This window comes from Streptomyces sp. NPDC059787, from assembly GCF_042732315.1.
In the GTDB taxonomy this organism is placed as follows: Bacteria; Actinomycetota; Actinomycetes; order Streptomycetales; family Streptomycetaceae; genus Streptomyces; species Streptomyces atrovirens.
The window spans coordinates 24,173-75,815 of sequence record NZ_JBHWHX010000039.1; the positions used below are offsets into that span (position 1 = coordinate 24,173).

Here is a 51,643-nt window from a genome sequence, read left to right on the forward strand (position 1 = left end):
GCCGTCACGACAGCAGGGCCGAGCCCCACCGCCCGCCCACCACGGGCCGTCACGACAGCAGGGCCGAGCCCCACCGCCCGCCCACCACGGGCCGTCACGACAGCAGGGCCGAGCCCCACCGCCCGCCCACCACGGGCCGTCGTGCCGCTGGGGCGGCACGGGTGGGTGCGACGGCGCCCCGCAAGCACCGGGCCGCGCGACCTGCCCCCGCCCAGCACCCACGCCGGTGGGCCCCGCACGGCCTGCCACGGCTGCCCGCGGAGAGCGGGGGACGGTCGCGCCCACCCTCCCCCGCTCCCACTCTCGGCTTCGCTCGAGCGGGGGACTCCCATCACCCTGGGAGTACCTCCCAGGCCCTTGAGGCACCGGCTGCCCGCGGGAACGGGAACGCGAAGGGGCGACCACCGTGCGGTGGTCGCCCCTTCGGCAAGTTTTCAGTTGGCTAGCGGCCGCCCTGTTCGTCGCGGCGGCGCTGCCAGCGTTCCTCGATGCGGTCCATCACCGAGCGGCGCTGTCTGGCCTGGCGGCCCGCCTGTGGCGTGCCCGTCGCGCCGGCGGCCTGCTCTCCCGGCTTGGGTGCCTTGCGCCAGCCGGTCACCGCGAGAACCGCGCAGCCCAGCATGACGAGGAATCCCACCACACTGAGCCAGACCTGCTGGGCGACCATACCGGCCATGAGGAGCGCAATACCCACGAGGAAGCCCGCGACCGCCTGGTAGACCCGTCGCCGGGTGTACGTACGCAGCCCGCTTCCCTCGAGCGCCGTCGCGAACTTGGGATCTTCGGCGTACAGCGCTCGCTCCATTTGCTCGAGCATGCGCTGCTCGTGCTCCGAGAGCGGCACGGAGTCCTCCTCATCGTGCAGTCGCCGGGGCGACCCGGGGGGTCCCTTCAGGATAGGCAGGGAATCGCCCCCGTGAAACCCGCCCCTCTGCGCCAATTGGCCAACCGGTACCAGCCATCACGTCCCGGCCCGCTGAGGCTTCTCATTCCCCGGCGGCCGACCCGTCATGCCCGGCGGTCTCCCTCGATCATACGGCGCCAAGCCGCCATTCGGGGGGCCTGTGGCGCACTCCATGCGCGGCGGGGCCACCGGACGCGCCGCTGATCAGCGGCGCGTCCCGGCAGCCGCTCAGGCCTCCGGGGTCCCCCGCGTCTCACCGAGCACATGAAGTTGCGTGGCCACGGAGTGGAAGGCGGCGAGCTCGGCCGCCACCGCCTCCAGCTTCAGCAGCGCGTCCAGGGCTCCGGGCTCGGTGTCGACGAGCACGCCGGGGACGAGGTCGGCGAAGACCCGCACGCCGTGCACGGCGCCGACCGTCAGGCCCGCGCCCTCCACGAGCGCGGTGAGCCGGTCGGCGGTGAAGCGGCGCGGCACGGGGTCGCCGGTGCCCCATCGGCCGTCCGGGTCGTCGAGTGCCTGCTTGGCCTCCGTGAAGTGACCGGCGAGGGCACGGGCGAGCACGGCGCCCCCGAGGCCCGCGGCGAGCAGGCTGAGGACGCCGTCGGGGCGCAGGGCCGCCACCGCGTTGCGGACACCTTCGGCGGGGTCGTCGACGTACTCCAGGACGCCGTGGCACAGCACGATGTCGTAGCCGCCGCGCTCGGCCACGTCGAAGAGGCCCCGGGCGTCGCCCTGGACGCCCCGCACCCGGTCGGCGACGCCGGCCTCGGCGGCGCGGCGCTCCAGGGCGAACAGCGCGTTGGGGCTGGGGTCGACGACGGTCACCTGGTGGCCGAGCCGGGCGAGGGGCACCGCGAAGTTGCCGCTGCCGCCGCCGGTGTCGAGGACGTCCAGCGCCTGCCGTCCGGTCGCCTTGACCCGGCGTTCCAGGGCGTTCTGGAGGACCTCCCAGACCACGGCGGTACGGAGGGCGGCGCGGGGCCGCATCGGGTCCGACACGGTAGTTGACTCCTCGGAGGGCGATCGGGCTTCAGGCGGTGTCCACCCTATGGCCTGCGCCGTGGTTTCCGGCCACCTGGCTGGAGGGCTAGGGGGCGGCGCGCGGTGTTTCGCCCCCTCCGCCCCTTCCCTTCCCGTCCCCGGGGACTTCGCCTCCGGACCCCCTTCGCGCGGTTCCCCGCGCCCCTGGGAGGGGCAGGACCGGTTGGAGGACCAGCATCTGTTCGACCAGGCGGAGGAACATCGCGACGTCGCGTATCAGGTCGTCGGCGTCGCGGACGGTGGCCGCGCCCTGGATGCCGGCCTCGGCGCGGGCGCGGCGCCGGGCCCCGGAGGCGAACAGCGCGCTCCACTCGGTGAGCTCGGGCGCGATCTCGGGGAGCACTTCCCAGGCGCTCCGTATCCGGGCCCGGGCCCGGGGCGAGGTCTCGGGCCGGCCGCGGGCGGCGAGCACGGCGGCGGCGGTGCGCAGGGCGGCGAGGTGGGCCGTCGCATAGCGCTCGTTGGGTGTCTCGAGGACGGCGGCCTCGTCGAGTCCGGCACGGGCCTGGGCGAGCAGGTCGAGGGCGGCGGGCGGGGCCGTGGCGCGGCGCAGCACGGGGTGGATGTCGCTCGCCGGGCCGTTCAGTGAGGGGGCAGGGCCGGTTGCGCGGCGCCGACGGGCGGCGGCTGCGGACGGGTTGGCCATGACGAACCTCCTGTCGTCTATGTGACGGCTCCCCTACTAAGAGGTGCCGTATGTACACATCGTGAGGTATGCCACTGACAATCCGTTCTGACCTGGGCTTTTGCTTCGATCGACTGTTCGCGTTAGTTTTTGCACTGACCAGTCAGTTCAAAAACAGGGGGACTTGGTGGACGGTCCGTCCGGACTCGCCGTCACGGCCCGCGGCCTCGGCCTGAAGGGGCCCCGGGGATGGGCGTTCCGCGGGGTCTCGGCCGACGCGGAGCCCGGCTCGCTGATCGCGGTGGAGGGGCCGTCCGGGTCGGGCCGCACCTGCCTGCTGCTCGCCCTCACCGGCCGGATGCGGCCCACGGAGGGCCTGGCCTCCGTGGGCGGGCTGGAACTGCCCAGGCGCATGTCCGCCGTACGCCGCCGCAGCGCCCTCGCGCACGTCGCCGGGGTCACCGACCTCGACCCGGCCCTCACCGTCGGCGAGCACCTGCGGGAACAGGTCCTGCTGCGGCGCCGTTTCGGCGGCCCTCGACCGCGCCCCCGCGTCGACGACGCGCTCACCAGCGCCGGCCTGGACCTCACCTCCCTCCCCAAGGCCGCGCGGACCGCCGTACGGGATCTGGAGCGGGTGGAGGCGCTGCGGCTGTCGCTCGCGCTGGCGCTGCTGGGGCGCCCCGGGCTGCTCGGTGTGGACGACACCGACCTGAAGCTCTCGTCCGCCGAACGGGACGCGGTCTGGGCCCTGCTGCGGTCCGTCGCCGGCGCCGGCACCACCGTGCTGGCCGTGTGCGGCGAGGCACCACCTGACGTGACGCCCGTCCGCACGGGAACCGAACGGCACGACGACGGGAAGGAGGCCGCCGATGCGATCGCCGCGACTGGCCGCTCTTGAGCTCCGGCGCTTCGGCCGGGGCAGGCTGCCGCGCGCGGCCCTGGTCGCCCTGCTGGTGCTGCCGCTGCTGTACGGCGCCCTGTACCTGTGGTCGTTCTGGGACCCGTACGGCCGTCTGGACCGGATCCCGGTGGCGCTGGTGAACGACGACAAGGGGGCCGGTGCCGACGGGAAGCGGCTCACCGCGGGCGACGACATCGCCGAGGGGCTGCGCGACAGCGGCACCTTCGACTGGCGGGAGGTGAGTGCGGAGGAGGCCCGGCGGGGCGTCGAGGACGGCACGTACTACCTGTCGCTGACCATGCCCGCCGACTTCAGCCGCCGTATCGCCTCCAGCTCGGGCGACTCCCCCGAGACGGGCGCCCTCCAGGTGCGGACGAACGACGCCAACAACTACATCGTCGGGCAGATCTCCCGGACGGTCTTCGGCGAGGTGCGCCGAGCCGCGTCCACGAAGACCTCGCGCTCCTTCCTGGACCGGATCTTCGTCTCGTTCTCGGACATCCACGGCGAGACCGTGAAGGCGGCCGAGGGGGCCGACAAGCTGAGCGGCGGCATCGGGAAGGCGGAGAAGGGCTCCGAGGACCTCGCCGACGGCCTGACGGACGCCCGCAAGGGCAGCGGCAAGCTCTCCAAGGGCCTGAAGGCCCTCCACAAGGGCGCCGGAGACCTGGAGGACGGCTCGAAGAAGGTCGCGGACGGCACGCGGAGACTCGCCGACAAGGTGAACGCGGTCGACACCGAGGTGGGCCCGTTCCTGGAGGACAACGAGAAGACCATCGGCGACACCGCGCGGTTCGTCGCCGACTCGGCCGGAAAGCTCCGCGCGGACCTCGACACCCTGGAGGAGGAGGCGCCGGCCGCCGCGAAGGACGCCCGCGCGGCGTCCGACACCATGGACGAGATCCACGAGGCGCGCTGCGCGGACCCCGTCCTGCCCGACCCCGCCTGCCCGGACCTGAAGAAGGCCCGGGACGCGGTGGCCACGGCGGCGGACGTCGCCGGCGACGTCGGTTCCCTGGTCACCGAGCACCGCGACGACCTGAAAAAGCTCGACACCCACCTCGCCGCCCTGGAGAAGCAGGCCCGGACGCTCGCCGACCGCGCCCCGCACCTCTCCGAGGACCTCGACGACGCCGTCACCAGGATCAACAGGCTCGACGCCGGGGCCGGCAAGGTCGCCGCCGGCGCGAAGAAGCTGAACAAGGGACTCGGCACCGCCGAGACCGGCGCCGCGGACCTGGACAAGGGCGTCGGCGAGCTGAAGACCGGCGCGGACGACCTGAAGGGCGGCCTCTACAAGCTCGTCGACGGCTCCGGCGAACTCGCCGGCGGTCTGCACGACGGTGCCGGGAAGATCCCCGACTACGACGAGCGGGACCGCGACCGGCGCACCGAGGTGATGGCCGACCCGGTCCGGCTCGTCTCCCGCGACCTGCACAAGGCGCCCGACTACGGCACCGGCTTCGCCCCGTACTTCATCCCGCTGTCGCTGTGGGTGGGCGCGATGGTGGCGTACATGCTGATCGCGCCGATGAACCGGCGCGCGCTCGCGGCGGGCGCCTCCGCCTGGCGGATCGCGCTGGCGGGCTGGCTGCCGGTGGTGGCGATCGGGGTGCTGCAGACGCTGGCGCTGATGTCGGTGCTGCACTGGGCGCTCGGGCTGCAGATGGCGCGGGCGGCCGGGACGGTGGGCTTCCTGTTCCTGGTGACGGCGTGCTTCGCGGCGATCGTGCAGTGGCTGAACGCGCGCTTCGGCGCGGCCGGCCGGATCCTCGTCCTCGCGCTGCTGATGCTCCAGCTGACCTCGGCGGGCGGCACGTACCCCGTGCAGACCAGCCCCGGCTTCTTCAACGCGCTGCACCCGTTCCTGCCGATGAGCCATGTCGTCGGGGCGCTGCGGCGGCTCATCACGGGCGGTGGCCTCGGACCGGTGTGGCAGGCGTGCGCCGTGCTCGCGGCCTTCACCGCGGGCGCCCTCGCGCTCACCGCGCTGTCGGCCCGCCGCCGCCAGGTGTGGACGATGGACCGGCTGCACCCGGAGCTGACCTTGTGAACGGACGGACCGGCGTTCCTGTGACAATCAGGGCCATGGAACGCAGCAGCACCACGCCGGGCGGCAGTGCCCGCCGCGAGGCCACCCGGCAGAAGCTCTACGAGGCGGCCGTCACCCTCATCGCCGAACAAGGTTTCTCCGCCACCACCGTGGACGAGATCGCCGAGCGGGCGGGGGTCGCGAAGGGCACGGTCTACTACAACTTCGCGAGCAAGTCGGTCCTCTTCGAGGAGCTGCTGCGGCACGGGGTCGGTCTGCTGACCGCCTCCCTGCGGGAGGCGGCCGAGCGGACGGCCGCGGAGGGCGGCGGCAAGGTCGACGCCCTGGACGCGATGATCCGCGCGGGGCTCGTCTTCATCGACCGTTACCCGGCCTTCACCCAGCTGTACGTGGCCGAGCTGTGGCGCACCAACCGGGCCTGGCAGTCCACGCTGATGGTGGTGCGGCAGCAGGCCGTGGCGGTGGTCGAGGGCGTGCTGCGCGAGGGGGTGGCGAACGGCGAGTTCAGCGACGAGATCGACGTCCCGCTGACGGCGGCGGCACTGGTCGGCATGGTGCTGGTGGCCGCGCTGGACTGGAAGTCCTTCCAGCCGGAGCGCTCCCTGGACGACGTGCACTCCGCCCTGTCCCGGCTGTTGCAGGGACGGGTCAGCGGCCGCCGCTGAACCTGGACGGACGAAGGCGCCGGCCCGACGGTGGCCGCGTCCCCCGCGGGCCACCGGCGGACCGGCACCTTCCTCGCTCCCCCGTGCGTTCCCCCAGAACCCCGTCGTGGTCGTCCCCCGGGTTCCCCCGTGCCTCGCTCCCACTGACGGTGCCGGCGGAAGGAGCGGATCGTGGGCCCGTACCGTTCCGGCGCCCCGTGTCGCCGGTTCCGGGGCCGGGCCCCTCTCCGTGGCCTCCACTCTCCCGTTCCCGGGGGCCGGCCCCCATCCGCGCGCGTACTCAACTCGGCGGCTAGGTACGGGTACTCAGGGCTGCGCACGCGCGCCCACGGCCCGGTGCCGCCGCCTGGAGCCCGGGGCGGGGGCGCGGGTACTCGGGGACGGGCTGTCGGTGGCGGCGGATAAAGTCCCTGGCATGGCACGGATTGCGGTGATCGGCGCCGGGATGGGCGCGATGGCGGCCGCCGCCCGGCTGGCCGTCGCGGGCCACCGGGTGACGGTGTACGAGCGGACGGAGACGTACGGCGGCGCGCTGCGCCGTCTGGAGCGGGACGGGTTCGCCTTCGACACCGGGCCAGGACTGCTCCCGCTGCCGGCGGTCTACCGGGACCTGTTCGTGAAGACCGGCAGGGAGCCGCTGGAGGCGTGCGTCGAGCTGGTCCAGGTCGACCCGTCGTCGCACCACGTGTTCGCGGACGGTACGCGCGTGTCGCTGCCGAACGCCTCCCGCGCGGGCGTCGTCTCCGCGCTGGAGGAGAGCCTCGGGGCGGACGCGGCCCGGCGCTGGGGGGACTTCCTGGTGCGGGCCCGGGAGACCTGGGACCGGTCGCGCAGGCCGCTGCTGGAGGAGCCGCTGTGGCCCAACTGGCGGGTGCTGGCCGAGCGTGAGCCGTATCCGGCGGTCCCGCACAGGAAGCTCCTGCGCACGCGTACGGCGGGCACGCTCGCGGAGGCCGGTGCGTGGGAGCTGCGCGATCCCCGGCTGATCGCGCTGCTGGAGAGCCACGCGCTGGCGTACGGCCTCGACCCCCGGGAGACCCCGGCGAGCGCGGCGGTACTGCCGTACATGGAGCACGCCTTCGGCATGTGGTACGTGCGCGGCGGCATGCGGGAGCTGGCGCGGGCGGTGTACGAGCGGTGTCTGGCCCGCCGGGTCGAGTTCCGCTTCGGCGCGGAGGTCGCCGGATTGACGGAGAAGGACGGCCGGGCGGCGGGGCTGGAGCTCGCCGACGGCACCGTCGCGGAGGCGGACCTCGTGGTCGCCGGGGTGGCTCCCGGGGTGCTGGACCGGCTGAGCCGGGGGACGCGGGTGCGTGCCGCCGGCGAGGTCCCGGCCCAGCGGGGGACGGCGAGCAGGGTGACGGTGGCGCTGGCACTGCGGGGCGGGCGCCCGGAGGGGACCCCGCACCGTACGGTCGTGCACACGGACGACCGGGAGGCCGAACTGGATTCACTGTCCGGTGCGCCCGTGGGCCTCCCCCCGCGGCCCACGGTCACGGTGCTGCGGCCGGACGACCCGGCACTGGTCCCCGACGCCGGCCACGAGGCGGTCACGGTGACGTCGGTGGTGCCCGCCGGGACCGAGGAGTCCTGGGACGCGTACGCCGAGCGTCTGATCGCCGTCGCCGAGCGTGCGGTGCCCGGTCTGCGCGACCGGCTGCTGTGGCACGAGACGCGCACCCCGGCCGACATCGCCGGGGAGACCGGCGCGGAGGGCGGCGCGGTGCCGGTACCGGCGCTGGCCGCGGCGGGCGGGCGGCTGCTGCACCCGGCCAACAGCACCGGGATGGCGGGGCTGTTCACGGCCGGCGGCTGGTCCCACCCCGGCGGCGGGCTCCCGCACGCCGGGATGTCGGGGGCACTGGTCGCCGGGCTGGTCGTGGAGGGGCCGGAGTTCCGCGGGTCGCAGTGAGCGCGCTCAGTAGCGGTACTGCTCGTCGTACCCGGTGCCGTTGCCGTGCGTCTGTCCGTCGCCCTGGTACGGGTACTGCTGCTCGGGCGGGAGTTCACCGCCGTACGGATCGTCGGCGCTGCGCTGCTGCGGGACCCACAGGCCGCCGGCCGGGGTCTCGCCGCCGTAGCCCTGCTGGGCGTACGGGTCCTGCCCGTAGCCCTGCTGGGAGTACTGCTGCGGGTCGGCGTAGCCGGTGTCGTACGAGGTGTCCCCGTAGGCCGAGTTGCCGATGTACGGGTCGGAGTAGGCCGCGTACTGCTGCTGGCCGGTGGTGTCGTAGCCCTGCTGCTGGCCGTAACCGGAGTAGTCGTAGGCGTAGTTGGGGTCGGCCCCCTGGGCCGCCGCCGCGTACTGGTCCTGGGCCGGGGCCGCGTACCCGGTGTCGCCGCCGTAGACGCCGTAGGAGCCGGTGTCGTCGGGCATGGGCTGCGGCTCGTAGACGGCGGTCGTCTCAGCGGCCGCCGGCTGGTCGGGGCGGGCGGCGGGGGTGAACACGTCGTCGCGGTCGTAGTCGTCGTCCGCCTGGTGGCCGGCCCGGTCGCGGGGGGCGTCGCTCTCGTCGCCGTGGCCGGCGCCGGACGCCTCCAGGCCGGAGACCTCCAGGGTCGGCTCCTGGCGCCCGCGGCCGCCGCGGCGGCCCTTGGCGGCGGCCAGCACCGGCGCGTTGACCGCCCAGCCGGCCGCGAAGCCGCGGCGGAACGACAGGGTCACATAGGTCTGGCCGACCGCGAAGGCCGCGGCGCCCAGCCCGATGACGACCACGGACGGGATCAGCACGCCGAGCACGACGCCGAGGAAGCCGGCGAAGGCGAGCAGCCGCCAGCGCAGGCGTGCCTTGTACTGCAGCAGCACCTCACCGAGCAACCACAGCGCGACGATGCCGAACGCGATGTAGAGGACCGCCCAGCCCATGTACGCCCCTCTCCCAGTGGTCGCTACTCAGTGTGTCGTATATGAGTGCGACCGGTCTAGGCCCGCGGTGGGTGGTGCAGGCCCAGGTTCTCGTAGATTTCCAGGGTCGCCGTGGAGTTGTTGAGCGTGATGAAGTGCAGTCCGGGCACTCCCTCGGCCAGCAGCCGGGCGCAGAACTCCGTGGCGAACTCGATACCGATCGAGCGTACCGCCGCCGGATCGTCCTTCGCTGCGAGGATCCGCTCTTCGAGGGCCTCCGGGAACACGGCGTTACTGAGCTTTGGCAACCTCTCCAGCATCTTCACGCTGGTCACCGGCATGACCTCGGGAATCACCGGGGTCTCGCAGCCCGCCGCGTGGACTCGGTCACGCAGCCGCAGATAGGACTCGGGCTGGAAGAACATCTGGGTGATCGCGTAGTCGGCGCCGGCCCGGCACTTGTCGACGAAGCGGGCGACGTCGGTGTCCCAGTCGGCCGAGCGCGGGTGCATCTCCGGGAAGGCGGCGACGCCGACGCAGAAGTCGCCCGACTCCTTGATGAGCCGGACGAGTTCGGCGGCGTAGGTCAGCCCCTGCGGGTGCGGCACCCAGTCGCCCATCGGGTCGCCGGGCGGGTCGCCGCGCACGGCGAGCATGTTGCGGATCCCCGCGTCGGCGTACTGGCCGATGATGTTGCGCAGTTCGGCGACGGTGTGGTCGACCGCGGTGAGGTGGGCGACCGGGGTGAGGGTGGTGTCGGCGACGATCTGCTGGGTCTCCTTGACCGTGCCGGCGCGCGTGGAGCCGCCCGCGCCGTAGGTCACGGAGACGAAGTCCGGCGCGACCGCCTCGACCCTGCGCAGCGCGCTCCACAGGTTCCGCTCGCCCTTGGGGGTCTTCGGCGCCGAGAACTCGAACGAGAACGTCGTCTTGCCGGCGGCGAGCATGTCACGCACGGTGCGTGCGCGGTCAGTCCTGGTGGATGCGGTTCCGAGGGCCATACCGGCAGGTTAGCCAGGGGGCGGCGGTCCCCCAACCGGATGCGGAATATTTGTCCGGAATGCCGACTTGTTGTCCACCCCTTGGACAAACCTGAGACGCGCGGGGGTCATCCGGCGTCCGGGGGCGCCGCCTGTCGCAGCCGCTTCGCGAACTCGGCCGCCGCCGCGCGCGGGTCGTCCGCCTCGGTGACGGCCCGTACGACGACGACCCGGCGGGCACCGGCGTCCAGCACCTCGTCGAGGTTGCCGAGGTCGATGCCGCCGATGGCGAACCAGGGGCGCTCGGTGCCCAGGGCGGCGGTGTACCGGACGAGGTCCAGGCCGGGGGCGTGGCGGCCGGGCTTGGTGGGGGTGGGCCAGCAGGGGCCGGTGCAGAAGTAGTCCACGCCGGGCTGGACGGCCGCCGCGGCGGCCTCGGACCCGGCGTGCGTGGAGCGGCCGATCAGGACGTCGTCGCCGAGGATCGCGCGGGCGGCGGGGACGGGCAGGTCGCCCTGGCCGAGGTGGAGGACGTCGGCTCCGGCGGCGTGGGCGACGTCCGCGCGGTCGTTGACCGCGAGCAGCTTGCCGTGCCGGGCGCAGGCGTCGGCGAGGACCGCCAGGTGCTCCAGTTCCTCGCCGGCCTCCATGCCCTTGTCCCGCAGCTGCACGATGTCGACCCCGCCGGCCAGGACCGCGTCCAGGAACTCCGGAAGATCCCCCTGCCGCCTGCGGGCGTCGGTGCACAGATAGAGCCGGGCGTCGGCGAGCCGGGCGCGAGCGGTGGCGGTCACAGGAGGATCCCCCAGGGTGTCGGCGGCGTACGGGCCCGGCGGGCCCGCCGCAGGGACCCTATGCCGCCGGCGCGGGTGTCCCCGGGCCGGGGCCCGCGCCCCGGCCGGTGGTGTTCGGATCGTGGACGGTCGGGGCCGGGTCAGACCGCGAGCGCCTGGGCTCGGCGCTTCACCTCCGTGCCGCGGTTCTCGCCGAGTGCCTGGGCGGGCGTGCCCGGCAGGGAGGGGTCGGGGGTGAAGAGCCATTCCAGCATCTCTTCGTCCGTGAAGCCGTCGTCCCGCAGGAGCGTCAGGGTCCCGGTCAGGCCCTTGACGACCTTGTCCTCGTCGATGAAGGCGGCGGGCACGTGCAGCGCGCGGTTCTCACCTCGGCGTACGGCGATGAGCTGGCCCTCCTTGACCAGCTGCCGGACGCGCGTCACCTCGACATCGAGCATTTCGGCGATGTCGGGCAGGGTGAGCCAGGCGGGGACGAGAGCATCGATCTTTGCGTCAATCTCGGTCACGGGACAAGCCTGCCATCTGCCACCGACAGCCGGAAGTCAGCCCCGCCCACCTGGGCGGACGCGCCGGGCCGGGAGCATCACGCCGCCGCCGACTTCAGGGGCCGCGCCGGGTCCGCCAGCAGCTCCGCGTCCATCGCCGTGCCCGCCTCGATCAGCCGGCGCCCCTGCGTCAGGTCCCGGGGCCGTCCCACCGCGAGCAGCGCGACCAGGCGGGACTCCCGCAGCCAGCAGACGCTCCACGCCGCCTCGGCGGGGTCCCCGCGCCACACCGTCCGGTCGGCGTCCGCGTGATGTCCCGCGTACTGCACGAAGCGCCCGAACTGCTCGGACCAGAAGTACGGCACCGGGTCGTAGACCACCGGCTCCCGGCCGGTGGCCGCGCCGAGGATGTTCACGGCGACCGTGCGCGGCCCCTGGAGGGCGTTGTCCCAGTGGTGGACCAGCAGGCGCTCGCCGTAGCGCCCGGACGGGAAGGACGCGCAGTCGCCGACCGCGTACACGTCCGGCAGGGAGGTCGTCAGATGGTGGTCGGCGACGACCTCCCCGTGCGCCCCGAGCTCGATCCCGGAGCCCGCCAGCCAGCCGGTGGCGGGCCGGGCCCCGACGCCGACGACCACGGCGCCCGCGGGCAGCCGCGTGCCGTCGTCCAGGACCGCGGCGCCGGGTTCGACGCGCTCCACGCGCGCGTGCGTGCGCAGTGTGACGCCCGCCTCGGCGTACCAGGCGGCCATCGGGGCGGCCACCTCGGCGGGCAGCGCCTCGACGAGCGGCCGCTCCCCCGCCTCCACGACGGTGACCGCGCAGCCCGCCTCGCGGGCCGCCGTGGCGAACTCCGCGCCGATCCAGCCGGCGCCGACCACCACGATGTCGTGCTGCCGCGCGAGCACCGGCCGCAGCCGCGCGGCGTCGTCCAGGGTGCGCAGCAGATGCACGCCGGGCACGCCCTCCGTGCCCGGCAGCCGGACCGGTTCCGCACCGGTGGCGACCACCAGGACGTCGTACGGGACGGGCCCGTTCTCCGTGTCCAGTTCGTGGTCGGCGGGGCGCAGGCCGAGCACCTCGCAGCCGAGCCGCAGTTCGATGCCGGCGTCCTCGAAGTCGACGTCGAAGGCGGAGTCCTCGGCCTTGCCGAGCAGCACCGCCTTGGACAACGGCGGCCTGTCGTACGGCTGGTGGGGTTCCGCGCCGATCAGGGTCACGGTGCCGGTGAAGCCCTGCTCCCGCAGGGCGAGGGCGGTCTGCACACCGGCCATGCCCGCGCCCGCCACCACCACCCGCCGCGGCTCGGACCGTCCCGGTCCCTGCGTCTGCTCGCTCACCCGATCACCTTAGACACCCGACGCGGCGTCGATCAGCCGAGCTGCTCCACCACGCTCGTCCCGCTGCCCGGCTGCGACTCCCACTGCCATTCCTCCTCCAGCCGCACCCGTCCGTCGGGCAGTTCCACGACCGTCGACACGCAGTGCCCGGAGGAGGTCGTGCCGTCCCGCTTGAGCTGCACGTACCGGAAGTCCAGCCGGTCCCCCGCGCGGGTGCCCACCAGGTGTCCGCGTACGACGTCGCCGCCCTCGTACTCGGCCCAGATCTCGCCGCCCCGCTCGTGGTAGGTGAACCGGGTGCGGGTGCCGACCTGGCCGGGGGCCTGGTCGGCCACGGGGGCGAGGACGAGTCCGTCGAGCGAGCGGGCCACGGTAAAGACTCCCTTGCAGGCGCGTTGCTAGGGTGGCCAACGTACAAGCACTCGCGGGAGCCCGGACGCACCGGGCTGAGAGGGAGGCTGGCGGCCTCCGACCGTACGAACCTGATCCGGGTCATGCCGGCGAAGGGAGGGGCTGGACGCCCATGTCGCCCACGCGTACCTCAGACGTCCTCGTCGTCGGGGGCGGAATCATCGGTCTGGTCACCGCCTGGCGGGCCGCGCAGCGCGGTCTCGCCACGGCCGTGGTGGACCCCGAGCCGGGCGGCGGCGCCGCCCGGGTGGCCGCCGGGATGCTGGCCGCCGTCACGGAACTGCACTACGGCGAGGAGACCCTGCTCGGTCTGAACCTCGCCTCCGCGCGGCGCTATCCCGGCTTCGCGGCCGAACTGACCGAGCTGACCGGCCACGACCTCGGCTACCGCGCGTGCGGCACGCTCGCCGTGGCACTGGACGCCGACGACCGCGCCCACCTGCGGGAACTGCACGCCCTGCAGCAGCGGTCGGGACTGGACTCGCAGTGGCTGTCCGGGCGGGACTGCCGGCGCCTGGAGCCGATGCTCGCGCCGGGGGTGCGCGGCGGCCTGCGGGTGGACGGCGACCACCAGATCGACCCCCGGCGGCTGGCGGCCGCACTGGTCACCGCCTGTGAGCGCGCGGGCGTGACCGTCCACCGCGCGCGGGCCGAGCGGCTCGTCGTCGCGGGAGACCGTGCGACGGGCGTGGCCACGGCCGACGGCACCGAGCTGGTCGCCGGGCAGGTGGTGCTCGCCGCGGGCAGCCTCAGCGGGCGGCTCGCGGGCGTCCCGGCGGACGTGCTGCCTCCCGTGCGCCCCGTGAAGGGGCAGGTGGTGCGGCTGACGATGCCCGCGCGGCACGGCCCCTTCCTGAACCGGACCGTACGGGCCGTGGTGCGCGGCAGCCACGTCTACCTGGTGCCGCGCGAGAACGGCGAGCTGGTGATCGGGGCGACCAGCGAGGAGATGGGCTGGGACACCACCGTGACCGCGGGCGGTGTGTACGAGCTGCTGCGCGACGCCCACGAGCTGGTCCCCGGCATCACCGAGCTGCCGCTGACCGAGACCCGGGCCGGACTGCGTCCCGCCTCCCCCGACAACGCGCCGCTGCTCGGCCCGACGGAGCTCGAGGGGCTGCTGCTCGCCACCGGCCACTACCGCAACGGTGTCCTGCTGACGCCGGTCACCGGCGACGCCATGGCGGAGGCCCTGACCACCGGCGCCCTGCCGGAGGTGGCTCGCCCCTTCACCCCCCGGCGCTTCGGCGCCGCCGTCCGCGCGGAGCAGCCCGTATGAACATCTCGGTCAACGGGGAGCGCCGGGAGTTCGCGCCCGGCACGGCTCTCGACCTCGTCGTGGGGTCGCTCACCGCGGCACCCTCGGGGGTGGCCGCCGCCCTCAACGAAACCGTCGTCCCGCGCGCGCAGTGGCCCGCCACGCCCCTCCGTGAGGGTGACCGCGTGGAAGTCCTGACCGCCGTCCAGGGAGGCTGACCGTGGCCGACGATCCGTTCCTCCTCGGTGGTACGTCCTTCACGTCCCGCCTGATCATGGGCACCGGCGGGGCGCCGAGCCTCGACGTGCTGGAGCGGGCGCTGGTGGCGTCCGGGACGGAGCTGACGACCGTCGCGATGCGGCGGGTGGACCCCTCGGTGCACGGGTCCGTGCTGTCGGTGCTGGAGAGGCTGGGCATCCGGGTGCTGCCGAACACGGCGGGGTGCTTCACCGCCGGGGAGGCCGTGCTCACCGCGCGGCTCGCACGGGAGGCGCTCGGCACGGACCTGGTCAAGCTGGAGGTCATCGCCGACGAGCGGACGCTGCTGCCGGACCCGATCGAGCTGCTGGACGCGGCGGAGACGCTGGTCGACGACGGGTTCACGGTGCTGCCGTACACGAACGACGATCCGGTGCTGGCGCGGAAGCTGGAGGAGGTGGGGTGTGCGGCGATCATGCCGCTGGGGTCGCCGATCGGGTCGGGACTGGGGATCCGGAATCCGCACAACTTCGAGTTGATCGTGGAGCGGGCGGGGGTGCCGGTGATCCTTGACGCGGGGGCCGGGACCGCGTCCGATGTGGCGTTGGCGATGGAGTTGGGGTGTGCGGGGGTGATGCTGGCGTCGGCGGTCACCCGGGCGCAGGCGCCGGTGGTGATGGCTTCCGCCATGCGGTGTGCGGTGGAGGCGGGGCGGTTGGCCCGGCTGGCGGGGCGGATTCCCCGGCGGTGGTTCGCCGCCGAGGCGTCGTCTCCCGCGGAGGGCATGGCCGTGCTGGATCCGGAGCGGCCGGCGTTCTGACGGTGCCGGGGCTGCGGCTGGGCGGGGCGGGTTTCGCTCGCCGGCGCTTACAGGGTGCCGCTGCGCCCACCCGTGCCGCCCTGGGGGCGCCTCCCAGGCCCTCAAGGCACTGGGGGGAGGCACGATTGCCCGCGGTTACGCGGCGGGGCGCCCGCGGTTACGGCGGTGGGGGTGGCCGCGGTTACGCGGCGGGGCGCCCGCGGTTACGCGGTGCACGTCACAGGTCCGCTTCAACGGGGGATGAACGGGTCGGGGGTGTCGGTGGGGGCTCGTAGACTCGGGGCGTGGATACGACCCTTCAGGACCCCCTGGTCGGGCAGGTGCTCGACGGCCGGTATCGCGTCGAGGCGCGGATCGCGGTCGGCGGGATGGCCACGGTCTACCGGGCCGTGGACACCCGCCTGGACCGCATCCTCGCGCTCAAGGTGATGCACCCCTCCCTCGCGGCCGACGGCTCGTTCGTCGAGCGGTTCATCCGCGAGGCGAAGTCGGTCGCCCGGCTGGCCCACCCGAACGTGGTGCAGGTCTTCGACCAGGGCACCGACGGGGCGTACGTCTATCTGGCGATGGAGTACATCGCCGGCTGCACCCTGCGCGACGTGCTGCGCGAGCGCGGCGCGCTCCAGCCGCGCGCCGCGCTGGACATCCTGGAGCCGGTGCTGGCCGCGCTCGGCGCCGCGCACCGGGCCGGGTTCGTGCACCGGGACATGAAGCCCGAGAACGTGTTGATAGGGGACGACGGCCGGGTCAAGGTCGCCGACTTCGGGCTGGTCCGCGCCGTGGACTCGGTGACGAACACCACGGGCACCGTGCTGGGCACGGTCTCGTACCTGGCTCCCGAGCAGATCGAGAACGGCGTCGCCGACCCCCGCGTGGACGTCTACGCCTGCGGCATCCTGCTCTACGAGATGCTGACCGGCGAGAAGCCGCACGACGGCGACTCCCCCGCGATCGTGCTCTACAAGCACCTGCACGACGACGTGCCGGCCCCGTCGGCCGCCGTGCCCGGCATGGCGTACGAGCTGGACGAACTGGTCGCGTCGGCGACCGCCCGCAACCCCGGGATCCGCCCGCACGACGCGGTGGCGCTGCTCGCGCGGGTCCGCGCGGGGCGCGGCCGGCTCACCGCCGAGCAGCTCGACGCGGTGCCGCCGCAGGCGCTGACGTCGGAGCACGACAACGCCGAGGACCGTACGAGCGTCATCCCGCGCTCGCTCAGTGTCCCCCGCCCGCTGCCCGTCAACGAGGACGAGCCCGCGGACCCCGTGCACCACACCAGCCGGTTCCGGTCCCCGCCGCCGCTGCCGCCCCGGCGCCGGACGGCGCTGCGGCGCGGGCCGATGGCGATCGTCGTGGCCGTGCTCCTGGTCCTCGGGGTCGGCACGGGCATCTGGTACATCAACTCCGGCCAGTTCACCAAGGTCCCGCCGCTGCTGGGGAAGACCGAGGAGGAGGCCAGGGACCGGCTGACGGACGCCGGGCTGGACACCGGCCGGGTGGAGGAGGCGTACAGCGACACCGTGGAGCGGGGCACGGTGATCAGCACCGACCCGAAGGCGGGCACCCGTGTCCGCGGCAGCGACTCGGTGTCGCTGACCCTCTCCAAGGGCCCGCAGACCGTGCGGGTGCCCGACCTCGACGGCTATCGGCTGGACAAGGCGCGGGACCTGCTGAAGGACGACGGTCTGGAGCCCGGCATGGTGACCCGGGAGTTCAGCGACTCCGTGGAGCGGGGCTCGGTGATCTCCACGGAGCCGGGCAAGGGCACGAAGGTCCGCGCGGGCTCGGCGGTGGCGCTGACCGTGAGCAAGGGCAGCCCGGTGGACGTGCCGGACGTGACCGGCGACGACGCGGAGGACGCCCGCGCGGAGCTGGAGGAGGCCGGTCTCAAGGTGAGGATCGCCGCCGAGCGGGTCAACTCCGAGCACGACGCCGGTCAGGTGGCCCGGCAGACCCCGGGCGCGGGGCGGCAGGCCGCCGAGGGCGACACCGTGACGCTGACGCTGTCCAAGGGCCCGGAGATGATCGAGGTGCCGGACGTGATCGGCGACAGCGTGGACGAGGCCAAGCGGAAGCTGAAGGACGCCGGGTTCGACGTGGACGAGGACCGCGGGCTGCTCGGACTCTTCGGCGACACCGTCAAGGGCCAGTCCGTGGACGGTGGGGACACCGCGCCCAAGGGCTCGACGATAACCATCGAGATCCGCTGACGGACGGGGCCGGCGCACGTGACACCCTTGACGGGTGAAGAGTCACCTGTCCGGTCCCGCCCGCAACCCGGTCGGCGGCCACGTCCCCGTGGCCGGCGGTCTGCACTCCGTCGGCCTGTCCTACGCCCGTGACCTGAACGCCGAGACGGTGCAGGTCTTCGTCGCCAATCCGCGCGGCTGGGCCACCCCGGCCGGCAACCCCCGGCAGGACGAGGCGTTCCGCGCGGCCTGTGCGGCCGGTTCGATCCCGGCGTACGTGCACGCCCCGTACCTGATCAACTTCGGCTCCCACACCGAGGCGACCGTCGAGCGGTCCGTGGAGTCGCTGCGGCACTCGCTGCGGCGCGGCCGGGAGATCGGCGCGCTGGGCGTGGTGGTGCACACGGGCAGCGCGACCGGCGGGCGGGAGCGGGCGGTGGCGCTGCGGCAGGTACGGGAGCACATGCTGCCGCTGCTCGACGAGCTCACCCATGACGACGACCCGTTCCTGCTGCTGGAGTCCACGGCGGGACAGGGCTCCTCACTGTGTTCGCGGACCTGGGACTTCGGGCCGTACTTCGAGGCGCTGGACGCCCATCCGAAGCTGGGCGTCTGCCTGGACACCTGCCACATCTTCGCGGCCGGCCACGACCTGACCGGGCCGAGCGGGATGCGCCGAACGCTGGATCTGCTGGTGGACACCGTCGGCAAGGGCCGGCTGAAGCTGATCCACGCCAATGACTCCAAGGACGTGGTCGGCGCACACAAGGACCGGCACGCGAACATCGGCGCCGGACACATCGGCGAGGACCCGTTCCGGGCGCTGATGACGCACCCGGCGACCGAGGGCGTACCGCTGGTCATCGAGACGCCCGGCGGCAAGGAGGGACACGCCGCGGACGTGGAGCGGCTGAAGAAGCTCCGGGACGCCTGAGACCGTACGGCTGTCAGAGCTCGGGCCCGTCCCCGGGCCCCTCCTGGTAGGAGTAGCGCTGCTCCGTCCAGGGGTCGCCGATGTTGTGGTAGCCGCGCTCCTCCCAGAAGCCCCGGCGGTCGGCGGTCATGTACTCCACACCGCGCACCCATTTGGGGCCCTTCCAGGCGTACAGATGGGGGACGATCAGCCGCAGCGGGAAGCCGTGCTCGGCGGTGAGCAGCTCGCCGTCCTTGTGGGTGGCGAAGAGGGCGCGCTCGGAGGTGAAGTCGGCCAGCCGGAGGTTGGAGCTGAAGCCGTACTCCGCCCAGACCATCACATGGGTGACGTCCGGCGCGGGCGGGGCGATGTCCACGACGGTGCGCGCAGGGATCCCGCCCCACTCGGCGCCGACCATGCTGAACTTGGTGACGCAGTGCAGGTCGGCCTCGACGGTGGTGTACGGCAGGGCCGTGAACTCCTCGTGGTTCCAGCAGTGCTTCGCACCGTCGGCGGTGGCGCCGAAGACCCGGAACTCCCAGCGTTCGGGCCGGAACTTGGGGACCGGCCCGTAGTGCGTGACCGGCCAGCCCTTCTGCAGTCGCTGCCCCGGCGGGAGCTCGAACCGCTCCGCTCCTTCTGCTGCGCGCTCCCCCGATTCGCGTTCCGCCGGCTGACCCATGCCTCCATCCTGACAGACCGGTGGCGATGCCCCTGAACCGGGCCCGGCAGATTCGGTCAAACAGGTACACAACCAGCCAAGCGTGGACTTACTTACTAAGTGAGTACTTACTGGACGATCTTCTCCGCCGATGCAATCATGCGCCCCAACCTGCCAGTTCCCCCGCGCGGAAGGAGCCCATGCGATGCAGGGCGACCCCGAGGTCATCGAATTCCTGAACGAGCAGCTGACCGCCGAGCTCACGGCGATCAACCAGTACTTCCTGCACTCGAAGCTGCAGGACCACAAGGGCTGGACGAAACTCGCCGAGTACACGCGCGCCGAGTCCTTCGACGAGATGCGCCACGCCGAGGTGCTCACCGACCGCATCCTGCTGCTCGACGGCCTGCCGAACTACCAGCGGCTGTTCCACGTCCGGGTCGGGCAGAGCGTGACCGAGATGTTCCAGGCCGACCGGGAGATCGAGCTGGAGGCGATCGACCGGCTGCGCCGCGGGGTGGAGGTCATGCGCAACAAGGGCGACATCACGTCGGCCAACGTCTTCGAGGCGATCCTGGCCGACGAGGAGCACCACATCGACTACCTGGAGACCCAGCTCGACCTGATCGAGAAACTGGGCGAGTCGCTGTACCTGTCGACGGTCGTCGAGCAGTCCCAGCCCGACTCGTCGGGTCCGGGGACGAGCGGCTTCTCGACCCACTAGGGCAGGTACTACGCGGCTTCCGGGAGCTTCGCCGCGAGCGGCGGCTCGCCCTGGTCGACGAGCTGCCGGCGCGGACAGGAGCCGCGGCCGAGCAGTGCCTGGATGCGCCGTACGCAGCCGCCGCAGTCGGTGCCCGCCTTGCAGGCGGAGGCGATCTGCCGGGGCGTGCACGCTCCGGCGTCCGCGTGACTCCTCACCTGTTCCTCGGTCACACCGAAGCAACTGCACACGAACACGCGGTTCACCTCCCGGGAAGACACTGGGCCGAGCCGCCCCGACCCCTGGTCGGTGAGGCTAACCTAACCTTACCTGTCGCCCGAAGGGCACAGAAGTGGGGTGGGGCGCGATCCTGTGTGATACACGCCCCACCCCTCAGCCGGTATCACCGGCCGCGCCGGTCACTGGTCGCGGTACATCTCCGCGACGAGGAACGCCAGGTCCAGCGACTGGCTGCGGTTGAGCCGCGGGTCGCAGGCCGTCTCGTAGCGCTGGTGCAGATCGTCGACGAAGATCTCGTCGCCGCCGCCCACGCACTCGGTGACGTCGTCGCCGGTGAGCTCCACGTGGATGCCGCCCGGGTGGGTGCCGAGCCCCTTGTGGACCTCGAAGAAGCCCTTGACCTCGTCGAGCACGTCGTCGAAGCGGCGGGTCTTGTGCCCGGAGGCCGCCTCGAAGGTGTTGCCGTGCATCGGGTCGGTCACCCAGGCCACGGTGGCGCCGGACGCGGTGACCTTCTCGACCAGCTCGGGGAGCTTGTCGCGGATCTTGTCCGCGCCCATCCGGACGATGAAGGTCAGCCGGCCGGGCTCCCGCTCGGGGTCGAGGCGCTCGATGTACTGCAGCGCCTCCTCGGCCGTGGTGCTCGGGCCGAGCTTGATGCCGATCGGGTTGCGGATCCTCGAGGCGAACTCGATGTGCGCGTGGTCCATCTGCCGGGTGCGCTCACCGATCCACACCATGTGCCCGGAGACGTCGTAGAGCTGCCCGGTGCGCGAGTCGACACGGGTGAGCGCCGACTCGTAGTCGAGCAGCAGCGCCTCGTGCGAGGAGAAGAACTCGACGGTCTTGAACTCCTCGGGGTCGGTGCCGCAGGCCCGCATGAAGTTCAGCGCGTTGTCGATCTCCCGGGCGAGCTGCTCGTAGCGCTGGCCGGACGGCGACGACTTCACGAAGTCCTGGTTCCAGGCGTGCACCTGGCGCAGGTCGGCGTAGCCGCCGGTGGTGAAGGCGCGCACCAGGTTCAGCGTGGACGCCGACGCGTGGTACATGCGCTTCAGCCGCTCGGGGTCCGGGATCCGGGCCTCTTCGGTGAAGTCGAAGCCGTTGACGGAGTCGCCCCGGTAGGTGGGCAGCGTCACGCCGTCGCGGGTCTCGGTCGGCTTGGAGCGCGGCTTGGAGTACTGGCCGGCGATCCGCCCGACCTTCACGACCGGCACGGATGCCGCGTACGTGAGCACGGCGCCCATCTGGAGGAGGGTCTTGAGCTTGTTGCGGATGTGGTCGGCGGACACGGCGTCGAAGGCCTCGGCGCAGTCGCCGCCCTGGAGGAGGAACGCCTCTCCCTTGGCGACGGACGCCATCCGGGCGCGCAGCTGGTCGCACTCGCCCGCGAAGACGAGCGGCGGATACGACTCGAGGTCCGCGATCACTGCGCGCAGAGCCTCGGTGTCGGGGTACTCGGGCTGCTGCGCCGCGGGCAGGTCTCGCCAGGTGTTGCCAGCGCTCGGGCTGGTCTTAGCGTTCACGGTCACGCCCTCAACACTACGGGGTGCTCCCGCCGCCTCCGGGCCATGCCCAGAAAGTGAGACAGGCGATACGTTCCGTGGACATGGGGTAGGGTGCGTCACATGTTCGCGCACTCGACCCAGAACTGGTGGTGGCCCGCTTCTCCGGCGGCCCACTGACTGCGCGTACGCACAGACTTCGCGAAGGCCGCCCGAGGGGCGGCCTTCGGTGTTTCCCGGGGCCGTTCCTCACGCTCATGACAGCGACGAAACGAGGAAGGCCCATCATGGACCTGGCACAGCTCCCGCACGACGACCGCCCCTTCGCCCTGCTGCGCCGCCGCACGCCGGGCCATGACCACGACGTGGTCGAGCTGCTGATCGGCCCGGTCGGCACGCGTGACCTGCTGGCCGACCTGCCCGACGAGTGCCTGGCGGTCGTCCCCTTCCGGCAGATCCGCGAGCGCGGCTTCGACGTCCGTGACGACGGCACCCCGCTGCTGGTGCTGACGCCCGAGGAGCGGTACGAGATCCCGCTCGCCGAGGCCCTCGACCGGCTCCCCGCGCACGACGTCCGGGTGGAGGGCGGCGGCTTCGACGTCGACGACGAGGAGTACGCGCGGATCGTCGGGCGCGTCCTGGACGAGGAGATCGGGCGGGGCGAGGGCGCCAACTTCGTGATCCGGCGGACGTACGAGGGTGAGATCCCCGGGTTCGGACGGGCCGACGCACTCGCACTGTTCCGGCGGCTGCTCGAAGGCGAGCGGGGCGCGTACTGGACGTTCGTCGTGCACACCGGGGACCGGACGCTGGTCGGGGCCAGCCCCGAGGTGCACGTCCGGGCGTCGGGCGGGACGGTCGTGATGAACCCGATCAGCGGCACCTACCGCTATCCCGCCGAGGGGCCGACCCCCGAGCACCTGCTGGAGTTCCTCGCCGACGGCAAGGAGATCGAGGAGCTGTCGATGGTCGTCGACGAGGAGCTCAAGATGATGTGCACCGTCGGCGACATGGGCGGGGTCGTGGTCGGGCCCCGGCTGAAGGAGATGGCGCACCTCGCGCACACCGAGTACGAGCTGCGCGGCCGGTCCTCGCTGGATGTGCGCGAGGTGCTGAAGGAGACCATGTTCGCGGCGACCGTCACCGGCTCGCCGGTGCAGAACGCCTGCCGGGTGATCGAACGGCACGAGGTCGGCGGGCGCCGCTACTACGCGGGCGCCCTCGCCCTCATCGGCCGCGACGAGGGCGGCGCCCAGACGCTGGACTCCCCCATCCTGATCCGCACGGCCGACATCGACGCGGCCGGCGGGCTGCGGGTGCCGGTCGGGGCCACGCTGGTGCGCGGCTCGGACCCGGCGGGCGAGGTCGCGGAGACCCACGCCAAGGCGGCCGGGGTGCTGGCCGCGCTGGGCGTGCGTCCGGGACGGCCGCGCGAGGAGTCCGTACGGCCGAAGCTGGCCGACGACCCCCGGGTGCGGGCGGCGCTGGACGGACGGCGGGCCTCCCTGGCGCCGTTCTGGCTGCGGATGCAGGAGCGGTCGGACGAGCTGACCGGGCACGCCCTGGTCGTCGACGGGGAGGACACCTTCACCGCGATGCTCGCCCATGTGCTGCGCGCCGCCGGGCTGGACGTGACCGTCCGCCGGTACGACGAACCGGGACTGCGGGAGGCGGTGCTCGGGCACGAGGGGCCGCTGGTGCTGGGCCCCGGACCGGGTGACCCGTCCGACACGGCCGACCCGAAGATGCGGTTCCTGCGCGCCCTGACCGCCGAGGTGATCAGGGAGAACCGGCACGGCGTCCTCGGGGTCTGCCTCGGCCACGAGCTGATCGCGGCCGAGCTGGGTCTGGAGACCGTGCGCAAGGAGGTGCCGTACCAGGGGGCGCAGACGGAGATCGACCTGTTCGGGCGGCCGGAGACGGTCGGCTTCTACAACAGCTTCGTGGCGCACTGCGACGAGGACACCGCGCGGGAGCTGGCCGCGCACGGCGTCGAGGTGAGCCGTGCCGCGAACGGCGAGGTGCACGCGCTCAGAGGGCCGGGCTTCGCCGGGTTGCAGTTCCACCCCGAGTCGGTGCTGACCCTCAACGGCACGGCGATCGTCCGGGAGCTGGCGGGTCAGCTCCGGGGCACCAGCACGTTCTCGGAGCGGCGGCCGGCGGTGTAGTCGAGGACGTTGTTCACCGTGGTCTCGACGATCTGCCCGACGGCGTCCACGGTGTAGTACGCCTGGTGGGACGTGACCAGGACGTTCGGGAACGTGACGAGGCGGGCCAGGGTGTCGTCGTCGACGGCCTCCAGGGACTTGTCGAGGAAGAACAGTCCCGCCTCCGCCTCGTACACGTCCAGGCCGACGCCCGTGAAGCGGCCCTCGCGCAGCTCGGCGACGAGGGCCGCGGTGTCGATGAGGCCGCCCCGGCTGGAGTTCACCAGGATCGCGTCGTCCCGCATGGTCTTCAGGGCGTCGGCGTCGATGAGGTGCTGGGTCGCGGGCAGCAGCGGGACGTGCAGGCTGATCAGGTCGGACTCGGCGAGGAGCTGCTCCTTGGGGACGTAGGTCATGCCGAGGTCCAAGCAGGCGGGGTTCTCGTGGACGTCCCAGCCGAGCAGCCGCATGCCGAAGCCGTGGGCGATCCGCGCGAACGCCTCGCCGATCTTCCCGGTGCCGAGGATGCCGGCGGTACGGCCGTGCAGGTCGCGGCCCATCAGTCCGTCGAGCCGGAAGTCGAAGTCGCGGGTGCGGATGGAGGCGCGGACGATCCGGCGGTTGACGGCCATGGCGAGCGTCCAGGCGAACTCGGCGACCGAGTACGGCGAGTAGTACGACACCCGGGCGACCGTCAGGCCGAGCCGTTCGGCGACCTCCAGGTCGATGTTGTTGAAGCCGGTGGAGCGCTGGGCGACCATCCGGGTGCCGCCGGCCGCGAGGTCGGAGAGCACCTCGGCGCCGAGGTCGCAGTTGACGCTGGTGGAGATGATCTCGTGGCCCGCGGCGATGGGGGCGGTGTCCGCGTTGAGGAAGACGTCGAGGCCGCGCACCTCGTGATGTCCGGCGAAGGCCCGCTCGACCAGGGGCTTCTCGTCGGCCTGCACTCCGAACGCCAGGATCTCCACGGTTCCCTCCGGGGGTTGTGTTGCCGTATGCGCGAATATACGGGTGCCCCTGAGCCGCTCGGGGCAGGCGCGGGGGCGGTCTACTCGTCGTCGAGGCCGCGCTCTATGGCGTAGCGGACGAGTTCGACGCGGTTGTGCAGCTGGAGCTTGCCGAGGGTGTTCTGCACGTGGTTCTGCACGGTGCGGTGGGAGATGACGAGCCGTTCGGCGATCTGCTTGTAGCTGAGGCCCTTGGCGACCAGGCGCAGCACCTCGGTCTCGCGGTCGGTCAGCCGGGGCGCGCCCGGTCCGCCGTCGGCGGGGGCGGGTCCGGCCGGTTCGGAGGCGAGGCGGCGGTACTCTCCGAGGACCAGTCCGGCCAGGCCCGGGGTGAACACCGGGTCGCCGACGGCCGTACGGCGCACCGCGTCCCGCAGGTCCTCGGTGGAGGCGGACTTCAGCAGATAGCCGGTGGCGCCGGACTTGACGGCCTCCAGGACGTCGGCGTGCTCGCCGCTCGCCGAGAGCACCAGCACCCGGACGGCGGGGTTCGCGGCGACGACCTCCTTGCAGACCTGGACGCCGGGCTTGCCGGGCAGGTTCAGGTCGAGGACGAGGACGTCGGGTGTGACGGCCTTGGCGCGGCGCACCGCCTGGTCGCCGTCGCCGGCGGTGGCGACGACCTCGAAGCCGGACTCGGACAGGTCGCGGGCGACGGCGTCGCGCCACATGGGGTGGTCGTCGACCACCATGACCTTGATCGGGCCCTCGCGTTCCCCTGTGCCGTCCGTCATCGCCGTTCCGCCTTCCCCCGTGGGTCGTCCGCTTCCCGCTTGTCCTTGGGCACCTTCAGTTCGACCTCCGTGCCCTGCCCCGGCACCGAGATCAGTTCCGCGCTGCCGCCGAGGTCGCGCAGCCGGCCCCGGATGGACAGGGCCACGCCGAGCCGGCCCTCGCCCTCGGCCTGGGCGAGCCGGCCCTCGGGGATGCCGGGGCCGTCGTCGCGGACGGTGACGATCACCTCGTCCGGTTCGTCCTCGACCAGGATCCAGGCGCGCGCCCGCTCCCCCGCGTGCCTGCGGACGTTGTCCAGGGCGGCCCCGACGGCGGCGGCGACCTCCCGCGCGGCGACCGGCGCGAGCCGGACCGGCGCTCCGGGCTCGGCGAGGCTGACCAGGGAGCCGGCATAGGGGGCGAGCAGGGCGCGCAGGTCGACCGGCCCGTCGTCCCCGGTGTCGTCCTCGTCCACGGCCCGTACGACGGCGCCCTCGGCGGCGTCCTCCGAGGCCCGGGAGACGGGGACGAGCCCGCCGGAGACCAGGGTGCGCAGGGCGATCTCCTGCTCCCCGGCCAGCCGGCCCAGTTCGGCCGCCTCACCCCCGATGACCGCGCCCCGGCGCTGCACCATGGCCAGCACCTGGAGCACGCTGTCGTGGATGTCCCGCGCGAGGCGCTCCCGCTCTCTGGTCGCGGCCTCGATCTCCAGCGCGCGGGCGAGGGTGCGCTCGGAGGCGCGGGCGACCTCGACGACGTAGCCGATGGCGATGGAGGCGACCCACACCAGGATCACGTTGTGCACGGTGTCGCGGGCGGGGTTGCCGCGTTCGACGAGGTTGGCGGCGGCGACGAGGGTGGAGGCGAGGGCCGCCCAGCGCCAGCCGCCCTTGACGGCGAACGCGAGCACCGATCCGGCGGTCCAGATGGACGGCAGTGTCGGGCCGCCCGCCTCGACGCGTTCCGGCGCGTCGGCGAGGGGCGTGAGCAGGATGCCGACGAGCGCGATGGTCAGGTCGGCGGTGAGGAAGCGCTTGGTGCAGGCGGCGGCACTCGCGGTCCTGGGCAGGGTGGCCAGGGTCCACACCGCGAGGACGGCGAAGTAACCGACGGCCAGCCAGAGGCGGGGGAACTCCTCGTAGGCGGTGGCGAACAGACCGATCGCGTACACGAGGGTGAGGACCCGGTAGCCGGTGAGGGCACGCCACAGCGGCTGCTCGACCGACATGCGCATGACTCGCTCGCGCCTGGCCATGTCCCCCAACTCCCCCCTGCGCCCCCGTCCAGGGGCCGGACCGTCGCCCGTTCTACCGCTCCTGGCCGTCCTGCTCCATCGCGGCCTTCAGCTTCTCGGCCTGTTCCTTCTCCGCGCGGGCGAGCGCGGCCTTCGCCGCCTTCTCCGCTTCCTTCTCGGCCTTGGCCGCCTCCGAGAGCTGCCGCTTCATGGCGGTGGCGTACATGTCGACGTACTCCTGGCCGGACAGCTTCATGATCTCGTACATGACCTCGTCGGTCACCGCGCGGAGCACGAAGCGGTCGTGCTCCATGCCCTGGTAGCGACTGAAGTCCAGCGGCCTGCCGATCCGTATGCCGGGCCGCATCAGCTTCGGCATGACCTGACCGGGAGGCTGGATCTTCTCCGTGTCGATCATGGCGACCGGGATCACGGGCGCCCCGGTGGCCAGCGCCACACGCGCGAGGCCGCCCGGCTTGCCCCGGTAGAGACGGCCGTCGGGCGAGCGGGTGCCCTCCGGGTAGATGCCGAACAGCTCGCCACGCTCGATGACCTCGATGCCGCTCCTGATCGCGGCCTCGCCCGCGCCCCGCGCGCCGGAGCGGTCCACCGGGAGCTGGCCCACGCCCTTGAAGAAGGCGGCCGTCAGCCGGCCCTTCACGCCCGGCGTGGTGAAGTACTCGGCCTTGGCGATGAAGGTGACCTTGCGGTCCAGTACGGCCGGCAGGAAGAAGGAGTCGGAGAACGACAGGTGGTTGCTGGCCAGGATGGCGGGGCCCTCGGCGGGGATGTTCTCCCGGCCCTCCACCCAGGGCCTGAAGGCGAGCTTCAGCGGCCCTCCGATGGCGACCTTCATCGTGCCGTACAACAACCGAGTGCCTCCTGTGCGTGTTCGTCAGACCATATCCCGGAGTGCGGCCGAAGGCCCCGACGGCCCTGGTCGGTGTCAGTGCGGTCGCGTACGGTGAAGGTCCTGCAACCCGTGTGCGGCGCCTGCCGCGATCATCGTGACCTTCCTACGAACAGGAGGCCGAAGGTGCCGCTCCTGACCGGAGCCGAGCCGTTCCGCCACGAGGGCGGGGAGACCGCCGTCCTCCTCTGCCACGGCTTCACCGGTTCACCGCAGTCGCTGCGCCCCTGGGCGGAGCACCTCGCCGCTCGCGGCCTGACCGTCTCGCTGCCGCTGCTGCCCGGCCACGGCACCCGCTGGCAGGACCTCTCGGTCACCGGCTGGCAGGACTGGTACGCGGAGGTGGACCGCGAGCTGCGACTGCTGCGGGACCGCCACGAGCGGGTGTTCGTCGCCGGTCTGTCGATGGGCGGCGCGCTGGCGCTGCGGCTGGCCGCGCTCCACGGCGACGCGGTGAGCGGGGTGGTGGTCGTCAACCCGGCGAACAAGGTGCACGGGGTGGCCGCGCACGCCCTTCCGGTGCTGCGTCATCTCGTCCCCGCGACGAAGGGCATCGCGAGCGACATCGCGAAGCCGCTGGGCAGGGAGCTCGGGTACGACCGGGTGCCGCTGCACGCGGCGCACTCCCTGCGGAACCTCTTCCGGCTCGTCGACGGCGAGCTGCCCCGGGTCACCCAGCCGTTGCTCCTGCTGCGCAGCCCCCAGGACCATGTGGTGCCGCCCGCGGACTCGGCGCGGATCCTCGGCCGTGTGTCGTCGACGGACATCACGGAGATCCTGCTGGAACAGAGCTACCACGTGGCGACGTTGGACTACGACGCGGAGCGGATCTTCCAGGAGAGCACCGCGTTCATCGGCCGGCTCGCACCCGGCGCCGTCAAGGAGCCCGGTCTCGGCAAGGAAGGGACGACCGCAGGTGGCTGAGCACGATTCGGACCGCGAGGACCGCGAGGACCGTGAAGGCCGCGAGCCGGAGGAGAAGGGGGTCCCCTTCGACGAGGCCGCCGCGTGGGAGGCGATCGTCGCCGGGTACGGCGAGGAGCCGCCGGACCCGCCGGGCGCCAAGCCGTTCAAGTCCGTCGAGGATCTGGCGCTGCTGGAGCCCGAGACGAACGAGGGCGAGGTGGAGGCCAAGGCGCCCCGGAAGGCCGAGGACAAGCCGGCCAAGCCGCTGGGCGGCTCCGTCTCCTTCGCCCCCGGCGTCGGCGGCCCGCGCGACTACAGCGTGCAGGAGCCGTCGGACGACGACCTCGACGAGACCGACGAGGGCCACTTCGTCCCGCCGGAGCCGCCCCCGCTGCCGGACGCCGACGTCACGTCGAAGTTCGCCTGGCTGGGTGTGCTCGGCGGCCCGGTCCTGCTTCTGCTGGCGATCCTGCTCGGCTGGGAGATGACCTGGTGGCTGACCACCCTGTGCATCGGCGGCTTCCTGGGCGGCTTCGCCACACTGGTGACGCGCATGCGCACGGACGACGAGGACGACGACGATCCGGGGCGGGGAGCGGTGGTCTGACCGCTGCTACGCGGCGGGAATCCTGAGGGCGGCCAGGACCGGAAGGTGGTCCGTGGCCGCCCTCAGGTCCGTCGCGCTCACCCCGGGCTGTTCGAGCGGCACCCCGCAGCCCAGCACCTCGACGCCCTTGGTGACGAAGAGGGCGTCGATCCGCCGCCGCGGTTCGTCACGGACCCAGGTGTGCTCACCGCCCCAGGGAGCGGCGGCCCAGCAGTCGGTGAGCGACTCGGCCAGCCGCCGGAAGGTCCGTCCGTCCGGCCGCTCGTTCACGTCCCCGCCCGCGACCGCGTGCTCGACACCCATCCTGGCGAGCCGGTCGAGGAGCATGCCGCCCTGCTCGTACCGCTCGTCCTTCCGCAAGGACAGGTGACAGCTCAGCACGCCGATCCGGGCACCCCCGAACCGTACGACGGCGGTGGCGAACCCACGCCGGTGCTGCCCGGGCGTGAGCGGCAGCAGCACGTCCTCGGTGCGCTCCACGGTCGCCCGCAGCGAGCACAGCATCGCGGGCCCGGCGGCCGTGGCACCCCCGGAGAGGACGACGAGGCCCGTTTCCGAGGCGAGCCGGGCCAGCTTCTTGCGCCAGCGGAAGAACCGCGGCGCCTCCTGGAGCAGGACGAGATCGGGGGCGCAGGCGCTGATCACCCGCGCGAGGGCGCCGGTGTCGTCGCGCAGCGAACGGATGTTGTAGCTGAGCACCCGGATGACGGCCGAACCGTCGGACCCGGTCCGGGAGTCGGGCAGCAGCGGAGTCGTCGCCATGCGGATCAAGATACGCCGACCGGCACGCTGCGACGTGGGTCAGCGCTCCACGCAGCCCAGGAAGTCACGCCACGCGGCCGAGGAGACGGCGAACCGCGGCCCTTCCTGCGCCTTGGAGTCACGCACGTGCACGACCTCGGACACGAAGGCCACCTCCACACAGCTGTCGCCCTCGGACCCGCTGCAGCTGCTCTTGAACCGGCGCAGCTCGCCGACGATGCCCACAGCGCTCCCCTCATTCGCTGCAACAAATCCCACCGAGTCCGCCGGGGACGGGGCGTGTGAGCGCATCCGCATGACGCTCACCGCTTCTCGGTCACAGACGAGCTGCGGCTGCGCCCGCCGTCCCCGGAGGGGCCAGGCGGGCGCTGCCGTGCACGTGGAGGGGTGTCACATGACCGGGTCGGGCTCCCGGGCCAGGTCCGCCGCGCCCACCAGGCCCGCCTTGTTGCCGAGCTGGGCGCCGAGGACGTCGGCGACCGGACGCCAGTTGCCGCCGACCAGCCAGCGCTTGTAGGACTTGCGGATCGGGCCGAGGACCAGTTCGCCCTCGTCGGAGAGGCCGCCGCCGACGATGAACGCGGAGGGGTCGAAGAGGGAGGCCAGGTCGGCGAGGCCGGCGCCGACCCAGCGGGCCAGCTCGCGGTAGGAGTCGACGGCCACCCGGTCGCCCTGGCGGGCGGCCATGGAGACGTGCTTGCCCTCGATGCCCTCGGGGGTGCCGTCGCCGAGGGAGAGCAGGGTCTCGGCGTTCTCGGGGGTGGCGTTGGCGCGCTGCTTGGCGTAGCGGACGAGGGCGCGGCCGGAGGCGTACTGCTCCCAGCAGCCCTGCGAGCCGCAGCCGCACAGCAGGCCGTCCGGCACCATGCGGATGTGGCCGAACTCGGCGGCCACGCCGAAGTGGCCGCGGCGCAGCTTGTTGCCGATGATCACACCGCCGCCGAGGCCGGTGCCGAGCGTGATGCAGATGACGTTGCGGTGGCCCTTGCCCGCGCCGAACTTGTACTCGCCCCAGGCGGCGGCGTTGGCGTCGTTCTCCACGACGACCGGGAGACCCGTGCGGGCCTCGACCTTCTCCTTGAGCGGCTCGTTGCGCCAGTCGATGTTGGGCGCGAAGTACACCGTCGAACGCTGGCGGTTGACGTACCCGGCCGCACCGATGCCCACGCCGACGATCTCGTGCCCCGCGCGCGCTCCCTCCACCGCGGAGGCGATGGCGTCCACGATGCCCTCGGGCGTACCCGGGGTCGGCACCTTGTGGGTCGAGAGGATGTTGCCTTCCTCGTCGACCACGCCGGCCGCGATCTTCGTGCCGCCGATGTCGACGCCGATGGTGAGTCCCATGAATCCCTCAGTTTCGGTCGAGCCCCGCTACCGCCAACGGTACCCGAGGCGCTGCCGTCGGGGCCCCGGCGTCCGTACGGTGAGCGGTCCGGCGGGGATCATGGGCGCCCCGCCGAGGGCCCCGTGTCAGTCCAGGTCGATGCGTTCGCCGGGGCCGGTGCCGGGGTCGTCGCCCCGGTCCCGGCGCTCGTCGAGGTCGCGGGGGTCGGACTCGCGGGCGGTCCAGCGGCGCTCCTGGTCCTGTACGGCGGAGCGGTAGGCGGCGAGGAGTTCGTTGCCGGCGGCGGCGAGGTGGTCGAAGACGTCGGGGTTGCGTTCGATGACGGGTTCGACGGCGGCCCTGGCCTGCTGGACGACCTGCCGCACCACCTGCTGCGCGGCGGGTCCCGCGACCGCGCCGAACAGCGGGGACTGCAGACCGGAGAGCTTGTCGGCGACCGCGTCGACGAGCTTCTTCAGCTCCTCGGCGGCGGAGCCGGGGGGCGGTCCGTAACGGTCGCGGCGGCGGGCCTTCTCCGCCTCGAGGTCCTCGGCGGCGGCGGTCGCCCAGGCGTCGGCGTGGGTCTCGGCCGCCCGTACGTCGTCCACCGGCTTGTCGACGATCTCGTCCCCGGCGTCGTCGGACGGGGGGAGCTGTTCGCTCATGACGGACTCCTGACTACGGATGGCACCTTCGACGGTACCCGAACGGCCGCCGTCGCTTCAGCGGGTGCGCGGCCACAGTGCCGGATCCGGCCGGAAGCGGATGCGCAGCTCGTCCTCGCGCAGGGCGGCGCCGACGACGGTGCAGCGGCGCAGCGCGGAGGGCAGCGGGACGGTGCGGCGGAACGGTCCGGCGGTGACGACGATCTCGTCGCCGCGCCGGATCAGGTCGAGTTCGTCGCGGCGGGCGCCGGGGAGGGGGAGGTGCCAGACGAGGACGCCTTCGTCGGCGAGATGGTCGGTGACCGGCCAGTCGACGGCGGCGGGGCGCGTCGTGACGCCCGGTACGGCGAGTGCGGCGAGGTCGTCGGTGCCGCGCGGGTCGCGGCCCAGATGGGCGACGGGGTGGACGTCGTACGACTCGCGCCACTCGTCCAGGGTCTTGCGCTGCTGGGCGACGGGGCCGGCGAGCCAGCCGGCCGCCTCGCTCTCCGGCAGGACGCGGGTCGCGACCAGCGCGTCGGTGCGCAGTCCGCGCAGGGCGAGTCCGAGGGTGGCGGTGCGTACGGCGTCGGCGCCGGCGGGGCCCGGTTCGGCGACCAGTCGTACGACGGTGTCGCGGTCGGCGAGTACGGCCTCGACGGCGGCGAGCTGGAGGTCCAGGCGGGCTGCCGTGCCGTAGAGCCATTCCGCGGGCATGGGGACGCCGGCGAGGCGGCCGAGGACGGGGCGCAGGGCGCGGGCGGCCTGCCGTTCGGGCGGGAGGAGGCGGCGCAGGTAGCGGCGGAGTTCTTCGGGGAGGGCGAGGAGGGAGAGCGCGCGGGGGGTGGGTGGGAGGTCCACGACGAGGAGGTCGTACGACTCCGAGAGTGCGGCGTCGCGCAGGGCGCGCAGGACGGCGAGTTCCTCGGCGCCGGGGAGGGGGCCGGCCTCCTCGGGTTCGAGGCGGGAGGCGCCGAGGAGGTCCAGGGCGGAGGCGGCTCGGTCCTGGAGGGCGGCGAGGTCGGTGCGGAAGTCCGCGTCGGGGTCGACGCGCTTCACCGTGAGGCGGGGGGTGGCCTCGGTGCCCAGTACGGGGCCGAGGGTGTCCGTGCGGTCGGTGCCGAGGAGCAGGGTGCGGGTGCCCTCGCGGGCTGCGGTGAGCGCGGTGGCGGCGGCGGTCGTGGTGCGGCCGCTGCCGCCGGGGCCCGTGATCAGGAGGGTGCGCATGGGGGTGAACCGTAGTGGACGCCGGGCGGGGGGTGTTCGCGCAGCCCGGCGCTTACGGGGTGCCTCCCCCACTCTCGGCTGCGCTCGAGCGGGGGGACCCCCATCACCCATCCGTGCCGCCCTGGGGGTACCTCCCAGGCCGTTTCAGGCGCTGGGGGAGGCACGACTGCCCGCAGTCGCGGGGGCTACTTCGGGCTCGACTCCACTCGCTTCTTCAGGCCTGCCAGGGCTCGGTCGATGATGACCTTCTCCGCCTTGCGCTTGATCATGCCGAGCATGGGGATCTTGACGTCGACGGTGAGGCGGTAGGTGACCTCCGTCGTGCCCGGGGCGGCCGGGGTGAGGGTGTAGGAGCCGTCGAGGGAGCGGAGCATCTGGGACTTCACCAGGGTCCAGGAGACCTCGCGCTGCCCGGTCCAGGTGTACGCCAGGGTCTGGTCGTCCTTGATCGCGCCGGCGTCCATGACGAGACGCACCTGCTCGGCGCGGCCCTCGGCGTCGGTCGCGAGGACCTCGGCCTCCTTCACCTCACCGGTCCAGTCCGGATAGCGGGCGAAGTCGGCGATCACCCCCATGACGTCGGCCGCCGCCGCCTCGATCGTGATGCTCGAGCTGGTGTGTTCCGCCATCGCCGTGGCTCCTCCAGATGCGGGCCGGTAGTCGTCGTCGCCGTGCGCGGGGCACACAGCGCACGCGCGTGCAGCGGAAGGCTACCGCGCGCGGGACCGGCGTAACTCACCCGACCTGGGACATCGTCACCATTCCAGCCGCCAGGGCCGCCCGCTGCTCGCGAAGTGCCCCACGTTCACGCACTCGGTGGCGCCGATCCGCATCCGCCGCACCAGCGGCTGGTGGACGTGCCCGAACAGGGAGTAGCGGGGCCGGGTGCGGCGGATGGCGTCCAGCAGGGCACGGCTGCCGCGTTCGAAACGGCGCGCGACGGTGTCGTAGACCAGCTCCGGCACCTCCGGCGGGATGTGCGTGCACAGCACGTCGACCTCGCCCACGGCCTCGATCTTCGCCGCGTACTCCTCGTCGTCGATCTCGTACGGCGTGCGCATCGGCGTGCGCAGGCCGCCGCCGACGAAGCCGAAGGTCCGGCCGCCGATCTCCACCCGCTGCCCGTCCAGCACGGTCAGGCCGGGACCCGCGTACTCCTGCCACAGGGGCGGCACGTCGACATTGCCGTACGTCGCGTACGTCGGGGTGGGGAACGCGGCGAACAGCTCGGCGTACTGCCTGCGCACCGCCTTCTCGATCGCGGCGGCCTTGTCCGTGCCGATGTCCGCCCACAGCCGGCGCTGGAACTCGCGCGCCTCCTCGAAGCGGCGGGCGGTGCGCAGCTCCACGATGAGGTCGGCGTTCCCGGTGCCGAACAGGTCGGGGAAGATGCCGCGCGAGTGGTCGGCGTAGTCCAGGAAGAGCACCAGGTCGCCCAGGCAGATCAGGGCGTCGGCGCCCTCCCCGGCGCGGGCCAGGTCACGGGCGTTGCCGTGCACGTCACTGACCACGTGGACGCGTGTGCGCCGGTTTCCGCCTGGTGTGGATGCCATGGCGATCAAGGGTAAGCGTGTGCGACCCGCGTGAACAATGGCGGGCCTACCTGCGGTTACTGGCTCGTCGGTGAAGGGGTGGACTACTGTGCGCAATGAAACACCAACCTGTGTGACGCAGCGAACATCTCGCCGGGACCCCCTGTCGTAGACGCCATACCGGCGGGTAACGTCCGGGCAGTCCAGTCGTGCTCGGGATTTCAACATGTGAATTCGCGAGCACCCGCCCGAGCCTTGGACCGCACCGTCGCATCGCACAACGTCGTGGCGCCGGCGCCCTAAGAGGAGCAGCAGTCTTGCGCGAGTTCAGCCTTCCGGCTTTGTACGAGGTCCCCGCGGACGGAAATCTGACCGACATCGTCCGCAGAAACGCCGCGCAGCACCCCGACGTCGCCGTCATCGCCCGCAAGGTGGACGGGACCTGGCAGGACGTGACGGCGACCGCCTTCCTCGCGGAGGTGCGGGCGGCCGCCAAGGGCATGATCGCCGCCGGTGTGCAGCCCGGCGACCGGGTCGGCCTGATGTCCCGCACCCGCTACGAGTGGACGCTGCTGGACTTCGCGATCTGGAGCGCCGGCGCGGTCACCGTGCCGGTGTACGAGACCAGCTCGGCGGAGCAGGTGGCGTGGATCCTCGGCGACTCCGGCGCCACCGCCTGCTTCGTGGAGCTCGACGCCCACGCGGCGACGGTGGAGTCCGTGCGCGACCGGCTGCCCGCGCTGAAGAACCTGTGGCAGATCGAGGCCGGCGGGATCAAGGAGCTGGGCCGGCTCGGGCAGGACGTCGACGACGCGACGGTCGAGGAGCGCGGCTCGTCCGCGAAGGCGGACGACCCGGCGACCATCGTCTACACCTCCGGTACGACCGGACGGCCCAAGGGCTGTGTGCTCACCCACCGCAGCTTCTTCGCCGAGTGCGGCAACATCGTGGAGCGGCTGCGTCCGCTGTTCCGCACCGGCGAGTGCTCGGTGCTGCTGTTCCTGCCGCTCGCGCACGTCTTCGGGCGGCTGGTGCAGATCGCGCCCATGATGGCGCCGATCAAGCTGGGCTGTGTGCCCGACATCAAGAACCTCACCGACGAGCTGGCCGCGTTCCGCCCGACGCTGATCCTGGGCGTGCCGCGGGTCTTCGAGAAGGTCTACAACTCGGCGCGGGCCAAGGCGCAGGCCGACGGCAAGGGCAAGATCTTCGACAAGGCGGCGGACACGGCGATCGCCTACAGCCGGGCGCTGGACACGCCGTCCGGGCCGTCGCTCGGCCTGAGGATCAGGCACAAGGTGTTCGACAAGCTGGTCTACGGCAAGCTGCGCGCGGTGCTGGGCGGGCGCGGCGAGTACGCCATCTCCGGTGGCGCCCCGCTGGGTGAGCGCCTCGGGCACTTCTTCCGCGGTATCGGCTTCAGTGTGCTGGAGGGCTACGGGCTGACCGAGTCCTGCGCGGCCACCGCGTTCAACCCGTGGGACCGGCAGAAGATCGGCACGGTCGGCCAGCCGCTGCCCGGCTCGGTCGTCCGGATAGCGGACGACGGCGAGGTGCTGCTGCACGGCGAGCACCTGTTCAAGGAGTACTGGAACAACCCGGGCGCGACCGCCGAGGCACTCGCCGACGGGTGGTTCCACACCGGGGACATCGGCACCCTGGACGAGGACGGTTATCTGCGGATCACCGGCCGCAAGAAGGAGATACTGGTGACGGCGGGCGGCAAGAACGTCGCCCCGGCGGTGATCGAGGACCGGATCCGGGCGCACGCGCTGGTCGCGGAGTGCATGGTCGTGGGGGACGGGCGGCCGTTCGTGGGGGCGTTGGTCACCATCGACGAGGAGTTCCTGGGCCGGTGGTGCGCGGAGCACGGGAAGCCGGCGGGGTCGACCGCGGGGTCGCTGAGCGAGGATGCGGATCTGCTTGCCGCGATCCAGGCGGCGGTGGATGACGGGAACTCCGCGGTCTCCAAGGCGGAGTCGGTGCGGAAGTTCCGTGTTCTGCCGGCGCAGTTCACCGAGGAGTCGGGGCACTTGACGCCTTCACTGAAGCTCAAGCGGAATGTCGTGGCCAAGGACTACGCCCACGAGATCGAGGCGATTTACGCCAAGTAGGTTGCGCTCGGGCGCAGTTCGGGGTGTCTCTTCAGCGCCGTGGGCGGGTGCGGGTGGTCCGTGACTTGTCGCGCCCGCGCGGCGGAGCCGCACAATGTCACAGCCCCGCGCCCCTGGGGAGCTGCCCCTGACGGCGTTCTTCAGAACAGCCCCGTCAGAGCAGCCCCGTCAGAGCAGCTTCTTCAGAGCAGCTTCTTCAGGTGCTCGGCCAACAGGTCCCAGCGCCACTTCTGTTCGACCCATTCCCTGCCGCGCTCGCCCATCCTGCGGCGCAGTTCCTCGTCGCCCAGGAGGGTGATGACGCGGTCTGCGGTCTGGTCGGGCGCGTTGCCGGGGACGACCCAGCCGGTCTCGCCTTCGAGGACCGCGTCGGGGGCGCCGCCGGAGTCGCCGGCGACGACCGGGAGGCCGGTCGCGGAGGCTTCCAGGTAGACGATGCCGAGGCCTTCCACGTCCAGGCCCCCGCGCCGGGTGCGGCACGGCATCGCGAAGACGTCGCCGGCGCCGTAGTGGGCGGGCAGCTCGGACCAGGGGACGGAGCCGGTGAAGCGGACGGAGGCGGCCACGCCCGTGTCGTGCGCGAGGCGGCGCAGGTCCTTCTCGTAGGGGCCGCCGCCGACGATCAGCAGGACGGCGTCCGGTTCGGCGGCCAGGATCGCCGGCATCGCACGGATCAGCGTGTCCTGCCCCTTGCGCGGCACCAGCCGGGAGACGCACACGACCACCGGCCGGTCGGTCAGCCCGAGCCGCGCCCGCACCTCGTCGCCGCCCGAACCGGGGTGGAAGGTCTTCTCGTCGACGCCGGGCGGAAGTTGCACCATCCGGGAGGCCGCCTCGGGGGTCAGCGCGCCGGCGATCCGGGAGCGCGTGTACTCGCCGAGGTAGGTGATCGTGTCCGTGGAGTCCCCGATACGGCGCAGGAGTTGCCGTGCGGCGGGCAGCTGGGCCCAGCCGGCCTCGTGGCCGTGGGTGGTGGCCACGATCCGCTCGGCGCCCGCCCGGCGCAGCGCCGGTGCCATCAGCCCGAGCGGTGCCGCCGCCCCGAACCACACCGAGGTGCACCCGTGCTCGCGCAGCAGCCCGACGGCCCGCCGGGTGGCCGCCGGGGTCGGCAGCAGCATCGTCGTACGGTCGCGTACGACGGTGAAGGGCTGCTCGGCGTCGAAGGCGGCGGTCGCCTCGACGCCCTCCCGGGAGCGCTTCCAGGTGGAGGCGTAGACGACGAGCCGCTCCGGGTCGAGCCGCAGCGCCATGTTGTGCAGGAACGCCTGGATGCCGCCGGGGCGGGGCGGGAAGTCGTTGGTCACGATCAGGGTCTTGTGCATCGCCGCCGACCCTACCGAACGGGGGGTGGGCCGTTCGCCGCGGCGGCGCTCTGTGGCACGTGCACAGGTGTCCGGGACATCATGGCCCCTCATGACCGCACACCGGACGGGCAGGGAGCACAGCACATGAGGACGACGGCCGTGCGGGACTCCCTCGCCCCGCTGCTGCTTCTGTGGGGGCTGACACGGGCCGCCCTGCTGCTGTGCGTGCTGAAGGTGATCGTCTTCCCCGGGCCGGACGTCACCAGCGACGTGTCGGTCATCTACCGGGGCTGGTACGACGTCCTGCGCACCGGAACGTTCCCGCTGGACGACGTGACCTGGCAGTACCCGCCCGCCGCGGCCCTGGCGATCCTCTCCCCCGGCCTGCTGCCGTTCCTGGAGTACGCCACCGCCTTCTTCGTCCTGGCCTGTCTCGCCGACCTGGTCACCCTGTGCTTACTGCGGTACGCCGGCCGTCGTCCCGGACGGTCGCCGCGCGGCGCCTGGGTGTGGGTGGTGGGCGTGCCGCTGCTCGGGCCGACGGTGTACGCGCGCTACGACGTGATGGTGACCGCGGTCGCCGTGGCCGCGCTGCTGGCGGCCGCCCGGTACCCCCGGCTGGCGGGGGCGCTCGCCGGTTTCGGGGCGCTGGTGAAGGTGTGGCCGGCGCTGCTGCTGCTCGCGGTGCGGCGGCGTGGGGCGTGGGTGTCGGCGGCGGTGACCGGTGCCGGTGTGGCCGGCCTGTTCGCCGTACTGATGCCGGGGGCGTTCGCGTTCCTGGCCTTTCAGCGGGACCGGGGGACCGAGGTGGAGTCGCTGGGGGCGCTCGTCTTCCATGTGGCGCGGCATCACGGCTGGGAGGGGGAGGTGCTGCTCAACTACGGCTCGGTGGAGTTCCTCGGGCCGTATGTGGGCTGGGTGAGCACGGGGGCGTTGCTGCTGAGCGGGGCCGCGCTGGGGTGGCTGGTGCTGTGGCGGGTGGTGGCCGTCCGGTTCTCGGCGCACAGTGTCGCTGACGCGGCGTTCGTGGCGGTGCTCCTGTTCACGACGACGAGTCGGGTGATCAGTCCGCAGTACATGGTGTGGCTGGTGGGGCTCGGGGCGGTGTGTCTGTGTTTCCGTGAGAGCCGGATGGGGGTGGCGGTGGGGCTGGTGCTGGGGGCTTCGCTGGTGACGGTGCTGGAGTTTCCGGTGTGGTTCGCCCATGTGGTCGCCAGCGACTCGCTCGGGATCGCGCTGCTGGTTCTGCGCAACGGGCTGTTGGTGGTGGCGACGGTTGTGGCGGCGCGGGTGCTGTGGTGTGCGACGGTTCCCCGTCGGCGGTCGGTTCCCCGGGTGCCCGGGCCTGCCCGTGCCGCCGAGGCGCCGGTCTCGTCCTGATCCCGGGCGGTGCGGCCGTGTGCCGGTGTGGGCCGGGGGGTGTTCGCGCGGCCCGGCGCTTGCGGGGTGCCGTCGCGCCCACCCGTGCCGCCCCAGCGGCACGACTGCCCGCGGAGGGCGGGGCATGCGGCATGACTGCCCGCGGGAGCGGGGGGAACAGCGGCACGACTGCCCGCGGAGGACGGTGGGAACGGCGGCACGACTGCCCGCGGAGGACGGGGCATGCGGCATGACTGCCCGCGGAGGACGGGGCATGCGGCACGACTGCCCGCGGAGGGCGGGGGACACAGCGACGGTTGCCCGTGGTTGTGGGAAGGCTCAGGCCAGTTGGTCCCTCACGTATTCCTGCCACTGCACTGTGAACTCCTCTCGGGTCGTCCCGAGAACTTGGTGCATCGCGGCCTCCACCGCGCCGTCGCGGTGTTCGTGTGCGCCCACCGCGCGGTAGAACTCGTCGAGGCGGTCCTCGCCCCAGTGGTCGGCGATGAGGCGGCAGGCCAGCCAGCCGCTCTCGTAGGCGCGGGCGAGGTGGTCCGCGTCGCCGGAGAAGCCGAAGTCCTCGTCGTCCGGCAGCCCTGCGGGCACCTCGCCCCGGCCCACCGCGTAGGCGAGCTCCGGTGCGACCTCCGCGGGGGCGCGGTCGCCGTCGCGGTAGCCGACCCAGTCGGCGAACCCCTCGGACAGCCACAGCGGGGTCGCGGCGGAGGTGTGGGCGCGGGTGGCGACGTGGGTGGTCTCGTGGGTGAGGACGACCTGCCGGCCCGAGTCGCCGAGCATTCCGAAGGCGTCCGGGTTGACGATGATCCGGTCCGCCGGGGCCCGCCCGGCCGCGCCGGTGGCGCCGGTGGTGACCGCGGCGATCCCCCGGTAGGAGGAGGCGGGCGAGCCCAGCAGGCCCGCCATGCCCTCCAGGGTCTCCGGGACGAGGACGACCACGCTCCGGGCCCACTGCGGGCCCCACGCGTCGGACACCGCGGGCACCGCGCGGTCGGCCAGTTCGGCGTAGTCCCGCAGCTTGTCGTCGGGCTGCCCGACGCCGAGTACCAGGCTCCGCTCGCCTCGCACGGCGCGTGCCGTGCCCTGGTCCCACAGTTGCTGCCCGGACTTCTTCGCGGGCCGGTCGGAGTCGACGGACCAGCGGCCGTCGCGGTCCCGGCTCAGGCTCAGGGAGCGGGCGGTGGTGACCGGGGACCGGTCGTGGCCCTCGACGCGGTAGCTCAGGTCGGCGGAGGCGGTGGCGGTGTCACCGGTGCGGTCGAGGGCGGTGACGCGGTAGGACCAGTCCGCGAGCGGCACCGCGCGCAGGTTGGCGAACCCGGCCCGGGTGCCGGTGCGGGCGTACGCGGCGGCGTCCTGGGCGAGGACGGCCTCCGCGCGGCGGTCGAGGAGGGACTGCACCTGCGCGCGTGCGGCGTCGACGGCCGGTCCCCCGCCGCACCCCACCAGGGAGACGAGCAGCAGACACAGCGCCGTCACCGACGCACCCGACACCCGCCTTCGACCAGCCACCTTCCCGAGGGTACGGGCGCCGGGCCGGTGCGGTCAGACCCTGGTGACCGACGAGACGGGCATCATGCCGACCGGGTCGTAGCGCACCGGGGCGCCGGGGTGGGGCGCGTGGATCACCTGGCCGTTGCCCATGTACATCCCGACGTGGGAGGCGTCGGAGCGGTAGACGACCAGGTCACCTGGGCGCGCCTCGGAGAGGGGGACCTGCCGGCCGGCGTGCCGCTGGGCCTGCGAGGTGCGGGGCAGCGCGACCCCGGCCTGGGCGTACGACCACTGGGTCAGCCCGGAGCAGTCGAAGGCGGACGGGCCCTCGGCGCCCCAGACGTAGGGCCTGCCGAGGACGGAGCGGGCGGCGGCGACGGCGGCTGCCGCGCGGGCCGAGGCGGGCGCGCCGGACGGGCCGAGCAGGTCCGCGCGTGCGGAGCGGGTGGCGCGGTCCCAGGCGGCGCGTTCGCCGGCCGGGAGGGAGTCGAGCAGCCGGCGGGCCTCGGTGAGCTTGCGCTCGACGGTCCGCTTGTGCGCGGCGACGGCCTTGCGGCTCCTCTCCAGCGCGCCGAGCTTTCCGGCCGTCTCCGCGCGGTCCTGGGCGAGGGAGCGCAGGGTGCTCCTGAGTCTCCTCAGCTCGGCGGCCTGGTGGACGGTGATCCGGTCCAGCACGGAGGCCTTCTCGAGGTAGTCCTCGGGGTCGTCGGAGAGCAGCAGGGCGAGGGCGGGGTCGAGGCCGCCGGAGCGGTACTGGGCGCCGGCCAGCGAACCGAGCGACTCCCGCACGGTGTTGACGCGTGCCTGCTGCCGGGCGATCCCGTCCTGTGCGGTGGCGATCTGCCGGCGCAGTCCGTCGGCGCGCTCGTCGGCCTCGTTGTACGCCTCGGTCGCCTTCTCGGCCTCCCGGTAGAGGCGGTCCACCTCGGCCCGGGTGACGTCGTACGGCATGGCCGCGGCCGGTACGGCGGCGAGGGCGGTGGCCGCCACGGACAGCAGACCGAGGGCGACGACGGCGCTCCGGTCGGATCCGGACGACGGTGCGGTACGGCGATGGGACCCCACGGGAAGCCGCGCTCCTTCCACTGACGGACAGGGAAACGCGGCAGACAGTAGCCTCACGGCGCCGGGCGAACCCTTGGCCGAGGCGACCGCACACAGTGACGCCCCGCCTGTGACCTGCGTCAGAGGCGGGGCGCGGGGAAGATCGGCACGACGGGGAATCCCCCGAACGGCGGCAGCCAGGGGGTGCCGTTCGGATCTTGCCGGGGTCGCGGGCCCTGGCACCGCTCCCCCACTGCCTGAAAGGCGTGGGGGGTACCCCCACCACCGGACCCCGCTCGGCCCAGCTACGAGGCACCGCTCACCGGAGCCGGCCTGATCCGAACGACACTCCCTAGACGCGGACGCCGAACATGAACGGGCCGCCGATGGTGTTCATCGACTCGTAGCGCACGACGGTGCCGGTGCGCGGGGCGTGGATGATCTGGCCGTTGCCCGCGTAGAGGCCCACGTGGTGCAGGTCGTTGAAGAAGAAGACGAGGTCGCCGACCTTGAGCTGGCTCACCGAGTAGATCCTGGTGCCGTCGCCGGTCTGGGCCTCGGAGGTGCGCGAGATGCCGACGCCGGCCTGCGCGTAGGCCCAGGAGGTCAGGCCGGAGCAGTCGAAGGAGGACGGGCCGGTGGCGCCGTAGACGTAGGGGGTGCCGAGCTTGCTCTGGGCGGCGGCGAAGGCGGCGGCGGCGCGGCCGGAACCGGCCGGGACGTTGACGTTGAGCGCGTCACGCTCGCTGGCGCGGGTGGCGCGGTTCTCCTCATCGGCGAGCTGGGCCTTCTCCGCGGCGGTGAGGCTGTTGAGGAGCTTCTGCGCGGAGGAGAGCTTGCCCTGGACTTCCTTCTTCTTCTTGCCCAGTTCGGTGCGGGTGGCGGAGAGGTCCTTGAGCTTCTCGGACGCCTCGGAGCGCTGCTGGGCGAGCTCGCGCTGCTTCTCCTGGATCTCCTTGAGCGCGTCGACCTGCTGGGTGCTCAACTGGTCGAGCGTGGACGCCTTGTCGAGGTAGTCGTCCGGGTCGGCGGAGAGGAACAGCTGGACGGAGGGGTCGATGCCGCCGCTGCGGTACTGGGCGCTGGCCATCGAACCGAGGCCGTCGCGCAGCTCGTTGAGCTCCTGCTGGCCCTTGGCGACGTTGTCCTGGATCGTGGAGATCTCCTTCTGGAGCTTCTCCTGCTTCTCCTTGGCGCCGTTGTACTTCTCGGTCGCCTGCTCGGCCTGCTCGTAGAGCTTGTCGACCTTGGCCTTGACCTCGTCCTTGCTCGGCTTCTCGCTCGGCGCGGCGTTGGCGGCCTGCGAGCTCATGACGACGGCAGCTGCGGCAGCGGTGGTGAGCACGGTGACGCGTGCGCGGCTCGGCTGCTTGGGACGACGGTGGGACGCCACGGAGACGAGCTCCTTCTCGAGAGTGATCGCGCGAGCGAGGGTTCGAAGAGAGACCCTAGTGATTCTCTTGTGATCAGTTCAAATCCCTGGACACAAAATCTCCGTTACAGCGGGTTTATTTGGTCCGAACTCACCTGCGGTGACGCCCCTTTGACGCTACGTTGCGTGACGGTTCCGTCAATTCGGGCAAAGATCCCGTACGTTGTACGAGGGACGGATGGGAATCAGATATTAGGAAAGCCTCTTGAGGAGCATCGCCGACGCGACGGGGCGTGCGCCCGCGCGGGCCACCCCGTCGGCGACCTCGCGGTCGGTGGAGGCGACGATGACGGGCCGCCCCGGCGGCTCGGCGCGCACCAGCTGGCGGATCAGCTCGTCGGCGGTGACGCCCGGCTTGGAGAACAGCACCCGCACCCCGCGCGGCGGCGCGAGCAGCACCGGCGCGGCCAGTTCGGCGCCGTCGAAGACACAGGTCACCTCGGCACCGGTCTGGGCGGCGAGCTGGGCGAGCTGGCCCAGCAGCCTGAGCCGCTGCTTCTCCAGGGGCATCTGGGGGTAGCCGGTCTTGGTGACGTTGTAGCCGTCGACGACCAGATGGGCCTGCGGCAGCGCCAGCAGCTGGTCGAGGACGGCCGGGTCGTGCTCGGACAGCGCGCGGTTGGCGATGTCCTTCGGGGTCATGCGGCCGGGCTCGACGGCGTCCACGGTCTCGGCGGGCCGGACGGACACGGGGGGCAGCGCCAGCTCCCGGCGGAGCCCCTGGGCGGCGTCCAGCACGGTGTCGAGGAGCAGCCGGACCCGCATGTCCTCCACGCTGCGGCCCTCCCGGGCGGCCCGGCGGGCGGCCTCGAGCGCGGCCTCGGTCTCCCCCAGCCGGGCCTTGAGGCGCCGGCTCTCGCTCTCGGCGGCCGACACCTGGGCGTGGCCCTCGGCGCGCACGGTCTCCATCTCGCCCCGCAGCTTGCGCACGGCGGCCTCGCCGCGCTTGACGTCGCTGAGGGCGGAGCGCAGCTTGCGGTGCAGCGACTCGGCTTCCTTCTTCGCCGACTCCAGCTCGGTGCGCAGCCGCTCGGTCTCGGACCTGGTGTGCTCACGGGCCCGGGCGAGTTCGGCGCGCAGCCGCTCCAGCTCGGCCCGGGTCTCCTCGTCGGCACGCTCGGCGTCGGCGCGCTGGGCCTCCTCGCCGGCGGCGGTCACCAGCTTGACCCAGCCGGCCGGGCGGAGCACATAGGCCGCGGCCGCCACGTCGAGCGGGTCCGCGGCCGGGGGCGGGGAGCCGGAGTCGAGGGCGCCGGTCAGTTCCGGCTGGGCCTCTCTGAGCTTCTCCCCGATGCGCTGCCGGAACAGCGGATCGGTCTCCAGCGCCGCGGCCATGGCGTTGCCGGCGAACTTGGCACGCCGGTTCGGGGCGAAACGCGCGTACTGCCGCAGCTGGGCGGGCAGCTCGGCGACCGTGAGCCCGCCGAAGCCGTCGGCGACGATCTGGACGACCCGGCGGCGCACTCCGTCGGGCAGCGGACGGTCGAGCACCTCGGCGGCGCCGTCCCGCGGCCCCCCGCCCGTGGTCTCCACCATCCGTCACACCCCAATGTCTGTGTTGCGACCCCGCGCGCGGGGTCGCCGTCAGCGGGTCCCTCCCCCACTCCCGACTTCGCCCGAGCGGGAGGGACCCCCTTCACTCAGGAGCCGGCACCCGGCCTGTCCACGAGTTCCACCTGATCCACGGCGTTGCACCAGCGGCACCGCACCGACTCGATGGTCTCATCGAGCACCTCGCGCTCCTCGACCTTGGGCTCTCCGGCCAGATCGAGGTGGATGTACTCGACGACCTTCGACGAGCGGGTCACGTCGAAGCGGGTGAGGTTGCCGCAGAGGGTGCAGCGCCACCGCGTCGAGGCGGTCGGCAGAGGAACCGTCATCGTGGCTGTTCGCCTTCCTTCCAGTGTCCGTGACACACCGGCTCCCCGGTGCGTATGGCTCGTAACCCTACGGCCTGGCGGGTCCCCGCCGCCCGCCCGTCCACGGCGGCGAGGCGGTCTGTGCGGTTGCGTCCGGTTACGTCATGCTCTGTGTTCATGATCCGCAACTGGAGCGCGTCGGCCGCCGGGGCGATCCGGGGCACCCCCGCGCCGGTGACCCACACCCTCATCGTGCTGTGCTGCCTGGTCTTCCTGACCGGGCCGGCCTCCGGCCTGCATCCGGCCCACGGCTCCGGGGAGGAGCTACTGGACGCGCAAAGGGCCTATTTCCGGCACTGGGGGGTCATTCCCGCAGACCTGTTCGAAGGGTCCCCCGGGGCCGTCCTCACCCCCGCCACGGCGCTGTTCGTGCACGGCGGCTGGGTCCATCTGCTCGGCAACATGCTCTTCCTCCACGTCTTCGGAGCGATGACCGAGGCACGGATGGGCCGGGTGCGGTTCACCCTGTGCTACGCCGGCTGCGGCTACCTCGCGCTGCTGGGATACGCCGCCGCCAACGCGGACTCCGAGCGGTCCCTGGTCGGTGCCTCCGGGGCGATCTCGGCGGTGCTCGGCGCGTTCCTCTTCCTGTTCCCCCGGGCCCGGGTGACCAGTCTCCTGCCGTTCCTGTTCTTCCTGCCGGTACGGCTGCCCGCGTGGGTGGTGCTGCCGTTCTGGGCGGCGCTGCAGTGGGCGGCGGCGGGACGGGCGGGCGAGGGGCCGGGGGTGGCGTACCTGGCGCACCTGATCGGGTTCGGGCTGGGCTTCGGCTACGCGTGGGTGCGCTTCGGCAGGGCGACTACAGTGAAGGCCACCCCTGCTCCGGCCCCCGAGGGAGAGAACCAGCCGTGATCACCGCGATCGTCCTCATCAAGACCAGCGTGGACCGGATCCCCGAGATCGCGGAACGGATCGCCGCGCTGGAGAGTGTCAGCGAGGTCTTCTCCGTGACCGGCACGTATGACCTGATCGCCATGGTGCGGGTGCGGGAGCACGAGGACCTGGCGGAGGTCATTCCGGGCCGGATCAGCAAGATTCCGGGTGTGGAGGGGACCGACACGCACGTGGCGTTCCGTACGTACTCGCAGCACGATCTGGAGGCGGCGTTCGCCATCGGACTGGACAGCTAGCGGTCAGCCGGGGCGGAGGGCTCGGCCTTCGGCCGGTGGCGGTCCGGGGTGCCTCAGCCGGTTTTCCGCCCCCGCCGCCCCTTCCCGTCCCGGACCCGGGGCTCCGCCCCGGACCCCGCTCCTCAAACGCCGGAGGGGCCGGGATCAGTGGATGAAGAGTTCTTCATCCGGCGCTCATCCTGGGGCTCCGGTGCGGTGCGCAGGATCGGGGCATGGTCTTCACTCGCCGGATGGCGGCGCTCGCCGCCGTCGTGCTGATTCCGCTGGGCGTCGCCGCGACCAGCTTCGCGCTCGCCGACAGTCCCGAACCGCCCAAGGTGCCGCCCCGGGTCGAACTGGACAGCGGCTCACCCACTCCGACGTCCACGGCCCCGTCCGCGCGGCCCGAGCCGACGCCGAGCGACGAGGTCGTCTCCCGGCCTCCGGTGACCGACAGCCCAGCGGATGACGACGATGACGACGACGGACCCGGCGACGACGGCTGACGCTCCCCGCCGGCGGATCTCCGCCCGGGTCCGCATCCTGCTGTGGCTGCTGTTCGTCATGGCGGTCGCGCTCGGCTCCGTCGCCATGACCACCCGCTCCTTCCTGCTGCGGGACGTCGACCACCGGATCAACGGGCTGCTCGCCCAGGAGGCCGGCGAGTTCGCCAACTTCGAGGAGCGCGGCTTCGATCCGGAGACGGGCCGGCCCTTCACCGACCCGGACCGGCTGCTGCGGGTCTTCCTGGAACGGCAGTACGCCGACCCGGACGAGGAGCTGATCGGCCTGGTGGCGCGGAAGAGCGGCGGCCCGGCGAAACTCACCCAGCCGCGCGACCTGCCCGTCGCCCTGCCCCTGCACCGGGACGACGACGCCCGGCGCCGCGTCTTCGAGTCGCCCGACGCCTCCGGTGTGCTGCACCGGCCCGAGGGCGAGATCCGCTGGGCCAAGGTGGCCGTGGCCCGGCACGGCGGCGCACCCGAGGCGGCGTTCGTCGTCGCCTTCCACCCCGAGCGCGAAGTGGCGCGGGTGGACGAGGTGTTCCGGGTGCTGCTCGCCATCTCCGGGGTCGCCCTGCTGCTGACCACCGGCATCGGCTGGGCGGTCGCCGGGCGGATCCTGCAGCCCGTACGGCTGGTGCGCACCGCCGCCGCGCAGCTCACCGAGCAGGACCTCACCCGCCGTATCCCGGTGCGCGGCCGCGACGACATCGCGGCCCTCGCCGAGACGTTCAACGCGATGCTCGACCGGTTGGAGCGGGCCTTCGCCGCCCAGCGCCAGTTCGTCGACGACGCCGGCCACGAACTGCGCACCCCGATCACCATCGTGCGCGGCCATCTGGAGCTGATGGGCGACGATCCGGCCGAGCGCGAGGAGACCGTCCGGCTCGTCACCGACGAACTCGACCGGATGAGCCGCATCGTGGAGGACCTGCTGCTGCTCGCCAAGGCCGAACGCCCCGACTTCGTCACCCCGGAGCCGGTCCAGCTCGCCGAACTCACCGCCGACGTCTACGTCAAGGCCCGCACCCTGGGCGAACGCGACTGGCAGCTCACGGACACGGCCGACCGGGAGGCGGAGCTGGACCCCCAGCGGATCACCCAGGCGATGGTGCAGCTCGCGCAGAACGCGGTGCAGCACACCACCACCGGCCAGACCATCCGCATCGGCTCACGCGCGCAGGGCGCGCGGATCGAGCTGTACGTCGCCGACTCCGGGCCCGGTGTCCGGCCGCAGGACCGGGAGCTGGTCTTCGAACGCTTCCGGCGCGGCACCTCCCGGCGCGGGGCACGCGGTTCGGGCGCCGGGCTCGGCCTGTCGATCGTCAAGGCGATCGCCGAGGGCCACGGCGGCCGGGTCCGCCTGCACGACACCGAGGGCGGCGGCGCCACCTTCGTACTCATCCTGGGAGACACACGGACGTGAACCGGATTCTGATCGTCGAGGACGAGGACCGCATCGCCTCCTTCGTGGAGAAGGGCCTGCGCGCCAACGGCTTCACCACCACCGTCGTCCCCGACGGCGAGACCGGCTACGAGTACGCCCTGACCGGCGGTTTCGACCTGGTCGTCCTGGACATCGGGCTGCCCGGCCGGGACGGCTTCACCGTGCTGCGCGAGCTGCGCGAGTCCCGGGTGACGACCCCGGTGATCGTGCTGACCGCGCGGGACTCGGTGCGGGACACGGTGGCCGGTCTGGAGGGCGGCGCCGACGACTGGATGACCAAGCCGTTCCGCTTCGAGGAACTGCTCGCCCGGGTACGGCTGCGGCTGCGTACGGCGGCCCGGGCGCCGGAGGTGACGGTGCTCAGGTCCGGCTCGCTCAGCCTCGATCTGCGCACCCGCCGCGCCCGCGCCGGGGAGCGCACCGTCGATCTGACGGCCCGTGAGTTCGTGCTGCTCGAACTGTTCCTGCGCCACCCCGGGCAGGTGCTCTCCCGCGAGCAGATCCTCTCCCACGTGTGGGGCTACGACTTCGACCCGGGCTCCAACATCGTGGACGTCTACGTGCGGGCGCTGCGCAGGAAGCTCGGCGCGGAGAAGGTGGAGACGGTCCGCGGGATGGGCTACCGCCTCCCCGCGTGACGGCCCCGCCGCCGGGTGAAGTTCCTTTCATCTTCGGCTCATCGACGGCTCACCGCCCCGGTGGATCGTCGATGACGTGACACTGAACCCCCGCTTGACCGCGGCCCTGTGCGTGGCGCTGTCGCTGTGCGCGCTGCTCGCGGTCCCCGGCAACTTCCCCGGTCTCGGCGGGGACGCGCGCCTCACCCTCGCCGTGTTCGCGCTGGCGACCTGCGCGTGGGTCGGTACGCCGATCGACGACACGTACATCGCGCTGGGCGCCGGACTCGCGCTGACGGTGACCGGGGTGATCAGCAGCGACACCCTGTTCGGCACCCTGGGCGACTCGACGGTGTGGCTGCTGATCTGCGCGTTCGTGCTGGCCGCCGCGGTGAGCCGGACCGGGCTCGCGGAGCGGGCGGCGGCCTTCCTGGTCGGCGGGGCCCGCACGGTACGGCAGTTGACGCATCTGACGACGGCCGCGCTGGTCGTCACGGCGTTCGCGGTGCCGGCCACCTCCGGCCGGGCTGCGCTCGCCCTGCCGGTGTTCCTCGCCCTCGCCAAGGCACTCGCCGACCGGAGACGACTGGTCGTGATGCTGGCGCTGCTGTTCCCGACCGTCATCCTCCTGTCGGCGGTGGCGACCCTGATCGGTGCGGGCGCGCATCTGATCACCGTGTCGGTGCTGTGGGAGGCCGCCGGGGAACGGGTCGGCTTCACCGAGTGGCTGCTGCTCGGGCTGCCGCTGGCCGTGGCCTCCTCCCATCTCGCCGCCGAGGCCGTCCTGTTGACCACCACCCGGCGCGCGGACCGCGAGGGCGGAGTGCACATCACCGCCGAGGAGATCCAGCGGCACAGCGACCGCCCGGTGACCGGCCCCTGGACCCAGGCCGAGAAGCGCTGCGCCCTGCTGCTGGCCACGGTCGTCGCCCTGTGGTGCGGCGAGCCGCTGCACCAGGTGCCGCCGGCCGTGGTCGCGCTGATCGGCGCGGTGGTCGCCGCCTCCCCGGCGCTGGGCACCGTACGGCTGAAGGACGCGCTGAAGACGGTGCCCTGGTCGCTGCTGCTGTTCATGGCGGCGACGATGGCGATGGGCGTGGCGCTCGCCGAGTCGGGCGCGGCGAAGTGGCTGGTCGGCGGGGTGCCGGCGGGGATCACGCCGGTGATGTTCCTGACGGTCGTCATCGCGGTCAGCACGGCCGCCCATCTGGTCCTGCAGTCCCGTTCCGCCCGTTCCTCCGTGCTGGTCCCACTGGTGGTCGCGGCGGCCGTGGGCGCCGGGGTGAACCCGGTCGCCGCGGCGCTCGCCTCCACCGCCGCCGCGGGCTTCTGCCACACGCTCCCGGCCTCCGCGAAGCCGGTCGCGCTCTTCGCGGACATCCCCGGCACCCCCACCTACACCCCGCGCGACCTGCTGCGGCTGTCCGCCGTGCTGGCCCCGCTCACCGCCGCCCTGGTGCTGCTGTTCGCCGCCCTGGTGTGGCCGCTGCTCGGCGTCCCCGTGACCCGCTAAGGAGTTCCCCTCATGCTGAACCGTGTCGTCGTGGCCCCCAGCGGCTTCAAGGAGTCGCTGTCCGCCCAGGCAGCCGCCGACGCCATCGCGGCGGGCGTCCGCCGGGTGCTGCCGGACGCCGAGATCGACCGGATCCCGCTGGTGGACGGCGGTGAGGGCACGGCCTCGGCGCTGGCCTCGGCGACCGGCGGCCGGCTGGTCGCGCTGGCCGCCACCGGCCCGGTCGGCGAGCCGGTCGGCACCCACTTCGCGCTGCTCGGCTCCCGGGACACGGCGGTGGTGGAGATGGCGGCGGTCGCCGGCCTCTCCCTGGTCCCCCGTACCCGGCGCGATCCGGGCGCCACCACCACGTACGGCGTCGGGGAACTGATCCGCGCCGCCCTCGACCAGGGCGTACGGCGGATCCTGGTGGGCTGCGGCGACTCGGGCACCTCCGACGGCGGCGCGGGCGCGCTCCAGGCGCTCGGCGCGCGACTGCTGGACGCGGACGGGTTCGAACTGGCGGGCGGCGGCCGTGAGTTGACGCGCCTGGCCCGTATCGACCCGACCGGGCTCGATCCCCGTCTCGCCGACGTGGAACTCCTCGTCGCCTGCAATCCCTTCAACGTGCTGTGCGGGGAGCGGGGCGTGGCCCGGGTGTTCGGTCCGCAGAAGGGAGCGGGTCCGCAGCAGGTGGAGGAGTTGTCGGCGGCGCTGGAGAACTGGGCGCGGGTGCTGACCCGCGATCTCGCCGTCACCGGCACCGATCTGCGCCTCGGGCGGGGTACGGGCGCCTCCGGTGGGCTCGGCGCCGGGCTCGCCGCCCTGGGCGGGGCCCTCCTGCCGCGCTTCCACGTCCTGCTGGACCATCTCGACCTGGACGCCCGGCTGGCCCGCGCCGATCTGGTCGTCACCGCGGAGGGTGCGCTGGACCACCAGACACCGCGCGGGAAGGTACCGGCGGAGGTGGCACGGCGCGCCAAGCTGTCGGGGCGGCCGGTGCTGGCGCTTGCGGGGACGCTCGGGGAGGGGGCGGGGGAGGTGCCGGGGGTGGATGCCTGTCATGGCATCCTGCCCGCGCCGATGGCTCTGGCGGAGGCGCTGGTCCGCGGCGCGGAGCTCCTCACCGACGCGACGGAGCGCGCCCTGCGCATGATCGTGCTCGGCAGCCGGCTGCCGGGTTCCTTCGCCCCCGCCGCTCCTTCCCCTTCCCGTCCCCCGGGGGCGCTGCCCCCGGACC

The 51,643-nt window shown here is 72.8% G+C and carries 52 protein-coding genes and 1 riboswitch; of the genes, 23 read left to right on the forward strand and 29 right to left on the reverse strand.

Annotation, left to right across the window (positions count from 1 at the left end):
• Positions 1-442: 442 nt before the first annotated feature.
• The 3 genes from ACFV5H_RS28935 to ACFV5H_RS28945 form a co-directional block, all read right to left on the reverse strand.
• Positions 443-844: a DUF3040 domain-containing protein gene (locus ACFV5H_RS28935; protein WP_385054016.1), complete on the reverse strand. Its 402-nt coding sequence runs from the start codon at positions 842-844 to the stop codon at positions 443-445.
• Positions 845-1,132: 288 nt separating this feature from the next.
• Entirely contained in the window at positions 1,133-1,903 is a 771-nt protein-coding gene (locus ACFV5H_RS28940; RefSeq protein ID WP_385197942.1) for a methyltransferase, read from the reverse strand.
• Positions 1,904-1,991: 88 nt separating this feature from the next.
• Positions 1,992-2,591 carry an SAV_6107 family HEPN domain-containing protein gene (locus tag ACFV5H_RS28945; RefSeq protein ID WP_385197944.1) on the reverse strand — a complete coding sequence of 200 codons (600 nt, stop codon included), beginning with the start codon at positions 2,589-2,591 and terminating at the stop codon, positions 1,992-1,994.
• Between the two features lie 166 nt (positions 2,592-2,757).
• Between ACFV5H_RS28945 and ACFV5H_RS28950 the strand changes: the two genes are divergently transcribed.
• The 4 genes from ACFV5H_RS28950 to ACFV5H_RS28965 all read left to right on the forward strand — a co-directional run bounded on the left by ACFV5H_RS28950 (position 2,758) and on the right by ACFV5H_RS28965 (position 8,104).
• Positions 2,758-3,471, forward strand: a complete 714-nt coding sequence (locus ACFV5H_RS28950; RefSeq protein WP_385197945.1) for an ATP-binding cassette domain-containing protein — start codon at positions 2,758-2,760, stop codon at positions 3,469-3,471.
• Positions 3,443-5,527: a YhgE/Pip family protein gene (locus ACFV5H_RS28955; RefSeq protein ID WP_385197946.1), complete on the forward strand. Its 2,085-nt coding sequence runs from the start codon at positions 3,443-3,445 to the stop codon at positions 5,525-5,527. The genes ACFV5H_RS28950 and ACFV5H_RS28955 overlap by 29 nt, the downstream gene beginning before the upstream one ends.
• Positions 5,528-5,562: 35 nt before the next feature.
• Positions 5,563-6,192 (forward strand): TetR/AcrR family transcriptional regulator, encoded by a 630-nt coding sequence (locus ACFV5H_RS28960; RefSeq protein WP_385197948.1) that lies wholly within the window; start codon positions 5,563-5,565, stop codon positions 6,190-6,192.
• A gap of 415 nt (positions 6,193-6,607) precedes the next feature.
• Positions 6,608-8,104 (forward strand): phytoene desaturase family protein, encoded by a 1,497-nt coding sequence (locus tag ACFV5H_RS28965; protein ID WP_385197949.1) that lies wholly within the window; start codon positions 6,608-6,610, stop codon positions 8,102-8,104.
• 6 nt (positions 8,105-8,110) lie between these two features.
• Here the strand turns inward: ACFV5H_RS28965 and ACFV5H_RS28970 are convergent, their stop codons facing one another.
• From ACFV5H_RS28970 to ACFV5H_RS28995, 6 genes are all read right to left on the reverse strand, one after another.
• The gene (locus tag ACFV5H_RS28970; protein ID WP_385054000.1) at positions 8,111-9,058 is read right to left on the reverse strand and encodes a hypothetical protein; all 948 of its coding nucleotides are present in this window, start codon (positions 9,056-9,058) and stop codon (positions 8,111-8,113) included.
• Positions 9,059-9,114: 56 nt separating this feature from the next.
• Positions 9,115-10,038 (reverse strand): methylenetetrahydrofolate reductase [NAD(P)H], encoded by a 924-nt coding sequence (metF, locus tag ACFV5H_RS28975; RefSeq protein WP_385053998.1) that lies wholly within the window; start codon positions 10,036-10,038, stop codon positions 9,115-9,117.
• Positions 10,039-10,145: 107 nt separating this feature from the next.
• On the reverse strand, positions 10,146-10,811 hold the full coding sequence (gene thiE, locus ACFV5H_RS28980; protein ID WP_385053995.1) for a thiamine phosphate synthase: 666 nt from the start codon (positions 10,809-10,811) through the stop codon (positions 10,146-10,148).
• A gap of 140 nt (positions 10,812-10,951) precedes the next feature.
• Positions 10,952-11,317, reverse strand: coding sequence for an Rv2175c family DNA-binding protein (locus ACFV5H_RS28985; RefSeq protein ID WP_385053993.1), 366 nt, complete (start codon positions 11,315-11,317; stop codon positions 10,952-10,954).
• 77 nt (positions 11,318-11,394) lie between these two features.
• Positions 11,395-12,636 carry an NAD(P)/FAD-dependent oxidoreductase gene (locus ACFV5H_RS28990; protein WP_385053990.1) on the reverse strand — a complete coding sequence of 414 codons (1,242 nt, stop codon included), beginning with the start codon at positions 12,634-12,636 and terminating at the stop codon, positions 11,395-11,397.
• A gap of 32 nt (positions 12,637-12,668) precedes the next feature.
• Positions 12,669-13,007: a hypothetical protein gene (locus ACFV5H_RS28995; RefSeq protein WP_385053987.1), complete on the reverse strand. Its 339-nt coding sequence runs from the start codon at positions 13,005-13,007 to the stop codon at positions 12,669-12,671.
• A gap of 43 nt (positions 13,008-13,050) precedes the next feature.
• A riboswitch (TPP riboswitch) is annotated at positions 13,051-13,162 on the forward strand.
• On the opposite strand from ACFV5H_RS28995, the gene thiO reads away from it, so the two are divergent.
• The 5 genes from thiO (at position 13,160) to ACFV5H_RS29020 (ending at position 18,446) form a co-directional block, all read left to right on the forward strand.
• The gene (gene thiO / locus ACFV5H_RS29000; protein ID WP_385053985.1) at positions 13,160-14,326 is read left to right on the forward strand and encodes a glycine oxidase ThiO; all 1,167 of its coding nucleotides are present in this window, start codon (positions 13,160-13,162) and stop codon (positions 14,324-14,326) included. (Overlaps the previous riboswitch by 3 nt.)
• Positions 14,323-14,523: a sulfur carrier protein ThiS gene (thiS, locus tag ACFV5H_RS29005; protein WP_385053982.1), complete on the forward strand. Its 201-nt coding sequence runs from the start codon at positions 14,323-14,325 to the stop codon at positions 14,521-14,523. Before thiO ends, thiS begins: the two co-directional genes overlap by 4 nt.
• A gap of 2 nt (positions 14,524-14,525) precedes the next feature.
• Positions 14,526-15,323: a thiazole synthase gene (locus ACFV5H_RS29010; RefSeq protein WP_385053980.1), complete on the forward strand. Its 798-nt coding sequence runs from the start codon at positions 14,526-14,528 to the stop codon at positions 15,321-15,323.
• A gap of 284 nt (positions 15,324-15,607) precedes the next feature.
• Positions 15,608-17,533 carry a Stk1 family PASTA domain-containing Ser/Thr kinase gene (pknB, locus tag ACFV5H_RS29015; RefSeq protein ID WP_385053977.1) on the forward strand — a complete coding sequence of 642 codons (1,926 nt, stop codon included), beginning with the start codon at positions 15,608-15,610 and terminating at the stop codon, positions 17,531-17,533.
• Between the two features lie 34 nt (positions 17,534-17,567).
• Positions 17,568-18,446 carry a deoxyribonuclease IV gene (locus tag ACFV5H_RS29020; protein WP_385197951.1) on the forward strand — a complete coding sequence of 293 codons (879 nt, stop codon included), beginning with the start codon at positions 17,568-17,570 and terminating at the stop codon, positions 18,444-18,446.
• Between the two features lie 13 nt (positions 18,447-18,459).
• Here ACFV5H_RS29020 and ACFV5H_RS29025 read toward each other — a convergent pair whose 3' ends face one another.
• On the reverse strand, positions 18,460-19,107 hold the full coding sequence (locus tag ACFV5H_RS29025; protein ID WP_385053971.1) for a sulfite oxidase-like oxidoreductase: 648 nt from the start codon (positions 19,105-19,107) through the stop codon (positions 18,460-18,462).
• 184 nt (positions 19,108-19,291) lie between these two features.
• Between ACFV5H_RS29025 and bfr the strand changes: the two genes are divergently transcribed.
• On the forward strand, positions 19,292-19,810 hold the full coding sequence (bfr, locus tag ACFV5H_RS29030) for a bacterioferritin (protein ID WP_385053969.1): 519 nt from the start codon (positions 19,292-19,294) through the stop codon (positions 19,808-19,810).
• An 8-nt stretch (positions 19,811-19,818) separates the two neighbouring features.
• On the opposite strand, the gene ACFV5H_RS29035 is transcribed toward bfr, so the two are convergent.
• Positions 19,819-20,055: a bacterioferritin-associated ferredoxin gene (locus tag ACFV5H_RS29035; protein WP_385053966.1), complete on the reverse strand. Its 237-nt coding sequence runs from the start codon at positions 20,053-20,055 to the stop codon at positions 19,819-19,821.
• A gap of 153 nt (positions 20,056-20,208) precedes the next feature.
• On the reverse strand, positions 20,209-21,561 hold the full coding sequence (locus ACFV5H_RS29040; protein WP_085572866.1) for a class II 3-deoxy-7-phosphoheptulonate synthase: 1,353 nt from the start codon (positions 21,559-21,561) through the stop codon (positions 20,209-20,211).
• Positions 21,562-21,657: 96 nt separating this feature from the next.
• On the opposite strand from ACFV5H_RS29040, the gene ACFV5H_RS29045 reads away from it, so the two are divergent.
• Together ACFV5H_RS29045 and ACFV5H_RS29050 are read left to right on the forward strand one after the other, a co-directional pair.
• The gene (locus tag ACFV5H_RS29045) at positions 21,658-21,714 is read left to right on the forward strand and encodes a trp operon leader peptide (protein WP_107062014.1); all 57 of its coding nucleotides are present in this window, start codon (positions 21,658-21,660) and stop codon (positions 21,712-21,714) included.
• Between the two features lie 107 nt (positions 21,715-21,821).
• The gene (locus ACFV5H_RS29050) at positions 21,822-23,702 is read left to right on the forward strand and encodes an anthranilate synthase family protein (RefSeq protein ID WP_385053963.1); all 1,881 of its coding nucleotides are present in this window, start codon (positions 21,822-21,824) and stop codon (positions 23,700-23,702) included.
• Here the strand turns inward: ACFV5H_RS29050 and ACFV5H_RS29055 are convergent.
• The 4 genes from ACFV5H_RS29055 to ACFV5H_RS29070 all read right to left on the reverse strand — a co-directional run bounded on the left by ACFV5H_RS29055 (position 23,654) and on the right by ACFV5H_RS29070 (position 27,492).
• On the reverse strand, positions 23,654-24,649 hold the full coding sequence (locus tag ACFV5H_RS29055; RefSeq protein ID WP_385053961.1) for a 2-hydroxyacid dehydrogenase: 996 nt from the start codon (positions 24,647-24,649) through the stop codon (positions 23,654-23,656). The genes ACFV5H_RS29050 and ACFV5H_RS29055 overlap by 49 nt on opposite strands.
• Positions 24,650-24,729: 80 nt before the next feature.
• On the reverse strand, positions 24,730-25,422 hold the full coding sequence (locus ACFV5H_RS29060; RefSeq protein WP_385053958.1) for a response regulator: 693 nt from the start codon (positions 25,420-25,422) through the stop codon (positions 24,730-24,732).
• Positions 25,419-26,657 (reverse strand): MacS family sensor histidine kinase, encoded by a 1,239-nt coding sequence (gene macS, locus ACFV5H_RS29065; RefSeq protein ID WP_385053956.1) that lies wholly within the window; start codon positions 26,655-26,657, stop codon positions 25,419-25,421. The genes ACFV5H_RS29060 and macS overlap by 4 nt, the downstream gene beginning before the upstream one ends.
• A gap of 52 nt (positions 26,658-26,709) precedes the next feature.
• Positions 26,710-27,492 (reverse strand): lysophospholipid acyltransferase family protein, encoded by a 783-nt coding sequence (locus ACFV5H_RS29070; protein WP_385054030.1) that lies wholly within the window; start codon positions 27,490-27,492, stop codon positions 26,710-26,712.
• A gap of 180 nt (positions 27,493-27,672) precedes the next feature.
• On the opposite strand from ACFV5H_RS29070, the gene ACFV5H_RS29075 reads away from it, so the two are divergent.
• Complete coding sequence (locus ACFV5H_RS29075) at positions 27,673-28,470, forward strand: alpha/beta hydrolase (RefSeq protein WP_385197953.1); 798 nt, start codon at positions 27,673-27,675, stop codon at positions 28,468-28,470.
• Complete coding sequence (locus tag ACFV5H_RS29080) at positions 28,463-29,059, forward strand: hypothetical protein (RefSeq protein ID WP_385197955.1); 597 nt, start codon at positions 28,463-28,465, stop codon at positions 29,057-29,059. Before ACFV5H_RS29075 ends, ACFV5H_RS29080 begins: the two co-directional genes overlap by 8 nt.
• Positions 29,060-29,065: 6 nt before the next feature.
• Here ACFV5H_RS29080 and ACFV5H_RS29085 read toward each other — a convergent pair whose 3' ends face one another.
• The 7 genes from ACFV5H_RS29085 to ACFV5H_RS29115 all read right to left on the reverse strand — a co-directional run bounded on the left by ACFV5H_RS29085 (position 29,066) and on the right by ACFV5H_RS29115 (position 34,569).
• Positions 29,066-29,821 carry an endonuclease/exonuclease/phosphatase family protein gene (locus ACFV5H_RS29085; RefSeq protein ID WP_385053948.1) on the reverse strand — a complete coding sequence of 252 codons (756 nt, stop codon included), beginning with the start codon at positions 29,819-29,821 and terminating at the stop codon, positions 29,066-29,068.
• Positions 29,822-29,860: 39 nt separating this feature from the next.
• On the reverse strand, positions 29,861-30,046 hold the full coding sequence (locus tag ACFV5H_RS29090; RefSeq protein WP_385053945.1) for a DUF397 domain-containing protein: 186 nt from the start codon (positions 30,044-30,046) through the stop codon (positions 29,861-29,863).
• Between the two features lie 165 nt (positions 30,047-30,211).
• On the reverse strand, positions 30,212-31,165 hold the full coding sequence (locus tag ACFV5H_RS29095; protein ID WP_385053943.1) for an ROK family glucokinase: 954 nt from the start codon (positions 31,163-31,165) through the stop codon (positions 30,212-30,214).
• A gap of 126 nt (positions 31,166-31,291) precedes the next feature.
• Positions 31,292-31,810, reverse strand: a complete 519-nt coding sequence (locus ACFV5H_RS29100) for a DUF5304 domain-containing protein (protein WP_385053940.1) — start codon at positions 31,808-31,810, stop codon at positions 31,292-31,294.
• Between the two features lie 57 nt (positions 31,811-31,867).
• A complete protein-coding gene (locus ACFV5H_RS29105) occupies positions 31,868-33,016 on the reverse strand; it encodes an ArsA family ATPase (RefSeq protein ID WP_385197957.1) in 1,149 nt (382 codons plus the stop codon).
• Between the two features lie 185 nt (positions 33,017-33,201).
• On the reverse strand, positions 33,202-33,645 hold the full coding sequence (locus ACFV5H_RS29110) for an SRPBCC family protein (protein ID WP_385053935.1): 444 nt from the start codon (positions 33,643-33,645) through the stop codon (positions 33,202-33,204).
• A gap of 126 nt (positions 33,646-33,771) precedes the next feature.
• Positions 33,772-34,569 carry a metallophosphoesterase gene (locus ACFV5H_RS29115; RefSeq protein ID WP_385053932.1) on the reverse strand — a complete coding sequence of 266 codons (798 nt, stop codon included), beginning with the start codon at positions 34,567-34,569 and terminating at the stop codon, positions 33,772-33,774.
• A 296-nt stretch (positions 34,570-34,865) separates the two neighbouring features.
• On the opposite strand from ACFV5H_RS29115, the gene ACFV5H_RS29120 reads away from it, so the two are divergent.
• Positions 34,866-36,662 carry an AMP-dependent synthetase/ligase gene (locus ACFV5H_RS29120; protein WP_385053929.1) on the forward strand — a complete coding sequence of 599 codons (1,797 nt, stop codon included), beginning with the start codon at positions 34,866-34,868 and terminating at the stop codon, positions 36,660-36,662.
• Positions 36,663-36,844: 182 nt separating this feature from the next.
• Here the strand turns inward: ACFV5H_RS29120 and ACFV5H_RS29125 are convergent, their stop codons facing one another.
• Positions 36,845-37,987: a glycosyltransferase family 4 protein gene (locus ACFV5H_RS29125; protein WP_385053926.1), complete on the reverse strand. Its 1,143-nt coding sequence runs from the start codon at positions 37,985-37,987 to the stop codon at positions 36,845-36,847.
• A 126-nt stretch (positions 37,988-38,113) separates the two neighbouring features.
• Between ACFV5H_RS29125 and ACFV5H_RS29130 the strand changes: the two genes are divergently transcribed.
• Positions 38,114-39,349: a glycosyltransferase 87 family protein gene (locus tag ACFV5H_RS29130; RefSeq protein ID WP_385197959.1), complete on the forward strand. Its 1,236-nt coding sequence runs from the start codon at positions 38,114-38,116 to the stop codon at positions 39,347-39,349.
• A 318-nt stretch (positions 39,350-39,667) separates the two neighbouring features.
• On the opposite strand, the gene ACFV5H_RS29135 is transcribed toward ACFV5H_RS29130, so the two are convergent.
• The 5 genes from ACFV5H_RS29135 to ACFV5H_RS29155 all read right to left on the reverse strand — a co-directional run bounded on the left by ACFV5H_RS29135 (position 39,668) and on the right by ACFV5H_RS29155 (position 45,196).
• A complete protein-coding gene (locus ACFV5H_RS29135; protein ID WP_385197961.1) occupies positions 39,668-40,858 on the reverse strand; it encodes a hypothetical protein in 1,191 nt (396 codons plus the stop codon).
• Between the two features lie 33 nt (positions 40,859-40,891).
• Positions 40,892-41,905, reverse strand: a complete 1,014-nt coding sequence (locus ACFV5H_RS29140) for an NlpC/P60 family protein (RefSeq protein WP_385197963.1) — start codon at positions 41,903-41,905, stop codon at positions 40,892-40,894.
• A 331-nt stretch (positions 41,906-42,236) separates the two neighbouring features.
• Positions 42,237-43,277 (reverse strand): NlpC/P60 family protein, encoded by a 1,041-nt coding sequence (locus ACFV5H_RS29145; protein WP_385058906.1) that lies wholly within the window; start codon positions 43,275-43,277, stop codon positions 42,237-42,239.
• A gap of 231 nt (positions 43,278-43,508) precedes the next feature.
• Complete coding sequence (locus ACFV5H_RS29150; protein WP_385058905.1) at positions 43,509-44,852, reverse strand: NYN domain-containing protein; 1,344 nt, start codon at positions 44,850-44,852, stop codon at positions 43,509-43,511.
• Between the two features lie 104 nt (positions 44,853-44,956).
• Positions 44,957-45,196 carry a hypothetical protein gene (locus ACFV5H_RS29155; RefSeq protein WP_085576074.1) on the reverse strand — a complete coding sequence of 80 codons (240 nt, stop codon included), beginning with the start codon at positions 45,194-45,196 and terminating at the stop codon, positions 44,957-44,959.
• 156 nt (positions 45,197-45,352) lie between these two features.
• Between ACFV5H_RS29155 and ACFV5H_RS29160 the strand changes: the two genes are divergently transcribed.
• From ACFV5H_RS29160 to ACFV5H_RS29190, 7 genes are all read left to right on the forward strand, one after another.
• Positions 45,353-46,087 carry a rhomboid family intramembrane serine protease gene (locus ACFV5H_RS29160; protein WP_385058903.1) on the forward strand — a complete coding sequence of 245 codons (735 nt, stop codon included), beginning with the start codon at positions 45,353-45,355 and terminating at the stop codon, positions 46,085-46,087.
• Positions 46,084-46,365 (forward strand): Lrp/AsnC family transcriptional regulator, encoded by a 282-nt coding sequence (locus tag ACFV5H_RS29165; RefSeq protein WP_030859083.1) that lies wholly within the window; start codon positions 46,084-46,086, stop codon positions 46,363-46,365. Before ACFV5H_RS29160 ends, ACFV5H_RS29165 begins: the two co-directional genes overlap by 4 nt.
• A gap of 212 nt (positions 46,366-46,577) precedes the next feature.
• Positions 46,578-46,850, forward strand: coding sequence for a small secreted hydrophilic protein (locus ACFV5H_RS29170; RefSeq protein WP_385058902.1), 273 nt, complete (start codon positions 46,578-46,580; stop codon positions 46,848-46,850).
• A complete protein-coding gene (locus ACFV5H_RS29175) occupies positions 46,819-48,273 on the forward strand; it encodes an ATP-binding protein (protein ID WP_385058901.1) in 1,455 nt (484 codons plus the stop codon). The genes ACFV5H_RS29170 and ACFV5H_RS29175 overlap by 32 nt, the downstream gene beginning before the upstream one ends.
• A complete protein-coding gene (locus ACFV5H_RS29180) occupies positions 48,270-48,932 on the forward strand; it encodes a response regulator transcription factor (RefSeq protein ID WP_385058899.1) in 663 nt (220 codons plus the stop codon). The genes ACFV5H_RS29175 and ACFV5H_RS29180 overlap by 4 nt, the downstream gene beginning before the upstream one ends.
• A 76-nt stretch (positions 48,933-49,008) precedes the next feature.
• Positions 49,009-50,424, forward strand: a complete 1,416-nt coding sequence (locus tag ACFV5H_RS29185) for an SLC13 family permease (protein WP_385197965.1) — start codon at positions 49,009-49,011, stop codon at positions 50,422-50,424.
• 12 nt (positions 50,425-50,436) lie between these two features.
• Positions 50,437-51,643: glycerate kinase (locus ACFV5H_RS29190; protein WP_385197967.1), on the forward strand; the 1,207-nt coding region annotated here is incomplete at its 3' end.

What these genes read in the sequence shown, in the direction of transcription:
- ACFV5H_RS28945 (WP_385197944.1), bottom strand. Translation starts at nt 2,591, where the DNA reads ATGGCCAACCCGTCCGCAGCCGCCGCCCGTCGGCGCCGCGCAACCGGC.
- ACFV5H_RS28955 (WP_385197946.1), top strand. Translation starts at nt 3,443, where the DNA reads ATGCGATCGCCGCGACTGGCCGCTCTTGAGCTCCGGCGCTTCGGCCGG.
- ACFV5H_RS28960 (WP_385197948.1), top strand. Translation starts at nt 5,563, where the DNA reads ATGGAACGCAGCAGCACCACGCCGGGCGGCAGTGCCCGCCGCGAGGCC.
- ACFV5H_RS28965 (WP_385197949.1), top strand. Translation starts at nt 6,608, where the DNA reads ATGGCACGGATTGCGGTGATCGGCGCCGGGATGGGCGCGATGGCGGCC.
- ACFV5H_RS28970 (WP_385054000.1), bottom strand. Translation starts at nt 9,058, where the DNA reads ATGGGCTGGGCGGTCCTCTACATCGCGTTCGGCATCGTCGCGCTGTGG.
- metF (WP_385053998.1), bottom strand. Translation starts at nt 10,038, where the DNA reads ATGGCCCTCGGAACCGCATCCACCAGGACTGACCGCGCACGCACCGTG.
- thiO (WP_385053985.1), top strand. Translation starts at nt 13,160, where the DNA reads ATGTCGCCCACGCGTACCTCAGACGTCCTCGTCGTCGGGGGCGGAATC.
- thiS (WP_385053982.1), top strand. Translation starts at nt 14,323, where the DNA reads ATGAACATCTCGGTCAACGGGGAGCGCCGGGAGTTCGCGCCCGGCACG.
- ACFV5H_RS29025 (WP_385053971.1), bottom strand. Translation starts at nt 19,107, where the DNA reads ATGGGTCAGCCGGCGGAACGCGAATCGGGGGAGCGCGCAGCAGAAGGA.
- bfr (WP_385053969.1), top strand. Translation starts at nt 19,292, where the DNA reads ATGCAGGGCGACCCCGAGGTCATCGAATTCCTGAACGAGCAGCTGACC.
- ACFV5H_RS29050 (WP_385053963.1), top strand. Translation starts at nt 21,822, where the DNA reads ATGGACCTGGCACAGCTCCCGCACGACGACCGCCCCTTCGCCCTGCTG.
- ACFV5H_RS29060 (WP_385053958.1), bottom strand. Translation starts at nt 25,422, where the DNA reads ATGACGGACGGCACAGGGGAACGCGAGGGCCCGATCAAGGTCATGGTG.
- macS (WP_385053956.1), bottom strand. Translation starts at nt 26,657, where the DNA reads ATGGCCAGGCGCGAGCGAGTCATGCGCATGTCGGTCGAGCAGCCGCTG.
- ACFV5H_RS29070 (WP_385054030.1), bottom strand. Translation starts at nt 27,492, where the DNA reads ATGAAGGTCGCCATCGGAGGGCCGCTGAAGCTCGCCTTCAGGCCCTGG.
- ACFV5H_RS29085 (WP_385053948.1), bottom strand. Translation starts at nt 29,821, where the DNA reads ATGGCGACGACTCCGCTGCTGCCCGACTCCCGGACCGGGTCCGACGGT.
- ACFV5H_RS29095 (WP_385053943.1), bottom strand. Translation starts at nt 31,165, where the DNA reads ATGGGACTCACCATCGGCGTCGACATCGGCGGCACGAAGATCGCGGCC.
- ACFV5H_RS29100 (WP_385053940.1), bottom strand. Translation starts at nt 31,810, where the DNA reads ATGAGCGAACAGCTCCCCCCGTCCGACGACGCCGGGGACGAGATCGTC.
- ACFV5H_RS29105 (WP_385197957.1), bottom strand. Translation starts at nt 33,016, where the DNA reads ATGCGCACCCTCCTGATCACGGGCCCCGGCGGCAGCGGCCGCACCACG.
- ACFV5H_RS29110 (WP_385053935.1), bottom strand. Translation starts at nt 33,645, where the DNA reads ATGGCGGAACACACCAGCTCGAGCATCACGATCGAGGCGGCGGCGGCC.
- ACFV5H_RS29115 (WP_385053932.1), bottom strand. Translation starts at nt 34,569, where the DNA reads ATGGCATCCACACCAGGCGGAAACCGGCGCACACGCGTCCACGTGGTC.
- ACFV5H_RS29125 (WP_385053926.1), bottom strand. Translation starts at nt 37,987, where the DNA reads ATGCACAAGACCCTGATCGTGACCAACGACTTCCCGCCCCGCCCCGGC.
- ACFV5H_RS29130 (WP_385197959.1), top strand. Translation starts at nt 38,114, where the DNA reads ATGAGGACGACGGCCGTGCGGGACTCCCTCGCCCCGCTGCTGCTTCTG.
- ACFV5H_RS29150 (WP_385058905.1), bottom strand. Translation starts at nt 44,852, where the DNA reads ATGGTGGAGACCACGGGCGGGGGGCCGCGGGACGGCGCCGCCGAGGTG.
- ACFV5H_RS29155 (WP_085576074.1), bottom strand. Translation starts at nt 45,196, where the DNA reads ATGACGGTTCCTCTGCCGACCGCCTCGACGCGGTGGCGCTGCACCCTC.
- ACFV5H_RS29160 (WP_385058903.1), top strand. Translation starts at nt 45,353, where the DNA reads ATGATCCGCAACTGGAGCGCGTCGGCCGCCGGGGCGATCCGGGGCACC.
- ACFV5H_RS29170 (WP_385058902.1), top strand. Translation starts at nt 46,578, where the DNA reads ATGGTCTTCACTCGCCGGATGGCGGCGCTCGCCGCCGTCGTGCTGATT.
- ACFV5H_RS29175 (WP_385058901.1), top strand. Translation starts at nt 46,819, where the DNA reads ATGACGACGACGGACCCGGCGACGACGGCTGACGCTCCCCGCCGGCGG.